Genomic DNA, 56,608 nt, shown 5'->3' with positions numbered 1-56,608 from the left:
CAGCGTGTCGGTCACTGATCTCAGGGCGATGCTGCACCTCTACGGTGTCGACGACCCTGAGCTGGTGGCCGAGATGGAGGAGGCTGCCCGGGGGAGTAAGGGGGCGAGTTGGTGGGCGCGGTACAGCGAGCTGGTCTCGCCGCAGTTCGCCAAGTACCTCGGCTACGAGAGCGCCGCGGAGTCGATCCGTACGTACCACCCGATCGTCGTCCCCGGTGCGCTGCAGACCCAGGACTACGCCATGGCGCTGCTGGCACCGCGTGTCGAGGAGAGCCGGGCGCGCAAGGTCGTGGACTTGCGCATGGCACGTCAGGAGCGGACGTTCGACGGCGACACCGGTCCCGAGTCGTCCTTCGTCCTCGACGAGGCGGCCCTGCGCCGGCAGATCGGCACTCCGGCCGTGATGCGCGGTCAGCTCGATCACCTCATCCGGATGAGCGCGGAGCCGAAGGTGACCATCCGGGTGCTGCCCCTGACCGCCGGCGCGCACTACAGCACGCTCGGTAGCTTCGTTCTGCTCAGCCTCGGCGACGACGAGGACGACCTGCTGTACGTGGAGCACGCCGCCGGCAGCTTGACCAACCGTGACGACCTCGAACTGCTGTCGCGCTACCAGGAATGCTTCGACACGGTCAGCAGCCGCTCACTCGGAGGGGACGACGCCATCGAGCTCCTGGACCGCATCAAGACCGAGTTCGGCACTCGCTGAAGGCCCGGGCGCAGAGCGTCGACGGCCGGAGTCATCGGGAGGGCGGCCTTGCACCTCAGTCGGTTGCTCATGTGGTTGCTCAGCCTTGGCCAGCAGGCTCCCGCAGCCGCCGGCTCGGCCGAACCTGCCGCGGGGACGCAGGCACCCCTGGCACCCGCGGTGGCGGACGGGGCCTGTGGAGCCCCCGTTTCGGCGGATCAGGTCACGCTGGAGGCGATACGCGACCCGGCGTCGGTCGATCAGCTCATTCGCCTGGAAGACGCCCGGGCAGACCGACGTCGGCAGGAGGAGCAGGACAGCACCACGCAGTACATCCGGCGGCTGCAGGCGAGCCTCTTCTCCTGGGTCCTCGCCGTCGTGATCGTGACGGGCTGCGCCCTGCTGACGGTCTACTCCGTCGGCGGCCTCCGGATAGCCGGCTCGCGCGTTCTGCAGGCGGCGGCCGGCTTCGTCCTATCCACGCTGGTCGCGGCCCTGGCGTTCGCCGTAACGAAGAAGATTCAGACCCTTTTCACCGGATCGCCCGGCGCCGACGGGGCGATCCCATCCGCGGGCCGGGCGGGAGATGCGCGTCACCGCGCCGATCCTCCGTAACCGGGGCGAGCGCCCGCCAGATCCCCGCGGCGACCGCCACTCCGAGCGTCACCACGATCCACACCACGCGCTTCACCATCACACTGTCGGCTAACAGCGACAGGGCAGCCGCCATGACCGTGGCCGCGGCTCCGCCGGCCAGGCAGTACGCGGCGGTCCCCGGGCCCCACGACGCGCGCCGGTGGCCGTCCCCCCCGGAAGACAGCGTTCTCACACCCCTGGCCTCCACGAACTCACTCCCCCTGGCAGTGGCGAGCCGGTCAGGAGCCGGCTAACTCCCCGGACGCCACGGCCGCGAGGAAGTCGCTCCAGGCGGTGGGCGTGAACACGAGCACCGACCCGGCCGGATTCTTCGAGTCGCGCATCAGCACGGATCCGTCCTGTACGGCGAACTCGACACATCCGTCCTCGGCCTCGCTAAAGCTGCTCTTGCGCCATGCGGACTGTTCCTCAACCGCCACAGCCACCCCCTGGCGACCCTTCCGTGGGCCTCCGGGCAACCGCAACCCGTAGACCCTAGCGTCCCCCCGCGTGGCCACACAGAGGGTTCCCGGCATTGACCAATCGGGCACGTGAGGCCACCGGTCGTGTTGCACTGAAGCCGACAATTGTAGGAGTGCCCCAAATCCGACCACCAGACACGAACAAGCCGTATCCGCCCGGCCGGTGGGGTGCTCAGCCGTCCCGGGTGGTTGTGCGGCGGAGGCGGGCGCCCTTCTCGTGGGCCTGGGCGTTCAGGTGGTCCTGGAACGTCGTCATCCGGGCTCGCAGGTCCTCGTCGTGGGCCGCCAGGATGCGTGCGGCCAGGAGGCCCGCGTTGCGGGCGCCGGCCACGGAGACCGTGGCGACCGGGACGCCCGCGGGCATCTGGACGATGGACAGCAGGGAGTCCATGCCGTCGAGGTACTTCAGGGGGACCGGGACACCGATGACCGGGAGGGGGGTGACGGAGGCGAGCATGCCCGGGAGGTGGGCGGCGCCGCCGGCGCCGGCGATGAGGGTGCGCAGGCCGCGGACGGCCGCCTGTTCGCCGTAGGCGATCATCTCGCGCGGCATCCGGTGCGCGGAGACGACGTCGACCTCGTACGGGATCTCGAACTCCTCCAGCGCCCGCGCCGCCGCCTCCATCACCGGCCAGTCGGAGTCGGAGCCCATGACGATGCCGACCAGCGGGCTGTCCCCCGCGCTCATACGGTGCTCATTCCGTGATCGTCCCCCGCAGGTAGTCGGCGGCGTGGCGGGCGCGGGCGCGCACCTCGTCCAGGTCGTCGCCGTAGGTGTTGACGTGGCCGACCTTGCGGCCGGGCTTCACGTCCTTGCCGTACATGTGGATCTTCAGCCCCGGGTCCCGGGCCATGCAGTGCAGGTAGGCCGGGTACATGTCGGGGTAGTCGCCGCCGAGGACGTTCGCCATCACCGTCCACGGTGCACGCGGGCGCGGGTCGCCGAGCGGCAGGTCGAGCACGGCGCGCACGTGGTTGGCGAACTGCGAGGTGACGGCGCCGTCCTGGGTCCAGTGGCCGGAGTTGTGCGGGCGCATGGCCAGCTCGTTGACGAGGATCCGGGGCTCGCCGCCGGGTCCTTCCGCCTCGAACAGCTCCACCGCGAGGTGGCCCACGACGTCCAGTTCCTTCGCGATCCGCAGCGCGAGCTGCTGCGTCCGCGCGGCGACCTCCGGCGCCAGCCCGGGCGCCGGGGCGAGGACGGTGTCGCAGACACCGCCGACCTGGATGGACTCCACCACCGGGTAGGAGACCGCCTGGCCGCTGGGCGAGCGGACGACGTTCGCGGCCAGCTCGCGCCGGAAGTCGACCAGTTCCTCGGCCAGCACCGGGACGCCCGCGCGGAACGGCTCTGCGGCGTCCTCCTCCGTGCGTACGACCCACACGCCCTTGCCGTCGTACCCGCCGCGCACCGTCTTCAGCACGACCGGGAAACCGCCACCCTCGCGCGCGAAGCGCGCCACGTCCGCCGGGCCGGCCACGATCCGGTGCCGCGGGCAGGGGATGCCCAGCTCCGTCAGCCGGGCCCGCATCGCGCCCTTGTCCTGCGCGTACACCAGCGCGTCCGGACCGGGCCGGACGGCGACCCCTTCGGCCTGCAGGGCACGCAGATGCCCGGTCGGCACGTGTTCGTGGTCGAACGTGATCACGTCGCAGCCGCGGGCGAACGCACGCAGCGTATCCAGATCACGGTGGTCCCCGACGACCGTGTCGCCCGCCACCAGGGCGGCGGAGTCCGTCGTGGTGGTGCTGAGGAGCTTGAACCTGATGCCGAGGGGGATGCCCGCCTCGTGGGTCATCCGGGCGAGCTGCCCCCCGCCGATCATGCCGACTACCGGGAATGTCACGCTCCCCAGCGTATCGGCCGGGCGGACCGGACCGCCCCCTCCGTCAGCGGGCCCGGTTAGCATGAGGGCTCCGGTACGCCGGAGAAGACCGGGACCAGGGGAACGCAACCGACCATCGGAGTCTGACGATCTTGATGAGTGCACGGCATCCGGGGGTATCGCGGCTGCGGCGCCTGAGCCGCGAGGTGGCCGCGTTCGCGGCGGTCGGGGGCGTCGGCGTCCTGGTCAACCTCGCGGTCTTCAACCTCGTGCGGAACACCACGGAGCTGCCCGTGGTCCGCTGCAGCATGATCGCGACGGCCGTCGCGATCATCTTCAACTACATAGGCTTCCGGTACTTCACCTACCGCGACCGGGACAAGACCCGGCCGCCCCGCGAGTTCTCGCTCTTCCTCGCCTTCAGCTCCGCCGGTCTCGTCATCGAGAACGGCGTGCTCTACGTGGCCACGTACGGGTTCGACTGGGACACCCCCCTGCAGAACAACATCTTCAAGTTCCTGGGCATCGGGGTGGCGTCGCTGTTCCGCTTCTGCTCGTACAGGAGCTGGGTGTTCCGTGCGGTGCCCGCGGCCCGGCCCGCCGTCGCGCCCGCCCCGGCCGCCGAAGCCGGCGAAGCGGGGGAAGCCGGCGAGATAGCCGCGGCCCCGGACATGCGGATCCCGGGCGGCCGGCGGAAGCCGCGCGAGCCCGAGGAGCGGGGGGAGCCGGGGGAACCCGGGGGTCCTGAGGCCCGGGAAGAGGCGGTCGGAGCGCGGGGGTAGCGTCCGCGTTCCGGGCCCGCCGTGCGCGGCCCGTACGCCCCCTCGGTGGACACCCCCGCAGGTGCGCTCCCTCAGTGATCCTCGTGCTCCCGCGCGAGGAACAGCGCGAACGTCGTCGGCTTCCGCTGCACCAGCTCCAGCCGCCCCCCGTCCGCCTCCGCCAGGTCACGGGCGACCGCGAGCCCCAGCCCCGTGGAGTTGCGCCCGCTGACCGTGCGCTCGAAGACCCGGTAGCCGAGGTCGGCGGGCACGCCCGGGCCCTCGTCGGTGACCTCGACCACCACCTGGTTGCCCGTGACCCGGGTGCGCAGGGCGACGGTCCCGGCGCCGTGCATCAGCGCGTTCTCGATCAGTGTCGCCAGCACCTGCGCCACCGCGCCCGCCGTGCCCACCGCGCGCAGGTTCTTCCTGCCGGAGCGGACGATCGCCCGCCCCTCGCCGCGGTACGCAGGCCGCCACTCCTCGATCTGCTGTTTGACGACCTCGTCCAGGTCGAAGCCCATCCCCGCGCCCGCCTTGGGGTCGCGGGCCTTGGTCAGCAGCCGCTGCACCACGTCCGTCAGCCGCTCCACCTGGGTGAGCGCGACCGCCGCCTCCTCCTTGACCGTCGCCGGGTCGTCGGTGAGCGCGATCTCCTCCAGCCGCATGGACAGCGCCGTCAGCGGCGTACGGAGCTGGTGCGAGGCGTCCGCCGCCAGCCGCCGCTCGGCGGTGAGCATCCGCGCGATCCGCTCGGCGCTGGCGTCCAGCACGTCGGCGACCCGGTCCAGCTCGGGGACGCCGTAGCGGCGGTGGCGGGTGCGCTGGTCGCCGGAGCCCAGGCGCTCGGCGGTCTCGGCGAGGTCGGTGAGCGGGGCGGTGAGGCGGTTGGCCTGGCGGACGGCGAGCAGCACGGCGGCGCCGACGGCGAGCAGCGCCACGGCGAAGATGATCAGCAGGGTCTGAACCAGCTCGCTGTTGACCCGCTCGCGGGCCTCCATGACCGTGACCCGCTCGCCCCTGCTGCCGGTCTCGGTGACCTCGATGACCGAGCCCTCGGGGCGCTCCCCTATCGTGATCGCCGGTCCGCCCGGCAGATCCACCTCCGCGTACCGCCCGTCGGTGACCTGCCCGGCGAGCGCCCGCCGGGTCACCCGCTCGTCGTCGGCGATCTTGCCTTCCACGACGCTGAACAGCCGCACGGCCTCGGACTGCACCCTGTCCTTCGCGGCGGCTTCGATGGTGCGGGTCTCGACGATGACGAGCGAGACGCCGAAGACGGCGATGACGACGAGCACCACCGCCAGGGTGCTGTTGATGAGCCGTCTGCGCATGACTGCCGGAGGCCGCGGAGGGCGGCCCTAACTCTTCTCGAAGCGGAAGCCCACGCCGCGGACCGTCGCGATGTAGCGGGGGTTCGTGGCGTCGTCGCCGAGCTTCTTGCGCAGCCAGGAGATGTGCATGTCGAGCGTCTTCGTCGACGACCACCAGGTGGTGTCCCACACCTCGCGCATCAACTGCTCGCGCGTGACCACCCGGCCCGCGTCGCGCACCAGCACCCGCAGCAGGTCGAACTCCTTCGCGGTGAGCTGCAGTTCCTCGTCGCCGAGCCAGGCGCGGTGGGAGTCGGTGTCGATGCGTACGCCGTGGGTGGCCGGCGGCTGCGCCTCACTGGAGCCGCGGCGCAGCAGGGCGCGCACCCGGGCGAGCAGTTCGGCGAGGCGGAAGGGCTTGGTGACGTAGTCGTCGGCGCCCGCGTCGAGGCCGACGACGGTGTCCACCTCGTCCGCGCGTGCGGTGAGCACCAGCACGGGGAAGCCGTGCCCGTCGGCGCGCAGCCGCCGGCACACCTCCAGCCCGTCGATGCCCGGCAGTCCCAGGTCGAGCACGAGGAGGTCGACGCCGCCGCGGAGCCCGGCACTGAGCGCCGTGGGACCGTCCTCCCGGACCTCCACCTCGTAGCCCTCCCGGCGCAGCGCGCGGGCCAGCGGTTCCGAGATGGCCGCGTCGTCCTCGGCCAGCAGTACTCGGGTCATGGTGCGATGGTAGACCTCGCGTCACCGAGAGTGTGCCGGTGGCGTCGGGTTCGCTCACCTCCCGGTATCGGGTCGAACGCCCCGCACGTGCCGTGCGCCGGTCTGCGCCGCCGGGTCACGGGGGGCCCGGATCGCGGGCAGCGGATCGCGGGCCCTGGATCGCAGGGCGGGCGCCGCCGGATCGCGGGGCCGGGCGTCGTCGGCGACCATGAGGTCACCGGGCCGGCCGGCCCGCGACGCGGTGGTGCAAGGCAGGTGCGATGGCTGCGGTACGGGTCCGGTGGCGGCGGCGGTTCGTGGCCGCGGTGCTCGGTACCGCCGCGGCGCTCTTGGCGGGGGCGGTGCAGCCGGCCGGGACGGCACCCGCCGAGCGTGGGCCCGAGCGTCGGGCGGCCGGGGACCGGGCGGAGGGCGCGGACGGGGCGCTCCGGCGCAGCGTCGAGGCGTACGGGGCGCATCCGCGGCAGCGGGTCACCGTCCACTGGCAGCCGCGCCGCGCGCCGCGCGCCGGGCTCGTCATCCTGCACGGCGGCTACTGGTCGTACGACACCGACTGGAGCGACTGGGCGCGGGCCTTCGCCCGCCGCGGCTACGCGGTCTTCGACGCCGGCTACCGCCTCAGTCCCGGCGTGCCGTGGCCGGCGCAGCGCGACGACGTGCTGGCCGCGCTGCGGTGGGTGCGGCACCACGGCGCCGCGTACGCCGTGGATCCGGCGCGGGTGGCGGTGCTGGGCTCGTCGGCGGGCGGGCAGCTCGCCGTGGCCGCCGCCATGTACGGCGCGGGGAGTTCACGCACCGCCGGGGTGGTGGCGCTGTCGCCGGTGGTGTCGCCGTACCGGGCCTGGCTGGACGGCGGGGCGGCCGGAGCGACGGCGGCGGGGCGGCGGCTGCGGGCGAGCGCGGAGCGGCTGGCGGGGTGCGTACCGGACGGCACGCCCGCGGTGTCGGCGGACCCGGGCTGCCGGCGGGCGTGGCGGTCGCTGGACCCGCGGAGCGGGGCGTCCGGCCGGGACGACGCCCCGATGCTGCTGCTGCACTCCGCGGACGACTTCGTGCCGGCGTACCACTCGGCGGCGGTGGCGGCGGCGGAGCGGGCGCGCGGGATGCCGGCGGGTGAGGTACGGGTGCGGGTGGTGCCGGGCAGCGCGCACGGGATGCGGCTGCTGACCCGGCCGGGGGTGGTGGGGGAGGTCGAGGGGTGGCTGCGGGAGCGGGTCGGCCAGGCGTACGCGGCGGGCGGGGGCGTAGGACGGCCGGCTCGTACGACGTGCGGCGGCCGGGGCACGTCGGGCGACCGGCCAGTGGCCCGCACGGGGAACGGGCCGCGGTACGCAGGGCGGGCTACACCGGCGCCGACAGCTCGGCCCACACCGTCTTGCCCGTCGCTCCCGTCTCCCGCTGGACGCCCCAGTCGAGGCAGAGCCTCTGCACGATGAACATCCCGTGCCCGCCCGGCCTGCTGGCCCGGTGCGGGGTGCGCGGTTCGGGGGTGCCCGTGCCGGCGTCGCTGACCTCCAGCCGCAGCACCTTCCCCGCCGCCCGCAGCCGCAGTTCGTCCGGGCCGCCGCCGTGCAGGCAGGCGTTCGTCACCAGTTCCGAGACGACGAGCAGGACGTCCTCCGCCGCCGCGCGCTGCTCCGCGCTGACCGCGGGCAGCCAGCCCCAGTCCTCCAGCGCCCGGCGGGCGAAGTCGCGGGCGCGGGGCACCATGCCGCTGGCACCGACGAGTCGCAGCCTGCGCACCTGTCCCGCGGGGGCGGGCTCTTCGGCGGCGGCCGGTGACGCCGCGTCACCGCCGTCCGGGCGCGCGGGGGCGGCGGCGCCGCTGCCGGCCTCGCCCTCCGGCGGCACTGCTCCCGGCGGCAACGACCTGAAGCTCATCGGCTCACGACACCCCCTTCGCGCAACCGCAAGCGCGTTCGCGCACCCCGTCCGCGCATTCGTGCCCTTCCTGCCCGTTCCAGAAGTTTCGCCTGGGCTTCTGCCCTACGAGATCGCGGAAACACCCCCGAGTTTCCCCAAGACCCTGTGACGCGCATCACCTGCCGCACCGGCCCCACCCGGCATCCGGCGGCAAGAGAGGTCACTCCACGAGAGCGGCCTCCAGGGTGTCGTGGACGGAAAAGACCGCCTCCGCACCCGTGATCTCGAAGACTCTGGCGACCACGGGCTGCAGCCCCGCAAGGTGCACGGCACCGCCGCCCGCCTCCGCCTTGAGGCGGGCACCGAGGAGCACGTTCAGCCCGGTCGAGTCGCAGAAGTCCAGACGGGAGCAGTCGAGTACGAGCCGGCTGCGGCCGTCGGCGAGACATCGCTCCAGGGGCTCCCGCAGCACCTCCGCCGTGTGGTAATCCAGTTCACCCGCAGGTGTGAGGACGGCGCTCCCGCCATGAACCTGCACGTCGACGTGCAGTCGGCCGCGGCTCGGGCTTCCGGCGGTTCCGGCGTCCATGCGGGCTTGTCTCCTGACCTTCGGGCTGTCGGGCGGTGCAGCCCCGACCCTACGCCTTTGGTCACACGTTCGGCACCCGAACAGCCAACATAAAGGGGCAAATATGGACACCTGATTCTTGCACTGGACGGGAGAAGCGGGTAGGGCTTAGAAGCACTCACGAAAACGTGGCCTTGGGAGGCGCCGCAGACCACAACGGAAAAGAAACGGCATCGGCAGCCACATGCCGAGAACCATGGAGGACCCATGTCACCCCGGCTCGCCGCAGCGGCCAGCACGCCGCAGGCACGACCCCACGCCGAGCACGGCGACGACCATACGGAGCGCCACGGCGCGCAGACCGGCGAGGCCCGTAGCGCGGCCGGCGCCGAGGACGCCGCGGACGCCGCGATCGAGGACGCCGCGGCCCCGTTCACGGGCAGCATCGACGAGCTGGAGGGCATCGCCTTCGACGAGGTCGCCCCCGCGGACGCGCGGGCCATGTCGAAGACGCTCTTCGACCGGATCGGCACCCTCGAAGAGGGCACCCACGAATACTCGTACGTGCGCAACACCCTGATCGAACTCAACCTGGCGCTGGTGAAGTTCGCCGCCTCCCGGTTCCGCTCGCGCAGCGAGCCGATGGAGGACATCATCCAGGTCGGCACGATCGGGCTCATCAAGGCGATCGACCGCTTCGAGCCCACCCGCGGCGTGGAGTTCCCCACCTTCGCGATGCCGACGATCATCGGCGAGATCAAGCGCTTCTTCCGCGACACCTCGTGGTCCGTACGCGTCCCGCGGCGGCTGCAGGAGCTGCGCCTCGACCTGGCGAAGGCGGGCGACGAGCTGGCACAGCAGCTCGACCGCGCGCCCACGGTCGACGAGCTGGCCGCGCGGCTGGACATCGGCCGCGACGAGGTGGTCGAGGGCATGGCCGCCTCGAACGCCTACACCGCCAGCTCGCTGGACGCACAGCCCGAGGAGGACGACTCCGAGAGCACCCTCGCCGACCGCATCGGCTACGAGGACCACGGCCTGGAGGGCATCGAGTACGTCGAGTCCCTCAAGCCGCTGATAGCGGAACTGGCGCCGCGCGACCGGAAGATCCTCTCGCTGCGCTTCGTGGCCAACATGACCCAGTCGGAGATCGGCGAGGAGCTGGGCATCTCCCAGATGCACGTCTCGCGGCTGCTGTCGCGGACCCTGGTGCGGCTGCGCAGAGGGCTGATGGTCGAGGAGTGAGCCGGGGGCCGCCTCCCCGGGTTTCCGGGGAGGCGGTGCCATGATCACCCCATGGCCCCCACCCGGAGGCGGACCGGCCGGCCGGCCCCGGTACTCGCCCTGCTCACCGCCCTGGCGCTGGCGTGGACGGGCGCGTGCGGCAGCCCGGACGGGGACGGGTCACAGCCGCCCGGCGCCGGAGCGCCTTCCCCCGAACCGGCCCCCGGCGACGGCGGGTGGACCCCCTGCCCGCTGACGGGCATGGAGCGGCGCGCATGCCGCGGCGTCACCGTGCCCGTCGGCGGCGACAGCCGCGAAACCCTGCGCCTGGCGCTCTCCCGCCTGCCCGCCCGCGACCCCGGGCGCCGCATCGGCGCGCTCGTCCTCGCGCCCGGCGGGCCGGGTCTGTCGGGTCTCCAGGAGGCCGTGTCCGCCGGCGTCGACTACCCGCGCGCGCTGCGCGACCGGTTCGACATCGTCGGCTACGACCGCCGCGGCACCGGCCGCAGCCACCGCGTCGACTGCGGCGAGCCCCACGGCGCCCTGGACCGCCTCGGCACCCCGCGCAGCCTGCGGCGCGTCCGGGACGTCAGCGCCGCCGACGCCGCCGCCCGCGACTACATCGAGGGCTGCCGCCTCTCCTACGGCCCGCTGCTGGCCCGTCTCGGCTCCCGCGCCGCCGCCACGGACCTGGAGCGGGTCCGGCGGGCGCTGGGCGAGGAACGGATCAGTCTGCTGCTGCACTCGTACGCCACCGTGGCCGGCCAGGTCTACCTCACCCGCCACCCGGAGCGGGTGCGCGCCGCGGTCTTCGACGGGGTCGTCGACCCGGACCGGCCGGGCACGTCCTACGTACTGAGGACGCTGCACACCCGCCGGGAACTGGACGACGAGCAGGTGCCCGAGCCGGCGGCCAGGACCGTACCGAAGCGGGTACCGGCCGACGTGCGGGCGGCGTTCGACGAACTGGACCCGGGGCCGCCGCCGCTCGCGCTCTTCCTGGGGGTGCACTGCACGGACTTCCGGTGGCCGGGGAGCCTGCGGGCGCTGCTGCGGGAGCTGGACGACGCCGACGAGCCACGGTGGCGCAGGCGGACGGTGATCCGCGACTACACCCCCTGCGTGCACTGGCCGGGGCGCGGGCAGCCGCTGGGCGCGGTCCGCCCGGCGCGCGGCGCCGGGGGCCACGGCACGGCCGGCGGGGCGGATCTGCTGCTGGTCAACAGCGAGGACGACATCCGCACCCCGGCGGCGGGCGCGGAGCGGGTCGCGATGCGGTTCCGGGCGCCGCTGCTGACGGTGCCGGGCAGGCGGCACGGCCTGGTGGGCTTCGGCAACGAGTGCGCGGAGCGCACGGCGGTGGACCATCTGACGGCACGCCCCTCGGCCGACCCGGACGGCGGCCCCAGTTGCTGACCGGCACGCCTGCGTTCTTCGCCGCTCCTCAGTTGCCGGCGGGCAGCGCGCTCACCCGCGTCACCCGGTCCCCCCGCCGCCACACCTCCGTCACCAGCGGCACCCCCGGCCGGTACGCCAGGTGCACGTGGCTCGGCGCGTCCAGCAGCACCGCGTCCGCCCGTGCGCCCGGCGCGAGGCGGCCCACGTCCGTGCGCCGCAGCGCCGCCGCGCCGCCCGCCGTCGCGGACCACACCGCCTCGTCCGGTGTCATGCCCATCTCCCGTACCGCGACGGCCACACAGAACGGCATGGAGCTGGTGAACGACGAGCCCGGGTTGCAGTCCGTGGACAGCGCCACCGTCACGCCCGCGTCCAGCACCCGCCGCACGTCCGGATAGACCGCCCGGGTCGAGAACTCGCAGCCCGGCAGGAACGTCGCCACCGTCACTCCCGACGCGAGCGCGGCCAGGTCCGCGTCGGTCAGGTGCGTCAGATGGTCCGCGGAGGCGGCCTCCAGCTCGACGGCGAGCTGCACGCCCGGCCCGTACGACAGTTGGTTGGCGTGCACCCGCGGAGTCAGGCCGCGCGCCTTGCCGGCCGCCAGGATCGCCCGCGCCTGGTCCCCGTCGAACGCACCCTTCTCGCAGAAGACGTCGATCCACCGCACGTACGGCGCGCAGGCGTCCAGCATCTCGCCGGTGACCAGATCGACGTACCCGCCGGGGTCGTCCCCGTACTCCGGCGGGACGACATGCGCACCGAGGTACGTGACCTCCTCCACCTCCGCCACCTCCTGCGCCGCAACCCGCAGCCCCCGCGCCTCGTCCGCGACCGTCAGCCCGTAGCCGGACTTGGTCTCCAGCGTCGTCGTGCCCTGGCGGAGCATCTCGCGGACGAAGGAGGCGAGGTTGGCCCGCAGTTCCCCGTCGGTGGCGGCGCGGGTGGCGGCGACCGTCGTGCGGATGCCCCCGGCCGTATAGGGGCGCCCCGACATGCGGGCGGCGAACTCGCCGGTGCGGTCGCCGACGAAGACGAGGTGGGAGTGGGAGTCGACGAAGCCCGGGAGCAGCGCCCGGCCCGCCGCGTCGTACACCGCGTCCGCGGCCGGCGCCGCGCCGGCCGCGCCGACCCAGGCGACCCGGTCGCCGTCGAAGACCACGGCCGCGTTGTGGAGCAGGCCGAGCGGGCCGTCCCCGAGGGCCGGGTCGTTGGTGACGAGGCTGCCGATGTTGACGATGGCTGTGGCGGTGGCTGCGGCGGTCATGTTCCTGCCCTCGTGGGTCGGTTGCTGCGGGTTCGGATACGTCGGTCAGCCGCGCAGCGCCCCGATCGCCGCCGCCAGCGCCCCCGGCACGTCCTCCACGAGCGCGTGCACCCCGTCCCGTACGACGTGCCGGCCACCCACCACCGTGTGCCGCACGTCCGCCGCCGTCGCCGCGAACACCGCCGTCTCCGCGCCGAGCCGCGGCAACGCGCCCGCCGTGCGCACGCTGTCGAGCGCCACAGTGGTGAAGTCCGCGAACCCGCCCGGCTCCAGCCGGGCCGGAGCGTCCCAGCCGAGGGCGGCGTAGCCGACCTCGGTAGCGGCGCGCAGCAGGTGGTGGGCGGTCCAGTGGCCGCGGCGGCGGGTACGCAGCCGCTCGTTCAGCTCCAGCGCCCGCGCCTCCTCGAAGAGGTCGATCACGGCGTGGCTGTCGCTGCCCAGCGACAGCGGGCTGCCCGCCCGCTCCACCGCCACCGCCGGGCCGATGCCGTCCGCGAGGTCCCGCTCGGTGGTGGGGCACATGCACACGCCGGTGCCGCTGCGGCCGAGGAGCGCGATGTCGTCGGCGGTGAGGTGGGTGGCGTGCACCGCGGTGGTGCGCAGGCCGAGGACGCCGTGGTCGGCGAGGAGACGGGCCGGGGTGACGCCGTGGGCGGCGGCGCACGCCTCGTTCTCGGCGGGCTGCTCGGAGAGGTGGACGTGCAGCGGGGCGCGGCGCCGGCCGGCCCAGTCGGCGACGACGGCGAGCCGGTCGGCGGGGACGGCGCGTACGGAGTGGACGGCGGCGCCGATGCGCGTGGTGTCGTCGGGGGCCAGGGCCGCGGCGCGTTCCGCCCACGCGTCGGCGTCGCCGTCGCTGAAGCGGAGCTGGTGCCGGGCCGGCGGCTCGCCGAAGCCGCCGGCCAGGTACGCGGCGTCGAACAGGGTCAGCCGGATACCGGCAGCCGCGGCGGCGGCGATGAGGGCGTGGCCCATCGCGTTGGGATCGTCGTAACGGGCGCCGCCGGGGGCGTGGTGGACGTAGTGGAACTCGCCGGTGCAGGTGATCCCGGCGAGCGCCATCTCGGCGTACACGGCACGGGCGAGGTCGTAGTACGTGTCGGGGGTGAGCCGGTCGGCGACGCCGTACATCACCTCGCGCCAGGTCCAGAACGTGCCGGAACCGACCTGGACGGTGCCGCGCAGGGCGCGGTGGAAGGCGTGGCTGTGGGCGTTCGCCAGGCCGGGGAGGGTGAGACCCCGCAGCACGGTGGCGCCCGGCGGCGGGCCGGCCGTCCCGGTCCGTACCGCGGCGAGCAGCCCGCCGGACGCCTCTGTCTCCAGGACGACCCCGGGTTCGACGACGCCGCCGACCCACGCCTGCTCCGCCCAGTACGCCGTCACACGACCCCTTCCGACCGTTCCGCCGCCTCCGGCCGACGGGCCCGCCCCGCGGGGTCCGGATCCCCGTCGCCGGCCAGGTCCGCCAGCACGTCCGCCAGCGCCCGTACGCCCGCCGCGCAGTCGTCCTCGTCCGCCCACTCGGCCGGCGCGTGCGAGACGCCCGTCGGATTGCGTACGTACAGCATGGCCGCCGGCACCGCGCCGGACAGGATCCCGGCGTCGTGTCCCGCCCCCGTCGGGAGCAGGGGCGCACCGCCGAGGCGCGCGGCGAGGCGGTCGCGCAGGGCGTGGTCGAAGTCGACGACCGGCGTCAGCGACTCGCGGGTGACCTCCACCGCGGTGCCGTCACGGCCGGCGCGCTCGCGGGCGGCCTGCTCGACGGCGGCGACGAGGGTGTGCAGGGTCTCCTCGTCGGCCGCGCGGGAGTCGAGCCAGCCGCGGACGAGCGCGGGGACGGCGTTGACGCCGTTGGGCTCCACGGCGACCTTGCCGAAGGTGGCGCGGGCACCGGCCTGCGCGGCCTTCTTGCGGGCGGAGAGCACCGTGTGGGCGTAGGTGAGCATCGGGTCGCGGCGGTCCTCCATCCGGGTGGTGCCCGCGTGGTTGGCCTCGCCGCGGAAGTCGAACCGCCACCGGCCGTGCGGCCAGATCGCGGACGCCACGCCCACCGGGTGGTCCGTACCGGCGAGCGCCACGCCCTGCTCGACGTGCAGCTCGACGAAGGCGCCGATGCGCGCCAGTCTCCCGGGGTCGGGGCCGAGGGCGGCGGGGTCGTGGCCGGCGCGCTCCATCGCCCGCGGCAGGGTGACGCCGTCGGCGTCGCGCAGCTCGTGGGCGGCGGCGGTGGTGAGCTGCCCGGCGGTGAGCCGGGAGCCGACGCAGGCCGGCCCGAAGCGGGCGCCCTCCTCGTCGGCGAAGTTGACGACGCCGAGGGGACGCGCGGGGCGGGCGCCGCGGGCGCGCAGCTCGTCGAGGGCGGCGAAGGCGGAGACGACGCCGAGGGGGCCGTCGAAGGCCCCGCCGTCGGGTACGGAGTCGAGGTGGGAGCCGGTGACGACGGCGCCGCCGGCCGCCGGGTCGCCGAGCCAGGCCCACTGGTTGCCGTTGCGGTCGGTCTCGTACGCGAGTCCGCGCGCCGCGGCCTGCGCGCGGAACCAGGCCCGGCAGTCGGCGTCGGCGTCCGTCCAGGCGAACCGGCGGTAGCCGCCGGAGGGCGCGTACCGGCCGAGGGGCCGCAGCTCGCGCCACATCTCCTGGAACGAGGACGGGCTCACGCGGGGCCGCTTTCCGTGTGCTCCCCCGCCGGGGCCGTGCGCTCCCGCATCGGTACGCGCACGTTCCGCTCCGCCGCGATCTCCTCGGCCCGCTCGTAGCCCGCGTCGACGTGCCGGATGACGCCCATGCCCGGGTCGTTGGTCAGTACCCGGCGGATCTTCTCGCCCGCGAGCGCCGTGCCGTCGGCGACGGTGACCTGGCCGGCGTGGAGCGAGCGGCCCATGCCGACGCCGCCGCCGTGGTGGACAGAGACCCAGGAAGCGCCGGAGGCGACGTTGACCATGGCGTTGAGCAGCGGCCAGTCCGCGATCGCGTCGGAGCCGTCGCGCATGCCCTCGGTCTCGCGGTACGGGGACGCCACCGAGCCGCAGTCGAGGTGGTCGCGGCCGATGGCCAGCGGCGCGGCCAGCTCGCCGCTCGCCACCATGGCGTTGAACCGCTCGCCGGCCCGGTCGCGCTCGCCGTAGCCGAGCCAGCAGATGCGGGCGGGCAGGCCCTGGAAGTGCACGCGCTCGCCGGCCAGCCGGATCCAGCGGGCCAGCGACTCGTTTCCGGGGAAGAGGTCGAGGATGGCGCGGTCGGTGGCGGCGATGTCCTTCGGGTCGCCGGAGAGAGCGGCCCAGCGGAAGGGGCCCTTGCCCTCGCTGAACAGGGGGCGGATATAGGCGGGGACGAAGCCGGGGAAGTCGAAGGCACGGGCGTAGCCGGCGAGCCTGGCCTCGCCGCGGATCGAGTTGCCGTAGTCGAAGACCTCGGCGCCGGCGTCCTGGAAGCCGACCATGGCCTCGACGTGCCGGGCCATCGACTCGCGGGCCCGGACGGTGAAGTCGGCGGGCTTCTCGGCGGCGTACGCGGCCATGTCGGCGAAGTCGACGCCGAGGGGGAGGTACGCGAGCGGGTCGTGGGCGGAGGTCTGGTCGGTGACGATGTCGATGGGCGCGCCGGCCGCGAGCAGCCGCGGCACCACCTCGGCGGCGTTGCCCAGGACACCGACGGACAGCGGGCGGCGGGCGTCACGGGCCTCGGTGACGAGCCGGAGGGCGTGGTCGAGGTCGTCGGCCCTCGCATCCAGGAAGCCGTGCTGGAGGCGGCGTTCGATGCGGGAGGGGTCGCACTCGACGCACAGGGCGACACCGTCGTTCATGGTGACGGCGAGCGGCTGGGCGCCGCCCATGCCGCCGAGGCCGGCGGTGAGCGTGACCGTCCCGGCGAGGGTGCCGCCGAACCGCTTGGCGGCGACGGCGGCGAAGGTCTCGTACGTGCCCTGGAGGATGCCCTGCGTACCGATGTAGATCCACGAACCGGCGGTCATCTGGCCGTACATGGTCAGCCCCAGCGCCTCCAGCCGGCGGAACTCCTCCCAGGTGGCCCAGTCGCCGACGAGGTTGCTGTTGGCGATGAGCACGCGGGGGGCCCACTCGTGGGTCTGCATGACGCCGACGGGGCGGCCGGACTGGACGAGCATGGTCTCGTCCGGACCGAGGGTCGTCAGCGTACGCACCATGGCGTCGAAGGAGTCCCAGTCGCGGGCGGCCTTGCCGGTGCCGCCGTAGACGACGAGCTTGTCGGGGTGCTCGGCGACCTCGGGGTCGAGGTTGTTCTGCAGCATCCGCAGGGCGGCTTCCTGCTGCCATCCGCGGGCGCTGGGCTGGGTGCCGCGCGGGGCCCGCACGGGTCGGGGTCCTGCCATGCCTTGCCTCCTGGCCCACCGTCCTGAAACGCGTTCTGAATGAATGCAAACACATCCTGACGCGACTGAATTACCCTAGTCAAGACTGCCTCGCGTCCGACACCTGGACGCCCTACGACAACATTTGCGGCCGGATGATTGACTGACGACATGCCTGACGACATGCCGGTCCCCTTGCCGCAGGACCTCCTTCCGCCCGCCGCCCGCCGCGACCTGGCCGTGCGCGCGGCGCTGACCGAAGGGCTGGTGTCCGAGGCCCAACCGGTGGCGGGGCTGCTGGACGTCGCGGGCATCCGGGAGTCCGCGGGCGCGCTGCGGGCCGCGTTCGACGAGGTGGTCGCGCCCGGAACGCCGGTGCTGCACTCCTTCGCGGTCAAGGCCGCCGCCCTGGTGCCGGTGCTGCGGCTGCTCGCCGCCGAGGGCCTGGGCGCGGAGGTGGCCAGCCCCGGCGAGCTGGAGCTGGCCCGCGCCGCGGACGTGCCGCCGGAGCGCACCGTGCTCGACTCCCCCGCCAAGACCGCCGCGGAGCTGCGCGGCGCGCTGGCCCTGGGCATCGCGGTCAACGCCGACAACCCCGAGGAACTGGCCCGCATCGACGGCCTGGTCCGCTCGGCGCCCACCCGCTCGACCATCGGCGTACGGATCAACCCGCAGGTCGGCGGCGGCAGCATCGGCGCGATGAGCACCGCGACGGCCACGTCGAAGTTCGGCGTGACGCTCCAGGACGACGGCGCCCGCGCGTGGCTCGTCCGCGCGTACGCCGACCGCCCCTGGCTGACCGCCCTGCACACCCACACCGGCTCCCAGGGCGTGCCGCTGCCGCTGATGGCCGCGGGCGTGCGCGCCGCGTACGAGCTGGCGGAGGAGATCAACGCGGCGGCCGGCCGCCGGCAGGTCACCACCCTGGACATCGGCGGCGGACTGCCGGTCAACTTCGACTCCGACGAAGTGACACCGGCCTTCCGCGACTACGCACGCCTCCTGCGCGACGAGATCCCGGGCCTGTTCGACGGCCGCTACGCCCTGATCACCGAGTTCGGCCGCTCGCTGCTGGCGAAGAACGGCCTGGTGCTGGCCCGCGTCGAGTACGCCAAGTCCGCCGGTGGCCGCCCCATCGCGGTCACCCACGCGGGCGTCCAGGTGGCCGTCCGCACCGTCTTCGCCCCGGACGCCTGGCCCCTGCGTGTGGCGGCGTACGACGCGTCGGGCCACCCCAGGACGGGCACCCCGGTCGCCCAGGACGTGGCGGGCCCGTGCTGCTTCGCCGGCGACCTGGTGGCCCGCGCCCGCGAACTCCCTCCGCTGGCGGCGGGCGACCACGTGGCCCTCCTCGACACGGGCGCGTACTACTTCTCCAACCCCTTCTCCTACAACAGCCTCCCCCGCCCGGCGGTCCACGGCTTCACCACGGACGCCCACACGGGCGCAGTCCGCTTCGCCACGGTCAGAACGGCCCAGACACTCCCGGAAATCGTCCGGGAATCCGGCGGCGCCCACAGCACGTCCCTGACCGGCCTCACCTGACACCGCCCCGGCCTCTTCGCGAGCGGCTCGCGGCCCCCGGCCCTCGCCGTCTCCTCGTGTAGCGCCCGGTCCGCCGGGTAGCCGTACGGCCTGGGTGCGCCGCGGCAGGGGGCGGCGGTACGGGGTTGATGTAAGGGGCAGGCGGGCATTGGCAGGGACATGCTGAACTCATCCACGAAAGCAGCCGGCCCGCCGCCCTCCGACGACGGCGGCACGCCGCTGAAGCGGGCCATCGGGCCCAAGTTGCTGCTGCTCTTCGTCGTCGGCGACATCCTCGGCACCGGTATCTACGCCAACACCGGGGCCGTCGCCGGGCGGATCGGCGGGGCGTTGTGGGTGCCGTTCGTGATCGGGTTCGTGGTGGCGATGCTCACCGCCGCCTCGTACGTGGAGCTGGTCGGCAAGTATCCGCGGGCCGCGGGCGCGGCGCTGTACACCCAGAAGGCGTTCCGGGTGCCGTTCCTGACCTTCATCGTCGCGTTCATGGTGATGTGCTCGGGGCTGTCGTCCGCCAGCGCCGCCGCGCGCGCGTTCAGCGGGGACTACCTGCAGGAGTTCGTCGACATCTCGCCGACGCTCATCGCCATCCTCTTCGTGCTCGCGCTGGCCTCGCTCAATCTGCGGGGTGTCTCCGAGTCGGTGAAGACCAACGTCGTGCTGACCGTCGTCGAGGTGACCGGGCTGCTCGTCATCCTCGGCATCGGCGTCGCCGCCGTGCTGTCGGGTGACGGCGAGCCGTCGCGGCTGACGGAGTTCGAGACCGGGGGAACCGGGTACGCCGTGCTCACCGGGGTGCTCGGGGCGACCGCGCTGGGGTTCTTCGCCTTCGTGGGGTTCGAGGACTCGGTGAACATGGCCGAGGAGACCCGGGATCCGGTACGGAACTTCCCGCGGGCGATCTTCCTCGGGGTGGCGATCACCGGCACGATCTACGTCCTCGTCGCGCTCGTCTCCTCGCTGATGGTCGACCACGACCGGCTGGCGGGCTCCAGCGGGCCACTGCTGCTGGTCGTGGACGAAAGCGGCGTGAACTTCCCCGCGAAGCTGTTCGCGCTCATCGCGCTCTTCGCGGTCTCCAACTCGGCGCTGATCAACATCATGATGGCCTCCCGGCTCTGCTACGGCCTCGCCAACGAGCGGGTGCTGCCGCGCGGCATGGCGCGTGTGCTGCCGGGGCGGCGGACGCCCGTGGCCGGGATCGTCTTCGTCACGGCGCTGGCGATCGGGCTGGTGTCGACGGGCGAGATCGAAGGGCTCGGCGACACCACGTCGTTCCTGCTGCTGTGCGTCTTCGCCGTCGTCAACGTGGCGGTGCTCGTGCTGCGCCGCGACCCGGTGGAGCACGAGCACTTCCGCGCGCCGACGTGGATACCCGTGCTGGGCGCCGTCACCGCCGGGATCCTGGCCAGCCCTCTGTCCGACCGGCCCTCGGACGTCTACATCCGTGCCGGTGTGCTGCTGGCCATCGGGATCGGGCTCTGGATCGTCAACCAGGTCGCCCTGCGGGCCACACCGGCGGCTACGGAAGCGCCCGAGGCGAAGGAGGAGTGAAGCTCAGGGCCACAGCATGCGCTTCGTCCACGTGGGCGGCGTCGCCTCGTAGACGAGCCTCGTGTGCCGCCGTGACGTGTCGCCCTGCCAGAACTCCACCGTCTCCGGCCGCACCGCGTACAACGTCCACCCCGGCGCCACCAGCCCCGGGTCCGCCTCGATGCGCGCCAGCGACTCCGCGACCGCCGTCTCCCGCTCCGCCGGATCGGCGAGCGGGCGGGACTGGCGGCCGAGCAGGGCTTCCGCGCGGGCGCCGGCGCCGCGGGCGAGGAAGTCGGCGGCGCTCAGCTCCGGATCCGCGGCCGTGACCGGGCCGCGGATCCGTACCTGGCGGGCCAGCGGCGACCAGTAGAACGTCAGCGCCGCGTACGGCCGCCTGGCCAGGTCCCGGCCCTTGGGGCTGCCGGCGTCCGAGGCGAACTGCCAGCCGTCCGGGCCGACGTCCTTGAGGATGAGCACCCGCGCCGAGGGGTCGCCGCCCGCGCCGGCCGTCGACAGGGTCATCGCGTGCGGCTCGCGCACCCCCGCCCGTACGGCCTCCAGCAGCCAGCTCGTGAAGAGCGCGACCGGCTCGTCCGGGGTCTCCCGCGGGTCGAACGAGGGCAGGTCGCCCTCGAAGACCTCGATCCCCCGCAGCAGCCGCCTCAGGTCGTCGGCCACGATGCCCCCTTCTCATGCCGGTGGCCCGGCCGGAGGGCGTACGCCCCCGCGCCGGGCCACACGGCCGGTCGTGTCAGGTGGTGCCGGTCGGACCGGCCGTTCAGTCGCCACCCTGGAGGATGGCCACCAGACGCAGCATCTCCAGGTAGATCCAGACGAGGGTCAGGGTCAGCCCGAAGGCGGCGAGCCATGCCTCGTCCTTCGGGGCGCCGTAGGCGATGCCGTCCTCGACCTGCTTGAAGTCCAGGGCCAGGAAGCACGCGCCGAGCACGACGCCGATGACGCCGAAGAGGACGCCGAGGCCGCCGCTGCGCAGCCCCATGCCGTCCCCGCCGCCGATGAGCGCGGCGAAGAGGTTGACCGCCATCAGCAGCACGAAGCCGATGGCCGCGCCGACGACGAACCGCTGGAACCGGGCCGTGACCCGGATGATCCGCAGCTTGTACGCGACGAGCACACCGAAGAACACCGCCATCGTGCCCAGCACGGCCTGCATGACCGCGCCGTCGACGTAGGTGTTGAAGTACTCGCTGATGATGCCGAGGAAGACGCCCTCGAGGACCGCGTACGACAAGATCAGCGCGGGGACCGGGCGGCGCTTGAACGCCTGGACCATCGCCAGAGCGAACGCACCGAGCGCGGCCAGCAGGCCGAGGCCGAGCGACTTCTCACCGTCGAAGGCGATCCAGGAGACGGCGGCGGCGGCGATCACCAGGCCGAGCGTCATGCCCGTACGGGACACGACGTCGTCCATGGTCATACGGCTGCCGGCGGGCGCCGCGTGCGGCGCCCATTCGCCCTGCTGCTGGTCGGCGGGCGCGTAAGGGTTCCGCGGGGCACCACCCGGCTGCTGCGCATACGGGTTGGTGCCGGGCTGGGCGTACGGGTTGTTGCCCTGGGCGACAGCGGGGCCCCCGGCCTGCGACGGCGCGTTGAAGCCTGCCGAACCGCCCTCGCGGCTGAACCCCCGTCGCGTGAAGACCGGGTTGCTGCTCCTCATCTCACTCCTCCATGGCCGCACTGCGCGGCCTTGGGACAAGAGTAATGGGTAGGCAAAGACATCGCGCCAGACCTCAGGAGGATCTTTCACGAGGCTTTCCCAAGTCTTTCCCCGCGGGAGGTAAGCAAGCGCTCAGGAACTGAGGTCCGCGTCACAGTACGAGAACCGTGACCCCCAGGCTACGTACGGGTAACTTCAGCCCAGGACCCTGCCCCTCGCGTCCCCTGGGAGCCGTGATGCCCGAAGCCGTGATCGTCTCTGCCGCCCGCTCCCCGATCGGCCGGGCCGGGAAGGGCTCCCTGAAGGACGTCCGACCGGACGACCTGACCGCGGGGATCGTACGCGCCGCCCTCGACAAGGTGCCGGGCCTGGACCCGGAGGACATCGACGACCTCATGCTCGGCTGCGGGCTGCCCGGCGGCGAACAGGGGCACAACCTGGGCCGCGTGGTCGCCGTGCAGCTCGGCATGGACCACCTCCCGGCCTGCACCATCACGCGCTACTGCTCCTCCTCGCTGCAGACCACCCGGATGGCGTTCCACGCCATCCGGGCCGGCGAGGGCGACGTCTTCGTCTCGGCGGGCGTGGAGACGGTCTCCCGGTTCGTCCACGGTTCCTCCGACGGCATGCCCGGCACCCACAACCCCCTCTTCGCGGAGGCCGAGGCCCGTACCGCCGAACGCCAGGAGAAGGGCTCGGCCTTCGACGGGGGGAGCTGGCACGACCCGCGCAGCGACGGCCTCGTGCCGGACGTGTACATCGCCATGGGGCAGACCGCCGAGAACCTGGCGCGGGCCAAGGGCGTCACGCGGCAGGACATGGACGAGTTCGGCGTGCGGTCGCAGAACCTCGCGGAGAAGGCCATCGCCGCGGGCTTCTGGGAGCGCGAGATCACACCCGTCACCACCCCCGACGGCACGGTGGTGAGCAAGGACGACGGCCCGCGGCCCGGGGTGACCCTGGAGGGCGTCGCCGGACTGAAGCCGGTCTTCCGCCCCGACGGGCTGGTCACCGCGGGCAACTGCTGCCCGCTGAACGACGGTGCCGCGGCGCTCGTCGTGATGTCCGACACCAAGGCGCGCGAGCTGGGTCTCACGCCGCTGGCGCGGATCGTCTCGACCGGCGTCTCGGCGCTGTCGCCGGAGATCATGGGCCTGGGCCCGGTGGAGGCGAGCAAGCAGGCGCTCGCGCGGGCCGGGATGGCGATCGGCGACATCGACCTGGTGGAGATCAACGAGGCGTTCGCCGCCCAGGTCATCCCCTCCTACCGGGATCTGGGCATCGATCCGGACCGGCTGAACGTCAACGGGGGTGCCATCGCCGTCGGGCACCCCTTCGGCATGACGGGCGCGCGGATCACCACGACGCTCATCAACTCCCTGCAGTGGCACGACAAGCAGTTCGGGCTGGAGACGATGTGCGTCGGGGGCGGCCAGGGAATGGCGATGGTGCTGGAGCGGCTCAGCTAGTTCACCGAACGGGCGGGGCAGTGTGAGGCCGCGCCCCGCGCGCCGTCGGACGGCGGTGGGACCAAAGGCCCGCCCTATTCATGCCATTTTCCGCTAGGGGTGGGGTTCTGCGCTCCGGCAGGCTGAGGTAGAACATGGGGGTCCTACAGCAATCGGGAGTCCGACAGTGAGCGCCACCACCTTCGCCGTCCTGCTGGCCGCCACCCCTGCCGTGCTGCTCGGCGCCGCCGTGCTGCGCGCGGTGAGCGGACTGCGGCGCGAGGTCGTCACGCTCCGTGCCGAGCTGACCGCGCAGGCCGCGAAGCAGGCCGCCGGGGAACGTGCGCAGGCCGACCCGGAGACCGCCCCGGCGGAGTCCGGCACCGCGGAGGACGGGGCCGTGGACGGGGCCGCGGTGCCGGCCGCCCGGCCCGTACCGGCCGCGGAGATACGTATCGCCGTCGCCCAGGCGCTCGCCGACGAACGGGAGCGCGAACTGGCCGAGGCCCGGGCGTTCTGGGCCGAGCAGGAGGCGCGCGACAGCATCGAGGCGACCCCCTTCCCGGTCGACCCCGTGGACTTCGGCGGCGAGGTGTTCATACCGCGCCAGGCCGACTTCGCCGGCTTCGAGCCGCTGCTCGACCCGATGGACCGGCTCGACCGCATGGACCGCGTCGACCCCGTGGACCGGCCGGAGTGCGCGGAGCCCGCCGAGCCGGACGACGTCGGCGCGGACGTGCCCCCCGCCGAGGGCGAGTCCGCCGAACTGGCCGCCGCCCGCCGCCGCCACCCCTCGCACCCCGACTTCCGTCCGCAGCCGGCCGTCGCCGACCACGAGCGCACCGTGAACCGGCTGGAGGACCTGGCCGCGGGCCGTACGCCGCTGACGGACGTGCGGCTGGGCCCGCTCGGCACCCTCGACGTCTACGTCTTCGCCGACGGCACCACGCTCTGCCTCTCCCCCGGCCACCGCGACACCGCGGAGCGGCTCGCGGACGCGCTCGACGGCGGCACGGAGCCGGTGCTGCTGGGCGGTTCGGCGATCAGCGGGGCGTTCGCCCTGACCTTCGACTGCGCGGGCGAGAGCGTCTACATCCTCGCGGACCGCGTCATCGCCTCCCTCTGAGCCCCGCGGACGAGGCCCTACGAGCCCGTCAGAGCGCCGCGTTCACAGCCGGACGTACCGGACCACCGCCAGCGCCTCCTCAAGCCCCTGTACGTCCCCAGCGGCCCGCAGCGCCTCCGCCAGGTCCCGCCCCGCGACGGCCACCTGGTCCCCCACCGCGAACTCCCCCGCCGCCGGCATCTCGTACGGGCTGCGCTCCGGTGCCTCAAGCCGCTGCGCCCGCGCGGACAGCTCACGCGCCAGCGCAAGCCCGGCGGCGGCCGCCCCCGCGCGCAGCCGGCTCTGCGGCAGCGACCGCAGTCGGTCGGCGACCCGGTCAACAGCGGTCACGAAGTCGAGCACGTCGAGCACGAGCAGAGCCTAACCCTCCGGTAGTCCTCCGGAGGTTCGAGACCGCCCGCCCCGGGTGGTTGTCAACCGGCCCACCCTCAGGCACGGTGCTGAGAAGGACTGCATACCGGAGGCGCCGATGTCCCATGTCTTCTCCGCAGAAACCCACCGGAACCTGCTCTCCCGTATCCCCCACTGCACCGGCCGTGAAGTCTCCGACTGGCTGCAGACCGTCGAAGACGGTCCCTGTCTCCTCCGCTTCGAGGAGAAAGTGAGCTGGCTCCGTGGCGAGCACAACCTGGCGTACGGCCACGCCAAAGCGATCATCCACGAGTACGACCTGAGGCGGGCCGCGCGCAAACTGCTCTAGGAGGGGACAGCGCACCCCTGGCGCAACGACCGAGCACCAACGGCCCGCGGGAGGACGACTCCTCCGCGCGGGCCCTTCCCTGCGGGCACGGCGGCCCGGCCCCCCGTTCCCCCGTGACTCTCCGGGCCCGTACGCCCCGGCCGGACGGCCGGAGCGCGGGGCCCTGTCCCCCTTGCTTCCTACTCGCTCCTGATGGCCGCGAGCATGTTGAGCCGCGACGCCCTGCGGGCGGGCCACAGCGCCGCCAGCATGCCCACCAGCGCCGCGCCGGCGAGGAAGTAGCCCATCCGCTCCCACGGCAGCACCAGCGCGTACGTGTCGAGCGAGCTGGAGATCAGCTCACCGGCGGCCCAGCCGAGGAAGACCCCGAGCCCGATGCCAAGCACGCCGCCGAAGAGCGAGATGACCAGCGACTCCAGCCGCACCATGCGCTTGACCGCGCGCCGGTCCAGGCCGATGGCACGCAGCATGCCGATCTCCTGGGAGCGTTCGAAGACCGACATCGCCAGCGTGTTGATCACGCCGAGGACCGCGACCAGGACGGCCATGCCGAGCATGGCGTAGAGGATGTTCAGCATCATGCCGATGAGCCCGGCGATGGCCTCGGAGACGTCCTCCTCGTTCATCACCGAGACGGCGGGGTTGTCGCCCAGGGCCTGCTCCAGCCGGTCCTTCGCGGCGTCGCTCTCGCCGCCCCCGGTTTTCACCCAGACCTCCATGGCGGTGATCCGGTCCAGGTGGGGGTCGACGACCGAGGTGTCGAGCATGATGCCCTTGAGCAGCTCGTTGCCGTGGTAGATGCCGGAGACGGTCAGCTCCCCCCTGGCGCCGTCCTGATAGGTCACCGCGATGGTGTCGCCCATCTTCCAGCCCTCGTCGTCGGCGGTGTCCTCGTCGACGATCGCCTTGGCGGGACCACCGCCGGCGGGGACGCCGTCGCGCAGGCCGGCGAACGAGCCGTGGGTGAAGTCGAGCTCCATCAGCTCGCCGACGGCGGCGCCGTTGACGCCGGTGAGGTACTCGTCGTCGCCGCCGATGTCGACGGGCGCGTTGCGCAGCGGGGTGAGGGCGGTGACCTCGTCGAGGCCGGAGAGCTTCTTCTCCACCTCCGGACCGAGCGGGGTGAAGTTCGCCATGGAGACCGAGTAGTCGGCCTTCATGGCGTCGGTGGCCATCTTGTCGATGGCGTTCGAGAGGCCACCGCCGATCACCGTCAGGCCGGTGATGAGGGTGAGCCCGATCATCAGCGCGGAGGCGGTGCCGGCGGTGCGCCGCGGGTTGCGTACGGCGTTCTGCCGGGCGAGCTTCCCGGAGACGCCGAACATCCGCAGCACCGGCGCGGAGAGGGCGATCAGCGGCCGGGAGAGCAGCGGGGTGAGGACGAAGACGCCGATCAGGAGGACCGCGGCGCCAGCGCCCATGAGCACCTTGCCGTCGTCGGCGGTGGTGCCCGCGACGACCATCAGCGCGCCGCCGCCCGCGATGACCGCACCGATGGCGTTGCGTACGACGAGGCTGCGGACGGTCGCCTGGGCGTGCACGCTGCTCATCGCGGCGACCGGGGGGATCTTCGCCGCCCTGCGGGCCGGCAGCCAGGCGGCGAGCACGGTGACGACGATGCCGACGACGAGCGAGATGATCACCGTCGTGGGCGAGACGATCAGCGGGCCTTCGGGCACCGTCTGGCCGGTGGCGCTCATCAGGGAGCGCAGCCCGGCGCCGATGCCGGTACCGGCGGCGAGGCCGGCGAGGGCCGCGACCGTGCCGACGGCGGTGGCCTCGAAGAGCACCGAGCGGGTGACCTGGCGGCGGCTGGCGCCGACGGCCCGGAGCAGCGCCAGCTCCTTGGTGCGCTGGGCGACGAGCATGGTGAAGGTGTTGGCGATCAGAAAGATGCCGACGAAGAGCGCGATGCCCGCGAAGGCGAGCATGCCGGTACGCAGCCCCTCCATGCCCTGCTCGATCTGCCGGGCCTGGTCGTCGGCGAGCTTGGTGCCGGTGAGCGCCTCGGACTCGGCCGGCAGGATCTTCTGCGCCTCGGCCCGCAGCTCCCGCTCGGAGGTGCCGGGCGCGGCGGCGAGGTCGATCTCGGTGTACTCGCCGGGCCCGGTGAAGAGGTCCTGCGCGGTCTCGGTGTCGAAGAGCACGAGGCTGCCGCCGGCGGCGACGTTGCCGTCGTCGGTGGTGAAGACGCCTGTGATCGTCGGTTCGAGTACGGGGCCGTCGACGGACATCCGCGGGGTGTCGCCGACCTCGTAGCCGGTGCGCTCGGCGGTCCTGGCGTCGATGGCGATCTCGTTCGCGTTCCGGGGCCCACGGCCGTCGCGCATCGGGTAGCGGGAATCCTCGCCGCTGCCGTCGCCCTTCGTGCCGCCGGGGTAGTAGTTGGCGCCGCTGGTGGACCAGCCGTCGCCGACGAGGTCGCCGTCCTTGTCGGCGAGCGCGGCGAAACCCGCGACGTTGCCGGTGGCGGACTTCACGCCGGGCAGGGCGGCGGCCCGGTCCAGCAGCTTCTGGGTGAGCGGGGGCGGTGCGCCGGGACGGCCCTCGTCGGCGTCGTCGTCGGGCTGCAGGCGTACGTCGACGTGGTCGAAGCCCTTCTCCGAACTCTTGGTGTAGGCATCGGAGATGGTGGAGGTGAAGACCAGGGTGCCGGAGACGAAAGCGACGCCGAGCAGGACGGCGAGCACGGTCATCAGCAACCGGGCCTTGTGCGCGAACACGTTGCGCAAGGCGGTGCGGAGCATAGGGGGTCAGTCCTGTGGTGGAAGCCGGTAGCGGGCGGCCTTCTGGGTCGGCGGGCGGAGCTCAGCCCACCGGGCCCGGGGCCGAAGCCTGGGAGGTGTGCGCGGCGGCGCTCCCCGGGAGGCGCCGCATCATGTCCAGCACCTGCTCGGAGTTCGGGTCGCGCAGCTCGTCGACGATGCGGCCGTCGGCGAGGAACACGACGCGGTCCGCGTACCCCGCGGCCACCGGGTCGTGCGTGACCATGACGACCGTCTGACCCAGCTCGCGCACGGAGTTGCGCAGGAAGCCGAGCACCTCGGCGCCGGAGCGGGAGTCGAGGTTGCCGGTGGGCTCGTCGGCGAAGATGATCTCGGGCCGGGCGGCCAGGGCGCGGGCGACGGCGACGCGCTGCTGCTGGCCGCCGGAGAGCTGGCTGGGGCGGTGCTTGAGCCGGCCGGACAGGCCCACCGTCTGGACGACCTGCTGCAGCCACTGCTCGTCGGGCTTGCGCCCGGCGATGTCCATGGGCAGCGTGATGTTCTCCAGCGCGTTCAGCGTCGGCAGCAGGTTGAACGCCTGGAAGACGAAACCGACCTTGTCGCGCCGCAGTTGGGTGAGCCGCTTGTCCTTCAGCCCGGTCAGCTCGGTCTCGCCGATGCGCGAGGAGCCGCCGGAGATGGTGTCGAGGCCGGCCATGCAGTGCATCAGGGTCGACTTGCCGGAGCCGGACGGGCCCATGATCGCGGTGAACTCGCCCTGCATGAACTCCACGGAGACGCGGTCGAGGGCGACGACCTTGGTCTCACCCTCGCCGTAGACCTTCGTCAGCTCGGTGGCGCCGGCCGCCGGCACGCGGGCAGACGCGATGCCGCGGCCGGAGGCGCCGGGGATGGTGGTGGTCACGGCGGTGGGCTCCTGTCGGACGGTGGGGTGCAACCTGTCCCGTCCATCGTTGCGGTGGATCCGGGCGTCCGGATCAGCCCGCGCTCCGGTTCGGGGCGAGACCGAGGAGGTACTCCGGCCTCCGGCGGCTCCTCCTGGGGTATGACCCGGACCCCGACGAACGCATGGGGCGAGGGCCTCGAGAGCGGGAAAAAGGGGAGTGGAATTTCATCGGAGGACTTCTTCGACAACTCGGGCCTAAAACAAGCCAACATCAGTCCGTAGATGGCCAGTTCGGCCCATCCGCACCGCTACTCTGGTTACGCGCCATGCGGTGGTCCGTACGCAGTGTGCGGGCCGGGAGTCCTGCCCGGATGGTGGAAAGCAGACACGGCGACCTTAAAAGTCGCTGGCCTTCGGGCCGTGCCGGTTCAAGTCCGGCTCCGGGCACCTCCCGGCAAGAGGTCGTCGACCTGCGAAGACGACTGGTCAGCAACGGTGACCCCGCTCCTCCGGGGCACCGCTGGCCTTCCGATCGGCCTCACCCGGGCAGTCTGGAACCGGCCACCCTGCTGAAACGTTCACGCGAACGCTCACGCCCGCGGTCCGGCTCCCCGGCCCCGCCGGCGCCCCGGCCGCCCGCATCCCGCCCCCTTCTCATCTCTTCCTCAGAATCCGCAGGTAGCCTCGCGCGCACGCGATCGAGGACCCCAAGACGGGAGGAGCGGAAGTGGCGCGCGGAGTGATGTCGCTGGCACGGGCAGCGGTCGTGGTGCGCGCGGGCGCGGCGCCGCTGTGGTGGCCGGGTATCGCCGCCGCGGCGGCGGGTGCCTGGCAGGACGGCCTGACGGGCCAGTGGATCGGACTGTACACGGGCGCGGCGTTGTTCCTCGTCGTCGCCCCGGCGGTCTACGCGGTACGCCGCAAGCACTGCCTGGCGCAGGCGCGCAAGGCCCAACGGGCTGCCCGTAGCGCGGTGTTGCAGGACCGGGCCGTGACCGTACGGACATGGCGGCGGGCGCGCCGGTGGTGGCTGGTGGCGGGGTTCGCCGTCGCGGCCGGCTCGGCGGCGGCGGTGCCGGTCGCCGGCGGGTTGGCGCTGGCCGGAGCCGGTGCGGGGCTGCGGGCGAAGGCCGCGTGGCTCGGCCGCTGGGAGCGGGAGCAGGAGGCGCTGCTGTGGCTGCCGGTCGACGCCGTCACCCGCCGGGGTGCCGGAATGGGCTGCTCCGGCACGGAGTTCGTCCGTACGGGCGTGGCCGCCGGCGACGCCCTGCCGGGCGGGGGCGTACGCCGGGGCTCGCCGGCCACCGTGTGACGGCAGCCGGCGCCCGGCGCACGCGACCCGGGGAGTACGGTGTGCGCGGTGCCGGAGGGCGCGGGGAGCGCGGTATTCACGCACCGGGGAATTCCGCCTCTCGCCCCTCGGCCCCGGCACCGCGTACACGGAATTCAACGGCACGGGAATTACCACCGCTAAGTGAAAACATGCGTTCCGCATTACCCGCGTAGGTGCACCGGCCGGAGTGGCAATCCGCTTCCACACCCATATCGCCGTGAACGCGCAGAAACAACGTCACTGGAAGAGGCGCAGCGGGACCGTACGGGCGAGGACCGCGTAGCCCTCGGGGTTGAGGTGGAGGTGGTCGCCGGTGTCGAGGGCGGGCAGCAGCACGCGGGGGTTCGCCGGGTCGCGGGTGACCGCGTCGAAGTCGACAACGGCGTCGAAGCGCCCGCTGGTGCGGATCCAGTCGTTCACCCGCTGCCGGGTCGCCTCGCGCAGCCCTTCCGGGTCGTCGTACAGCGTGCTGCCGCCGAACGGCGTGAGCGTGGCCCCGTAGACACGGATGTCCTGCGCGTGCGCCCGCGTGACGATCTGGTCGTACGCGGCCAGCAGTTCGTCCCCGATCTCGCGCTGCGCGGCCTCGGTGGCCGGCGCCACGCCGATGTCGTTGATGCCCTCGAAGACCAGCAGCCACCCCGCCCCGCTCGCGGCCAGCACGTCGCGGTCGAGGCGGGCGAGGGCGTTGGGGCCGAGGCCGTCGTCGAGGACGCGGTTGCCGCCGGCGGCCTGATTGACGACGGCGACCGGCTGGCCATCCGAGTCGCGCAGGCGGTCGAAGAGCAGGTCGGGCCAGCGGTCGTTGCCGTTGGTGGTGGAGCCGCGGCCGTCGCTCAGGGAGTCGCCGAGGACGACGGCGGCGCGGGCGGGGGCCTTGGACTCCACGCCGCTGAGGAAGTACCAGTGGTCGGTGGTCGTCGCACCGGGCAGCGCCTCGGCGTCGGTGTGGTCCCCGGCGAGCAGGTAGGAGGTGGTCCGCGAGCCGGGGTGCGAGGTGACGTCGGTGGACGCCTGGCCGTCGGCGAGGTACAGCGTCACGGTCAGGTTGGTGCCGGGCTCGACGTCGAGGAGTACGGGATCGGAGACGACCTGCGCGCCGACGGGTACCGTCGCGGCCGGCCGGCCGCTGAACGTCAGCGGGCGCGAGCTGCCGGGCACGATGCCGTCGACGCCGGCCCGGCCGTCGGCGGGGAGGGCGACGGCGGCGCGGGTGATGGGCAGTTCGGCGCCGCCGAAGGCGTTGGAGAAGCGGAACCGGAGCTGGTCGCCGGGGACGGTGAGACGCACGGTCTGGCGCAGGGTGGCGTCGTGCAGCACGCCGTCGTCCTGGGTGAACGGCGGGGGCGGCATGTTCGCCGGCTCGGTGAGCTGCGGCATCGAGGTCCAGGCGGCGACCCATTGCGCCTGGCCCCGCGGGGCGGCGCCCGCGTGGGTGCCGGCTTCGGCGGGGGCGGGGCCGCGCAGCGCCTGGACCGCCACCGCCGCGACGGCGACGAGGGCCATGACGAGCGCGGCGGCGAGGTACGGATACACGGCGGAGCGGCGGTCACGGGGGCGTCGGTACACGGGCTGGGGCATCTGTGGCTCCCGAAGCGAGGCGACGAAAGATTTCGAGACTCAAGCCGAAAATTTCTGACCGTACGGTACGGTCCACCGACATCACGGTCAACGTCGCCGCGCGAGCGGCTTCATGCCAAGCCATGCCAGCCGCGCCTCAATACGTCCCCGGCGGCAGCAGCCGCGTCCGCCCCGTCCCGTCCGTCACCGGCGAGAAGCCCGCCGCACGCAGCCGCGCGACGGCGTTGGCGTACCGCCTGCGGGTGACCGGATAGATGACGCCGATGATCAGGAGTGTCGGCACCCCCACCGTCAGCGGACCGAGCATCCGCGCCTCGTCCAGCGCGAGGAAGGCACCGGCCGGCACGACCACGAACACGAGCAGGATCATGAGGGCGAGCGCCAGGATCTGCCGCTGCGCCCGCCCGTCGGTGGTGTCCGAGACGATCCGCGACCGGTACAGCCGAAGCTGCTCCGGCGTCGGCTCCGGCAGCGGCCCGCCGCTGCCCGCCCGCGGGTACGCGGCCCACGTCGCGGCGGCGCGCTGCTGCGCTGCCGGGCTCGGGTCGCGTACCAGGAACACCCGCAGCGGCGCGCGCGACGCCTGCTGCGCGTCCTCGTACGCGAAGCCGTACTGCTCCGCGATCCAGGCCAGCCGGGCGAGCTTCTTGACCGAGCCGGCGCCGCTGGCCAGCGGTATGGCGTCGACCCTGGTCGTCTGCATGATCATCGTCGGCGCCCGGTCGGCCACGGAACCCCCCTCTGCGGTCCCGGCCAGCCTAACCGGGCGTCCGGGGCCCGCCGGGGCTCCGCGGGGCGGGCCGGATCAGTCCCAGTCGGAGCTGCTCTTCTCCGCCCGGCGGCGGCGGAAGAGCCCCGTGGCGTGCACCAGGTTCACGCCGACGATGCCGCCCCAGGTCACCATCAGCCCGGCCAGCCCTTCGTTGACCACCCCGATCGCCGACAGCGGGATCGCCAGCACCATCGACACGGCGGCGAAGCCGAAGCGCTCCCCGAACGTGCCCTCCGGCGAACCGGTGCCCGGCTGCGTGCCCCGCGCGACCTGCATCTGCTGCTCGGCGAGCTGGCGGCGCAGCCGGGTGTCGAACGATCCGTCCATCCGCTGCTGCACCTTCTCGAGGAAGCCCTCGATCAGCTCCTCCTCGTACTCGGGGCCGAGGTCCCTGCGGGTCTGCAGGGTGGCGTCGAGTTCGTTCTTGATCTCCGGGTCCCGCGCAGTCATACCCCGTACGGTACGGAGTCCGCGCGCGCAGGTGCAGTGGTGCTAACCCCCCAATTCGTTCCGGTGCGCCCTTGCCGTCGTGCATACGGTCATGCAGAGTCGTCGTGCAGTGAATAGCACATCGGATCCGGAGGTGGGATGGTCTCCGCCGACGCGGGCGCCCGGCTGCAGAAGCTCTTCGAAGGGCGCCGGCTGACGCCGACCCAGCGCCGTATCGCGCACTGCATGGTGCGCAGGGCCGCCGACGCACCGTTCCTGTCGAGTGTGGAGCTGGCCGAGCTGGCCGGAGTGAGCCAGCCGTCCGTCACCCGCTTCGCCGTCGCCCTCGGCTTCGACGGTTACCCGGCACTGCGCCGCGCGCTGCGCGAGGCGGGCCTCGGCGAGCCGGCGGGGCGGACGGACCGGAACGAGTACCAGCAGGCCGTCCAGGCCGAGATCGAGAACCTGCGCAACCTCTCCGCCCTGCTCGCCGACCCCGCCCCCGTCGAGGACGCCGGCCGGCTCCTCGCCGTCTCCCGGCCGCTGCCCGTGCTCGGGCTGCGCGCCGCGGCGGCGCAGGCGCGCGGCTTCGCCTACTTCGCGGCCAAGGTGCACCCGGACGTCCGCGTCCTCGACGAGGCCGGTTCGATGCTCGACGACCGTCTCGACGCCGCCGCCCGCGCCGGCGCCACGGCGCTGCTGTGCTTCGCGCTGCCGCGCCACCCACGCGAACTCGCGGAGGCGCTGCGCACGGCACGGGCGACGGGGCTGACGGTGGTCACGGTGGCCGACAGCTCGTTCACACCGGTCGCGCAGGACAGCGACATCCTGCTGCCGGCGGCGGTGGGCACGGGGCTGTCGTTCGACACGGCGTGCGGGCCGATGCTGCTGGGCCGGGTACTGCTGGAGGCGATGTGCGACGCGCTGCCGGACGCGCAGGCGCGGCTGGAGGAGTTCGACGCGCGGGCCGCGGAGCGGGGCCTGTTCCTCGACTGACGCGGCCGGCGCGCCACGCGGCCCACGGCGTACGGGAACGGCCCCCGGCGGCCGGCGGTGCGGGCGTACGGCGGACGGCCCACGCCGGATGCGACGCCCCGGGCCCCGCGGACCGCACTGCCCGCCGACACCGCCGTACGGACCCGGACCCCGGGTCCGTACGGCACCGCGCTCTACCTCCGCTCCCCCACCGCCGTCTGCTCCGCGTCCGTCTCCGACTCCACCCGCCGCCTGCGGCGGTGCTTCAGCAGCGCCCACGGCCCGCGCCCGCCCGTCGGTCCGGCCGGGGCGACCTCCGTGCCGCTCTCGCCCGCGGCCCGGGCCGCGGCCTTGGCCACCGGCAGGTAGCTCTCGTCGCGGCGGAGGTCCGGGCGCTCCTCCTCCGCCGGCCACATGCCCAGCGCCGCGGCGAGCGTGGGCAGCACGGCCATCGCGGCGGTGGCGTAGCCCTCCGCCGAAGGGTGGTAGTTGTCCGGACCGAACAGCTCACGCGGGTTGGCCGCGAACTCCGGACCCAGCAGCGTGCCCAGCGACACCGTGCGCCCGCCGCGGTCGAGCACGGCGATGGTCTGCGCCGCGGCGAGCTGCCGGCTCAGCCGGCGGGCCAGCCAGCGCAGCGGCTGCTGCACCGGCTCGATCGTGCCCAGGTCCGGGCACGTACCGACGACGACCTCCGTGCCGGCGTCGCGCAGCCGCGCGACGGCATCCGACAGACAGCGCACCGACACCGCCGGCGGCACCCGGTGGGTGACGTCGTTGGCGCCGACCATGATGACCGCGACGTCGGGCCGCAGCCCTTCTTCGTCCAGCAGCAGCGTCACCTGCCGGTCCAGATCGTCGGACTGCGCCCCGGACAGCGCCACGTTCCGCAGGTCCACCGGCCGCTCGGCGACCGCCGCGAGCCCGGAGGCGAGCAGCGCCCCCGGCGTCTGGCGGGGGCGGTAGACACCCTGGCCCGCGGCGGTGGAGTCGCCGAGGAACGCCAGCAGCACCGGCCGCACCCCGCGTCTGCGGCCGAAGGCCGCCCCGTACCGCCCGTCGGCCCGCGGCGGCTCCTCGTCGCTGCCGCCCACCCGGCGCCGCGCCAGGTGCACCTCCGCGACCAGCACACCCAGCGTGGCGCCGCCGAGCAGGCCGATGCCCCCGCCGCCGTACGCCGCCGCCGCGGCGATCCGGCGTGCCGCCCTCGCCCTGGTCATCGACATCGCCTCTCCGTTCCGCGCCGGCCCCCGTGTGCCGCGCCGCGCAGTGTCCGTCCATCCCGCTGCCGCCGTGTCCGTTCCGCCGTCCCGTCCCCTTCTCTGCCCCTGTCTCCGTCCCCGTCCGCCGTCCCTCCCCTTCCTCACGTTCCTCTCTCTGTCCTACGCCGTCTCCCCTCCCCGTCCGAGGCGGCGCGCGGACACCGGCCACCCGCCGCCCGCGGCGGTCTACGCGCGTGCTAACACTTTGTTGCCCGGCCATGTGCCCGGCTCAATCACCCGCGGGGGAAGCCTTACGCTGGGCTCGCCCCGAGACCCACGAACCCTGGAGTGAGCGGTGCAGTATCACGAGTCGATCACCGACCTGGTGGGCAACACCCCCCTGGTCAGGCTGGGCCGCGTCACCCAGGGCATCCGCGCGACGGTGCTGGCGAAGGTCGAGTACTTCAACCCCGGCGGCTCGGTGAAGGACCGCATCGCACTGCGCATGATCGAGGCCGCCGAGCGCTCGGGCGCGCTGCGGCCCGGCGGCACGATCGTCGAGCCGACGTCCGGCAACACCGGCGTGGGGCTGGCGATGGTGGCCCAGCAGAAGGGCTACAAGTGCATCTTCGTCTGCCCGGACAAGGTCTCCACCGACAAGATCAACGTGCTGCGGGCGTACGGCGCGGAGGTCGTCGTCTGTCCCACCGCCGTGGACCCCGAGCACCCCGACTCGTACTACAACGTCTCCGACCGCCTGGTCCGCGAGACCCCCGGCGCCTGGAAGCCCGACCAGTACAGCAACCCCGACAACCCGGCGTCCCACTACCACTCCACGGGCCCCGAGCTGTGGACCCAGACCGACGGCCGCATCACGCACTTCGTCACGGGAGTCGGCACCGGCGGCACGATCTCCGGCACCGGCCGGTACCTGAAGGAGGTCTCCGACGGCGCCGTGCGGATCGTCGGCGCCGACCCGGAGGGATCCGTCTACTCCGGCGGCTCGGGCCGCCCGTACCTGGTCGAGGGCGTCGGCGAGGACTTCTGGCCGGACGCGTACGACCGCGGGGTCGCGGATGAGATCGTCGCCGTCTCCGACAAGGACTCCTTCCGGATGACCCGGCGGCTGGCCCGCGAGGAGGGCCTGCTCGTCGGCGGCTCCTGCGGGATGGCGGTGGTCGCCGCCCTGCGGGTGGCGGAGCGGCTGGACGAGAACGGCGTGGTCGTCGTCCTGCTGCCGGACAGCGGCCGGGGCTATCTGTCGAAGATCTTCAACGACGACTGGATGGCCGACTACGGCTTCCTCGACGAGGCCGGCGCCGCGAGCGTCGCGGACGTGCTGCGCGACAAGGAGGGCAGCCTGCCGTCGCTGGTGCACATGCACCCGGAGGAGACGGTGGGCGAGGCGATCGAGGTGCTGCGCGAGTACGGCGTCTCGCAGATGCCGGTCGTCAAGCCGGGAGCCGGACACCCGGACGTGATGGCGGCGGAGGTCATCGGCTCGATCGTGGAACGCGAGCTGCTGGACGCGCTCTTCACCCACAAGGCCGAACTCGACCACCCCCTGGAGAAGCACATGTGCCCGCCGCTGCCGCAGGTCGGCTCGGGCGAGCCGGTCGCGGACCTGGTGGCGGTGCTGGAGGGCGCGGACGCTGCGGTGGTGCTGGTGGACGGCAAGCCGACCGGCGTGGTCTCCCGGACCGACCTGCTGGCATACCTGGCGAAGGGCGCCGGCAGGGCCTGAACCGGCCACTCGTCCACACCCTTCGCGCACGTGTCACCACGCACCGCTACGATGCCTTCGTAGCGGGGCAACGACACGTGCGGAGGCGCAGATTGGCGGACCGACTCGCCGTCGACGGCGACGAACTCGAGCGCTTCATGCGCCTGCTGAAGCGCTCGGTGCAGTCACTCGAAGGCGTCCACAAGGCCCTGCGCGACTCCACCGTCACCGGACTCGGTACGGACGATCTCGATGACGCGTGCCAGTACTTCCAGGACGACTGGAAGTACGGGACCGGGCAGATCGGCGAACAGGTGGAAGAGCTGGCGGAGATCGTCGCGGACAGCAAGGAGAGCTACGCCGAGGTCGACAAAGCCCTGGAGGAGAACCTGACGAACTCTGCCCAGGGAGGCGGTACATGACGAAGGACGAACCCCCCGGCTTAGACGGCACCTTCCAGCCGGGCTACAGGCCCACCGGACTCGTCCCGCCCGACCGGGCATGGCGCGGCGCCCAGCCCCAGGGCCTCCAACCGGGCACGGTCCCCGACACCTACCCGCACCTGGGCTTCAACCCCGCCCCCGGCGACCGGGAAACCATCCGCGCCCTGAGAACCAAACTGATCACCTGCGCGAAGGTCCTGGACGAGACCCGCGCCATGATCACCAAGCTGATGGACGGAAGCTACTGGAAAGGCGACGCGGCCGTCGCCTTCCGGGAGCAACTGGAGAACGGCCCACTCCCGCTGAACCTCAAGAACGCCGCACACTCCATCGACAAGGCCGCCGCACAACTCGACCGCTGGGACATCGAACTCCAGGAGTTCCAGCGCCGCGCGAAGCGCCTCGACGACAGCGCACGCGAGGCGCGCGAGGCACTCGGAGAGGCGAAATCCGACGCCGCGACGGCGAAGCGGGACGCCACGGGGACGGGGCAGGGGGAGGGGAAGCCGGACGACGACGAAGCGAAAGCGGCGATGCGCCGGCTGGACGCGGCGGTGGAGGTCGCCCACGAGAAACTCAAGGGCATCCTGTCCGAGGCGAGGGAACTCGCCTGGGAACACGAAAACGAGGCCCGCACCCGCGCGCAGCGCATCCGCGACGCCACCGACAAACTGGCCCCCCAGGAACCCGGCTTCTTCGCCGAGGCGGCAGCCTGGATCACGGAGAACCTGCCGGACATCCTGAGCATCGCGGCAGGGGTGGTGGCACTGGCGGCGTTGACGATCGTGACGGGCGGCACGGCGACGGCGCTCCTGCTGGTGGTGGCAGCGGGACTGAGCGCGGGAGCGTTCGCTTCTCGATTGGCGGACCCGGAGGTGGGGGCGTCGTTGTGGGCCGGTTTCACAAAGGGCGAACTCGGCGCGGACTTCTTCTCGAACTTGGTGAGCGTTGGTGCCGATATGCTCGGCACGATCCCCGGCCTGGCTGCGGCAGGACAGGGAGCCAGGCTGGGCACGAGAGCCATTCGGACCAGCGCCGAAACTCTGACACTGGGCCAGAAGTTCCATACCGTGGGCAGCCGAATCATCACGGAGGCGCAAGGAATCGCCGCACTGGACAACCCCGTGCTGACTCGGATGGTCCATGGCGTGCGGCTACCGGATTCGGCGAACGATGCCATTCAGATCGCCGCAACTTCCAGCGGCGTGCTCTCCGGTGGAGTCGGCCTGCTCACCGAAAATGAGGCTGTCGAGATTTCAGGCACTGCCATCGGCGGCCTGGACATCGCAGGAATCGGCAGCGGAGATCTGATCGCCCTCATCCATCGCGCTTTCCCCTGATACCTGACCTGGCAATCTCGAATGAGGTCTATCGCGTGCATCCGTCCGACCACCCCACCGCCTGGGAGCACCCGCCTACCCGGCGCGCTTGGACCCGACAGACAACAATCAGCATCCTTGCGTTCATCGGATGGTTCATCAGCCCCTGGTGCCTTGTGTTCGTGCTTGTCGGGTTCCTTCCCACGGTTTTCGTCGCCGCGTTTGCGCTACCCATCTGTTACAGCGCGTACCGCGCCTGCATTCAGCCACTCGTCATCTCTTTTGACTTCCGGATCCGAACTCTCCTTCGGACCTACCCCTGGCGCCTCGACGACACGCCATACAGCCTCTCCGCCCATCCGAAATCATCTTTCACGAAACCGTGGTTCGAGTTCCCTCATCCCGGCCGGACGGGGGAACGTATACCGATGTTCCTTCACCTGCATTACCGCACCGGATTTTGGGACAGGCGAATGGCACCGCGCGCCAAGCCTCAGCTCAAGGCCCAGTTGTCACCGATCTGGTTTGCCGGTGACCCACGCTTCTTCGGCGTCATGGCCGTGACCAGGCCCGGGAGCGATAAGGCGGGCCCTGTACCGAGGCGCCTGCACCTGCTCGTCCAGATCGGTCCCAGTAAGCGGGAGGCGCCGATCGACGTTAATCCCTGGCAAGCAGCCCCCGAGGATCTTGCCCGTGCCCGTCAGGCCGTAGGTTGGCGAGGTCCGTGTGACTGACGGCCAGATCACCTACGTCCTCACCGACTCCGTCACCGCCCCCGGCCGCGAAGCGTGGTTCGCGTTGCCTGCCGGGTTTACCGCCCTCCCGCTCGACGCTCTTACCGCCCCGCCCGACAGCTCCGGTGCCTCCCCGTTGCGGGAGGTGGTCGCCGGGGTTCCCGACGGGGTTGTTCGGGAGCGGTTGGTCGGGCAGTTGGCCGGGGCTCAGCGGATGCTTCTCGCCCTCCGGGAGGAAGGCGTCGTGCACTGTTCGCTGGGGCTGCACCGGGATGACGACGGTGACGGGCGGGTGCTCACCTCGTTCTTCACCTTTCGGTGGCAGGAGATCAGTCGCGCTCCCCGGCACCTCACCGCCGCTCGTGCCGTCGCCGCAGGTCACGACCGTATCGAAGTGCTCGACTTACCCTGCGGTCCCGCCGCACTCGGTGAGGTGGCGAGGACCGTCGCGCCGGAGCTCGGGCTGCCCGTCGAGCGGCTGCTTCAGATTCACGCCTATCTGCCTCACCCCGACGGGTCCCGGCTCGTCGTGCTCAGTCTCACCACACCGGCGGTGAGCCGCCGCTCGCACTACCGCGCGATCCTGCGTGATGTCGCCGTGCACGTCAGTTTCGACAACCCGCTCGCACATCTGCGCACAAACGTGTGACGCGGGGACCGCCGCACCCCCGGTGCTGCGCACCCAGGGGGCGGGACGACGGCGGTCCCCGCGTGGGACGCGGGCCGGTTCAGGACGAGCCCTGCGTCCTGCGACCAGGAGGTCCGGGAGCCGCTCCGGAGGTCCTTGCCGATGTCCTCCAATGTGCCGGACCCGTGTTAACCCTGTGCTGCGCGGGCGTGACACCCTCGTACCGTTTTGCGGCTCCACCCCGTCCGGGTCACCGTCGCCCCGGCCGGGTCACCGCCACCCCGGCTGCCGCAGCGGCAGTCCGGAGTCGCCCGAGTCCGGGGTCCGTACCGCCAGGACCTGGTTCACGCCGATGCGGTTGTGCTCGAAGGACAGCGCCGACGCCGCCATGTACAGCCGCCACACCCGGGCCCGTCCCGGCGAGGTCAGCGCGACGGCTTTCTCCCAGCGGGCCTCCAGGTTCGCCACCCAGCGGCGCAGCGTCAGCGCGTAGTGCTCGCGCAGCGCCTGGGTGTCGCGCACCTCGAAGCCCGCGCGCTCCAACTGGTCGACGGTCGCGCCGAGGGGCGACAGCTCCCCGTCGGGGAAGACGTAGGAGTCGATGAACTCGTCGATGGTGTAGTCCTCTTCGTCGGCCAGCGGGCGGCGGGCGATCTGGTGGTTGAGCAGCCGGCCGCCGGGGCGCAGCAGCCGGTGGAGGCTGCGGGCGTACTCGCCGTAGCGCTGGGAGCCGACGTGCTCGGCCATGCCGATGGAGGAGATCGCGTCGTACGGGCCGTCGGCCGTCTCGCGGTAGTCCTGGACCCGGATTTCGATGCGGTCGCCGAGTCCGGCCTCGGCCACCCGCTTGCGGGCGTAGGCGGCCTGCTCGGTGGAGAGCGTGATGCCGACGGCGCGTACGCCGTACTCGCGCGCCGCGTGGAGCACCATCGAGCCCCAGCCGCAGCCGACGTCGAGCAGGCGGTCGCCCTCCTTCAGGCCGAGCTTGCGGCAGACGAGGTCGAGCTTGGCGGTCTGGGCGTCCTCCAGGGTGTCGCCGGCCTCCCAGTAGGCGCACGAGTAGACCATGGAGGGGCCGAGGACGAGGGAGTAGAAGTCGTTGCCGACGTCGTAGTGGTGGCTGACGGCGGCCTTGTCGCGGCGCAGGGTGTGCAGGGCGCCGCGGAACTTGTGCCGGCGTACTTCCTCGGGCGGCGGCGGGGGCGGGGGCAGCGGCCGGGCGAGGGCGAGGACGCCGCGGGCGGCGGCGGCGAGGCGGGCGGGACCCGGGCTGGGGGCGTCGGGGCCGCGTTCCCAGACCAGGCCGGCGAGGCGGTCGAGGGCGGTGTACAGGTCGCCCTCGACGTCGAGTTCGCCGGCGACCCAGGCGCGGGTGAGGCCGAGTTCGCCGGGCCGCCACAGGATGCGGCGCAGCGCTCTGCGGTGGCGTACGACGAGGACGGGGGCGCCCTCCGGACCGGCTTCCGAGCGGTCCCAGGCGCGGATCCGGATCGGCAGCGGGCCTCCGAGGAGCTCTTCCGCGAGGGCGGCGAGCCGGGGCGCGGCTTCGGTGTGCATGGCGCACCTCCGAGAGATGGGCGGGTGGTCGACGTGTGTCCGCGGTTGCTGGACTCCACGTAAACACCAAGGACCACCCGGGTAAGTCCCGTTGCGCGCCGGTACCAGCCGAAAAGAGCAGTCAGGCGCCCTGCCCGGCGGACGGGCAGGGCGCCTGACCGGGGGTAGACCCGGGGTGCGCGGCGGGTCAGGAGGCGCGGGCCCGCTCGCGGTTGTGCTCCTCGCTGGTGTCCTCGGCGGGCGGCAGGCCGACGGCGCCGCGGGCCCGCTCCTGCTCGCGTGTCGCCTCGCCGTCGCGTACGGACTGGGCGTGCTGGGCCCGGGCGGCGGCGGTGACCGGCGCGGCGGCCTCGTAGAACTCGTCCCGCGGCGACTCCATGGCGCCCAGCGAGACCACCTCGCGCTTGAGGAAGACGCCGAGCGTCCAGTCCATGAAGACCCGGATCTTGCGGTTCCAGGTGGGCACGGCGAGGCCGTGGTAGCCGCGGTGCATGTACCAGGCGAGGCGGCCCTTGAACTTCAGGGAGCGGCCGAACACGTTGATCATCGCGACGCCCTTGTGCAGGCCGAGGCCGGCGACCGCGCCCTTGTTCTTGTGCCGGTACTGGCGCTGCGGGAAGCCGCGCAGCTCGGCCACGACGTTGTCGCCGAGGAGCTTGGCCTGCCGCAGGGCGTGCTGGGCGTTCGGCGGGCACCAGGCGTTCTCGACGCCGGCGGCGCGGGCGGCGAGGTCGGGTATCTGGGCGTTGTCGCCCGCGGCCCAGATGTAGTCCGTGCCCTGGACCTGGAGGGTGGCGGCGGTGTCGACGTGCCCCTTGGGGCCGAGCGGCAGGCCGTACTCCTTCAGCACCGGGTGCGGCTTGACGCCGGCGGTCCACACGAGGGTGTCGGAGTCGACCTCCAGGCCGTTCTGGAGCACGACGCGGCCGTCGACGCAGGACTCCAGGGCGGTGCCGAGGTAGACCTCGATGCCGCGCTGCTGCAGATGCTTCAGACCCCACTTGCCGAGTTCGGGGCCGACCTCGGGGAGGATCTTGTCGGCGACGTCGACGAGGATGAAGCGCATGTCCTCGCGCTTGACCGAGGGGTAGTACGCGGCGGCGTCACGCGCCAGGTCCTCGACCTCGCCGATGGTCTCGGCACCGGCGAACCCGCCGCCGACGAAGACGAAGGTGAGGGCCTTGCGCCGGGTGTCGGGGTCGTGGGTGGACTCGGCCTTGTCGAGCTGCTCCAGCACGTGGTTGCGCAGCCCGATCGCCTCCTCGATGCCCTTCATGCCGATGCCGTTCTCGGCGAGGCCGGGGACCGGGAAGGTGCGTGAGACGGCTCCGAGCGCCACGATGAGGTAGTCGAACGGCACCTCGTACGGGTGCCCGACGATGGGGGCGACGACCGCGACCTTGCGGTCCTGGTCGATGGAGGTGACACGGCCGGTGAGCACCTCGGCACCGGGAAGGACCTGGCGCAGCGGCACGACGACGTGCCGGGGGGAGATGCTGCCGGCGGCCGCCTCGGGGAGGAAGGGCTGGTACGTCATGTACGAGCGCGGGTCGACGACGGTGACCGACGCCTCCCCGTACCGCATCTTCTTCAGGATGCGGCGCGCCGCGTAAAGGCCGACGTAACCGCCGCCTACTACGAGGATCCTGGGACGCTCCGTAGTGCTCATGATTCGAGTATCCCCCCGGTACGGCGGGGGTGCTCGTGAGGGTGTTCACAAGCTCCACCCCCGGTGGTGCTACACTGCCCCGCCACATCTTTTGCCTTCACTGCAGACCCTCGGCCGATTCCCGGCGACAGGCCGTTGAGCTGCAACTTCGAGGGTCCGACGCACAGATGTCACTCTGACGCAAAGCGTCCGTCACACCCCGCGGGGGGCCGCGGAGTCCAGGATCCGAGCAGGACGGCGAAATCCGCGCCCGAAGCATGTGAATATCTTCACGAAGTTCTTCCGCGCGGCCCCGGCGGACCCCCTCCGGGGGCGCTCACGAGGGCGGCTGCGCCGCGGAGGCGAACGCGATCCCGTCCAGAATGTCGTGTTCGCTCACGATCACCTCGGGGGCACCCGTGCGTTCCATGACCGACAGCAGCACCAGCGCCCCCGCGGCGATCACGTCGACGCGGCCCGGATGCATGACCGGGATGGCGGCCCGTTCCGCGTGGGTCGCCGTGAGGAGGGAGGCCGTGATCTCCCGGATCCGGGCCACCGGAATACGGGTGTGGTGCAGCGCCGCCGAGTCGTAGGCGGGCAGGTCCAGGGCGATGCCCGCGACCGTGGTGACCGAGCCGGCGAGGCCGACCAGGGTGGTGGTGTCGCGGAGGGGGACCGTGGCTTCCGCCGTGTCCAGGGCCGCGGCGATGTCGGCCTTCGCCGCCTCGATCTGCCGCGCCGTCGGGGGGTCGGCGAAGTGGTGGCGTTCGGTGAGGCGGACGCAGCCGACGTCCACCGACCTGGCCGCCTCGACCTGGTCCGTACCGGCGACGAACTCCGTCGAGCCGCCACCGATGTCGACCACCAGGTACGGGCCCGGGAGCCTGCCGGAGAGTTCCTTCGTGGCGCCCGTGAAGGACAGCGCGGCCTCTTCGTCGCCGGTGATGACCTCCGGGCGGACGCCGAGGATCTCCTGTACTCCGTGGACGAAGTCCGCGCGGTTCTCGGCGTCCCGGGAGGCCGACGTGGCGACGAACCGGGTGCGGACCGCGCCCAGGCGCTCGATGATCCCGGCGTACCGGCGGCAGGCCGCGAAGGTGCGCTCCAGCGCCTCGGGCGCCAGCCGGCCCGTACGGTCCACGCCCTGGCCGAGCCGGACGATCTCCATCCGGCGGTCCAAATCCTTCAGTTCACCCGTGGCCACGTCGACGTCCGCGACCAGCAGGCGGATCGAGTTCGTCCCGCAGTCCACCGCCGCCACCCGGGTCATGTCCCGTCCTCCCCCGGCTCACCGGTCTCCTCTGTCGTCACGCACGGGCCCTTGCGCCACCACTCCGGCAGCATCCCCAGCGCCTCGTCCCCCAGCGGGTTCACCCCCGGCCCCGCCGCGAGCGCGTGCGCGACCAGCACGTGCAGGCACTTCACCCGGTCCGGCATCCCTCCCGCGCTCGGGAAGCCGGGCAGCTCGGCGATCGCGTCGCGGCGGGCGAGGTAGTCCTCGTGGGCCGCGCGGTACGCCGCCGCCAGCTCCGGGTCCGCCGCCAGCCGGGCCGTCATCTCCTTCATCACGCCGTTCGCCTCCAGCGTGCCGATCGCGGAGTTCGCACGCGGGCACGTCAGGTAGTACAGCGTCGGGAACGGCGTGCCGTCGGGCAGCCGCGGGGACGTCTCGACCACGTCCGGATTGCCGCACGGGCAGCGGTGCGCCACGGCGCGCAGGCCGCGCGGGGCGCGGCCCAACTGCGCGGCCACGGCGGCGGCGTCCGCCGCGGTGGCGGGGGCGGGTTCGGTGGGCGGCGGGGGCTTGTCCATCTCTCCTCGATCAGCCGGCGTGCGGCGGCCGGCGTCCGGCGGCGGGCGGGATGCGCGTCCGCACGCGCCTCAGCGCTGGCCGTCCGCGGCGTCCAGCCCGTCCCACAGGTTCTCGTACCACGGCCTCTCCGTCTCCTCGCCCGCCGTGCCGGAGCGGGCGGAACCGGTGCCGTCGCGCATCAGGTATCCGGTCTCCCCGGGCAGCACGTAGTGCAGGTGCTCGCGGGCCTGCCGGCGCACGTACTCCGGGTCCTCCCAGCGCGCCTTCTCGTCGCGCAGCCGCTCCACCCGCTGCTCGGCCCGCGCCTTCTCCCGCTCCAGCTCGGCGACCTCGGCGCGCTGGTCGATGTACTGGCGCAGCGGGTACGCCAGCGCGACCACGAGCGAGCAGACGACGAGCGCGAGCACCGCGGCCCGCCCCGTCAGCCGGCTGCGCCGCGGCGGGCGGGCGCGATAGACGCGCTCCGAGACCCGGCTGACGGCCTGCTCGCCGAGCAGCTTGAGCCGGGTGGTGGTGGAGAAGCGCTCCCTGGCCATGTGCGTCGCGTCCTCCCCGGGCGGCATCGGTGGTCGGCCCCGGTCGCACCTTACGCGGTGCGGCCGGGGGCCGGGTGCGTCCGACGCCGATGTCGTACGGGTCGCGATGCCGTACGGGCCGTGCTGTCCGTACGGGCCGTGCCGTCCCTACGGACCGGCCCGGTCAGCCGTTCTTGTAGCGGGGGAAGGCGCTGCGGCCCGCGTACTCGGCGGCGTCGTCGAGGATCTCCTCGATGCGCAGGAGCTGGTTGTACTTGGCGACCCGCTCGGAGCGGGCCGGGGCGCCGGTCTTGATCTGGCCGCAGTTCGTGGCGACGGCCAAATCGGCGATGGTGACGTCCTCGGTCTCGCCGGAGCGGTGGGACATCATGCACTTGAAGCCGTTGCGCTGGGCCAGCTCGACGGCGTCCAGCGTCTCGGTGAGCGAGCCGATCTGGTTGACCTTGACGAGCAGCGCGTTGGCCGCGTTCTCGTCGATGCCGCGCTGCAGCCGCTCGGGGTTGGTGACGAAGAGGTCGTCGCCGACGATCTGGACCTTGTCGCCGAGCCGCTCCGTCAGCACGTGCCAGCCGGCCCAGTCGTCCTCGAACAGCGGGTCCTCGATGGACACCAGCGGGTAGTCCGCGACGAGCTGCTCGTAGTACTCCGTCATCTCGGCGGCGGAGCGGCTCTTGCCCTCGAAGACGTAGACGCCGTCCTTGTAGAACTCCGAGGCGGCGACGTCGAGCGCGAGGGCGACGTCCTGGCCGGCGGTGTACCCGGCCTTCTGGATCGCCTCGACGATGAGGTCGAGCGCGTCCCGGTTGGAGTCGAGGTTCGGCGCGAAGCCGCCCTCGTCGCCGAGGCCGGTGGACAGGCCCCGCTCCTTGAGTACGGCCTTGAGCTGGTGGTAGATCTCCGCGCCGCAGCGTACGGCCTCGGAGAACGACTCGGCGCCGATCGGCGCGATCATGAACTCCTGGATGTCGACGTTGGAGTCGGCGTGGCTGCCGCCGTTGAGGATGTTCATCATCGGCACGGGCAGCACGTGCGCGTTGGGGCCGCCGAGGTAGCGGAAGAGCGGCAGGTCGGAGGCCTCCGAGGCGGCGTGCGCGACGGCGAGCGAGACGCCGAGGATGGCGTTGGCACCGAGGGAGGACTTGTCGGGGGTGGCGTCGAGGTCGAACATCGCCTGGTCGATGAGGCGCTGCTCGGTGGCGTCGTAGCCCACCAGCTCGGGACCGATCTGCTCGATGACGGCGAGCACGGCCTTCTCCACGCCCTTCCCGCCGTAGCGGGCCTTGTCCCCGTCGCGCAGCTCCAGGGCCTCGAAGGCACCGGTGGAGGCGCCGGACGGGACGGCAGCACGGCCGGTGCTGCCGTCGTCGAGGCCGACCTCGACCTCGACCGTGGGGTTGCCGCGGGAGTCGAGAATCTCTCGGGCTACGACGACGTCGATGGACGGCACGGTGTCTCCTTCGGAGGGATTCGCTACGGGTTCCGCCCTGAGCCTAGCCGCCCGGGGTGACGGCTCCCGCGCGTACCCGGCCGCATTCCGCGGTACGAGACGGTTCGCGCCCCGGGCGGGCGTGAGGGCGTGCACCGTACGGCGTGGTCGTCCCGGCCCGCGCACCGGACGGGCCGGGACGGCCGCGCCGTACCGCGGCGGCGTGCCGGGGGCAGGGGGCGGCGGTGCACACAGCGCGGGCGGGCCGGCCGGTTCGCGGTCCGGGGCGGCCCGCCCGCGCGCCGGGCTAGCCCACCTTCAGTTTCTGGCCGGGCCGGATCAGGTCGGGGTTCGCGCCGATGACCGTCTTGTTGTCCTCGTACAACTGCTGCCAGCTCTCCGCGCCGTGCCGCCGGGCGATGTCGTCGAGGGTGTCGCCCTCGCGGACCTCGTAGTAGAAGCCGCGGAAGACCGTGCGGGACTCCGGCTGCGTCTGCTCGCCGGCACCGCGCGCCGCGGTGCCCTGCGGGGCCTCTTCCTGCGCCTGCGGGGCCGCCTGGGCCGGGGTCTGCGCTTGCTCCGGTGCCCCGTGCGGCATCGGCGGGACGATCTGCCCGGCGGCCGGGCTGCCGGCGGCCAGGCCCGCGCGCGGGCCGCAGTGGGGCCACGCGCCCGGTCCCTGCATGGACAGCAGCCGCTCGGCGACGGCGATCTGCTGCTGCTTCGTCGCCAGGTCGGCGCGCGGGGCGTAGCTGCGGCCGCCGGCGGCGTCCCAGCTCGACTGGGAGAACTGGATACCGCCGAAATAGCCGTTCCCGGTATTCGTCGCCCATTCTCCTCCGGACTCGCACGCGGCGACCCGTTCCCAGGTATCGATGGGCGCCGAGACCGCGTCCTGGGCGCCGAGTACCGGCAGCCCGATCGCGGTTCCGGTGGCGCCGACGAGAACGGCCATGCGGGAGTGTGTGCCAAGGCGTGCCTGTGCGGCGGGCCGGCGGTGCTTACCCGTTGCGGCAGGAAGAAGCATGATGCTCTTTCTCACCGACGCCTGCGAGGTGAGCTGTCGGGTGCGGGCTGTGAGTGCCCGGCCGTACGTCGAGCGTGCGGCTTGACCCCAAGCCGCCCGGTCCGCCTTCTCGTTGGACCGGAGCGGCACTTACCGTGGGTCCCCCGCTCCTGTCAGCGGTGCTTCATGCACAGGTGGCCCGGGTGAACGCCGACAGGATTCGGCGTGAGGCGATCACCGGGGCTCGCGTTGGCGAGCGATGTGACGGTAAGCACATAGGGGTGTGCGATTCAAAGACCCCGGAAAGCGCCACGCCCGGTTTTCGGTCCGTCAGGTAGCCCGGTCAGCCGATAACGTCAAATATGACTAATGAGCACCGACTTCATGCGCGGCCCGTTCAGTTCCCGCGCAATTCGAGTTCCTGACCAGGCTTGATGTTGTCGGGGTCCTCACCGAGTGCGTTCTTGTTCCCGTCGTACAACTCGGACCATCCACCCGTGAGCGAAAGCTCGCTGGCGATATCCGAGAGAGTGTCACCCGGTCGGACGGTATAACTGCCGTCACCGGACTCGCCGCTCTCACGACCGCCGCGCTTCTCCGTGTCGCCGGGGATCTCGGCGATCCACTCGCGGCCGGGGTCCGGCAGCTCGGTCTCGTCGGGCGACTGGGAGGCTCCGGGGGTCTCGACGGCCTCGCGCGGGGTCTCGGGGATGCCGGGCGAGGACGGGACGCCGGAGGGGGTGGGGGTCGCGGAGGCGTCCGGGGCGCGGTGCCGGCCGGAGCCCCCGGAGGCGTCCGTGGTCTCGGAGTCCTGGCCGGCCCACTCGCCGGGGCCGCCCTCGCGCTCGTCCGGGTCCTGGGCGCCGCGGTGCTTGCCGCCTCTGGACTTCCCGTCCCCGCGCTCGCCCTTGCGGTCCGTGTCCCGGTCCTCGTCCCGGTCCTCGTCCCCGCGGTCCGTGGCGCCGGTGCCGGGGACCAGGGTGGGCGGCAGCGGCAGTTCGGCGCCGGGGTCGACCTCGGGCACCGTGTCGTCACCGTGCAGCCCGGCGTCCTCGGCGCACTCCGGCCACGCCTTGTCGGCGCCCATGCCGGCAAGGATGCGCTCGGCGACCGTGATCTGCTGCGCCCGGCTGGCGAAGTCGGGCTGCGAGGCGAACTCCTCGCCGCCGTACTCCTGCCACATGTCCATCGTCAACTGCAGGCCGCCGTAGTATCCGTTGCCCTCGTCGGCGCTCCACAGCCCGCCGCTCTCGCACTCGGCGACCCGGTCCCACGTGCCGGCGTCGGCGGCGCTCGCGCCGCCCGCGCCCAGCAGCGGCAGGGCGAGACCCGCCCCGGTCGCACCGGCGGCGACGACGAACGCGGGGGCCTGGCGGGGACGTCGGTGGCGTCCGTTACCCGAGCGCATGCGAGTGCCTTTCGTTCCCTGTGTGTTCGAACCAGTGGCCGAACTTAATACCGAAGCCCCCCCGATCACAAGTTGATCGCCTGATAGTCACGCGCGGATCACAGAGTTGGCCCGAAGTGCACCGGCAGTGTCCGAAGGCCGCGCATGATGAGCCCTCCGCGCCACCGCAATTCGGACGTCTCGACGGCGAGCCGCAGGTCGGGAAGGCGGCGCAGCAGGGTACCGAGGGCGGTCCGCGCTTCGAGCCGGGCGAGGGGGGCACCGAGGCAGTAGTGGATGCCGTGGCCGTAGCCCAGGTGCTGATTGTCACGCCGGGACAGGTCCAGGGTGTCCGGGTCGGCGAAGCGGGCGGGGTCGCGGTCGGCGGCGGCCAGCACGACGAGCACGGGGTCGCCCACGGCGACGCGCTGCCCGCCGATCTCCAGCGGCTTGGTGGCGAACCGCCACGTCGCCAGCTCCACCGGGCCGTCGTAGCGCAGCAGTTCCTCCACCGCCGAGGGCAGAAGCGCGGGCTCGGCGGCCAGCCGGGCGCGCTCGGCGGGGTGGGTGAGGAGGGCGTACGTGCCGTTGCCGATCAGGTTGACGGTGGTCTCGAAGCCGGCGAAGAGCAGGATGAACGCCATGGCGGCGGCCTCGTTCTCCGTCAGCTTCTCGCCCTCGTCGGAGGCGCGGATGAGACCGGAGATCAGATCGTCGTCCGCGGCGTCGCCGGCGCGAAGTGCCGCGCGCTTGCGGTGGATCAGCTCGGCGAGATAGGCGCGCATCTTCTTCACGGCGCGGGCGACGCCGCCGCGGGGGCCCTTGCCGTGGTGCAGCATCACGGCGGCCCAGTCGCGGAAGTCGTCCTGGTCCTCCGCCGGGACGCCCAGGAGGTCGCAGATGGCGTAGATCGGCAGCGGGAAGGCGAACTCGTGGATGAGGTCGGCCTCGCCGCGGTCCGCGAAGCCGTCGATGAGGCGGTCGGTCAGCTCCTGCACGCGGGGCGCGAAGGCGGCGACGCGGCGGGGCGTGAACGCCTGGGAGACCAGCCGGCGCAACCGGGTGTGATCGGGCGGGTCGATGTTGAGCAGGTGGGTCATGAGACCGGCGCTGCGCTCGCCGGGGATGCCGGTCTTGTCGCTGTCGTGGTGCGCGGGGTTCTTGGACAGCCGCGGGTCGGCGAGGGCCTGGCGGGCGTCCGCGTAGCGGGTGACGAGCCAGGCGTCGACGCCGCTGGGCACGGTGGCGCGATGGACGGGCGCGTGGGTACGCAGCCAGGCGTACGCGGGGTAGGGGTCGGAGGCGAACTCCCAGCTGAAGAGCGCGGGCCGGGGCCCCTCGCCCACGGGCGGAGCGGACACGTCAGCGGGCACCGGAGGGGCCGCCGGAGGCGGCCGGGCCGTCGGAGGCGGGGTCGCCGGCGGACGGTTGCTCGGCGGACGGGTCCTCGGCCGCCTCGGGGCCGGCGGGGCCGTCCGCGGCGGCCGGCTCCGCCGTATCCGCCTTCTCCGCCGCGCGGATCGCCTCGCGGTACGTACGCGCCGCCGCCCGCAGCGCCGTCTCCGGCTCGACGCCCTGTGCCTCGGCCCGCAGCGCCAGCGCGAGCAGTTCGGCGCCGAATCCGTCCACGGGCGCCCCGGCCACGGCCAGGCCCGCCGTGCGGGCGCGGCCCGCCAGCTTCGCCACCAGAGACAGCGCAGGCTGTGCCAGCGGTACGCCCTCCGTGACCGACGTACGGCTCTTCTCCCTCGCCTTCTCGCGCAGCCAGTGCTCCTTCACGTCCGCCGGGGTCTCGGCGACCGCGTCGCCGAAGACGTGCGGATGACGCCGGACCAGCTTCTCCACGAGGGTGCCCGCCACGTCGTCGATGGAGAAGGGCTCCTCGGGGTCCTCCTCCGCGATCCTGGCGTGGAAGACGACCTGCAGCAGCACGTCCCCCAGCTCCTCGCGGACCGCCTCCCTGTCCCCCGCCTCGATCTCCTCGACCAGCTCGTACGCCTCTTCCAGGCTGTGCTTCGCCAGTCCCGCGCTGGTCTGCCCGCTGCTCCAGGGGCACTCGCGCCGGATCCGGTCCATCACCTGGACCACGTCGACCAGACGGGCCCCCGGCAGGTCGTACGACCCGGGCAGCAGCTCCAGCGACGGCATCTCCACCCGTCCCGAGCCCGCCAGCCGGGCCAGCCCGTCCGTCAGCCGGGGCTCGCCGTCGGCCGCGGCGACCACGACGACGGTGGCGCCACCGGCGCAGGCGTCGACCAGCTCGCGCGCCTCGGGCGTGGCTGTCTCCACCGCGATGCCCGCGTCCCGCAGATACGGCACCTGCGGATGCGCGGCGTCGGCGCACAGCACGCGGTCGGCGCCGCGCAGCGCCTCCCACGCGGGCCAGGACAGCAGCCCGGGGGCGATGCGGTGGGTGGTGGTCAGCAGGATGATTCGGCCGGTCACGTCCCCGACCGTAACGGACGCCGCCGACAACCGGCGCCGGCCGCCCGGCCACGGGCGTCCCACGGGCCGCCGACCGGTCACTGCTGCGGGATGATGCCGCCCTCCGCGGTGGCGCTGACCTGCTTGATCCACGGGGTGTCGGCCTGCGCCAGCCGCACCTGGTCGTTGTCCCACTTGCCGAACCGCGGGCTGACGTCGATGCCCAGGTCCTTCGACGCCTCGACCAGCACCCCGCCGAGCCGTGCCTGGCCGTCCTGCGTCTGCGGGTTGATGCCGAGCTTCTCCACCAGCCGCTGCACCATGAGCTGCTGCTCGTAGTGCTTGTCGAGAGCCTCCGGCGGGATGCTGTACTGCTGGAGGTACATCGCTTCGAGCTGCTTCGCGCCGCCGACCGAATCCGCCTCGTCCCGGCGCGTGCGCTGCACCTGCGCGCGGGGGACGCTGACGTCGTAGTTCTCCGCGGCCCGCTCGATGACCCGGCCCTGGAGCATCGTGTTCAGCGTGTCCACGCTGAGGTCGCCGCTCTGGTCGATCAGCTCGTCGGCATGAGGGCTGGCGTTCTGCGCGTCACGCACGTCGGCGACCCGGTTCTGCAACTGCGTGACCGTGATGCGCTCGTCGTCGCCGAGTACGGCCGCCGCTCCCGCGTGCGGTTCGCCGCTGCACGAGCTGAGCAGCGGCACAGCCGCGACGATCGCGGCGGCGGTTACGGCGAGCGCTGTCCTGCGCATGGCTGCCTCCCGGGCGGCTCTCCAGCGGCGGCGTGCCACTTCGTGATCCGGATCACGATCTTATGCAACGGCCGGCCGACGCCACCACTGCCAAGGCGTGACTTCTCTGTTCGGCCGTGATTCATGTTCCGTACACCGCGGCACAAGAAGGTTCGCCAGTGACCGTATCCGACGCGCCGACGCAGCCGGCAGCCGCCTCCCCACCGCGGCGGACCGGCGCCCGGACCCCGCCCCGCCGTCCCGGCCACCGCCACGGTGCCGGGCGGTATCGAGGCGGTGCTGCTCACGGCGGGGATCTGGGCGGCGAGCGTGGTGCTGTCCTTCGGCGCCGCGCTGCTGTGGCGACGGCTGGGCCTGCGGCGGCTGCCGGGGCAAGCGGCGGGTGCCGGGTGTCCCGTGTCCGTACGGGCGCCCCCTTCACGCCCGTACGGACGCCGCCCTCTACGGCTTCGCGAGCGCCCTGCGCACCTTCCCCAGCGCCCTGCGCGCATGGGGCACCCGGCGGTTGCCGCCCGGCAGCCGCAGTGCGGTGAGCCGCTTGCGCTTGAAGTACGGGCGCGTGGCGGCGTCCAGGTACACCGCGAGCCACTCCTGCGCGCTCGGGCGCAGCCGCGCGTGGTTCTCGGCCTGCATGCAGTACCCCACGGCCGTGAGCAGCCCGGCGAGTTGGGCGGTGTCCCGCGCCGGGCGGCCGGGGCCGCCCAGCTCCGGGACGACGGAGTCCACGATGGTCACGGGGATCCGGTTGCTGTTCTGGTACGGGGTCAGCCGCTCCAGCAGCGTGCCGGTGCCGACCCGGGCGACGGGGATGCCGTACAGGGTGGCCGCGGTGAGCAGGGCCGTGGAGAAGCAGCCGACGACGAGCCGCGGGCGCAGCGTGCCGTACAGCGCCTCGGCGAGCGCCGGCTCCTCCTGCACCGTCAGCGTGACGCCCGCGTCCGCGGCGGCCTTCTGCAGCACCGTGGAGTAGCGCGCGGGGGCGGTGGGGTGGGGCTTGAAGAGGACGGCGCGGTGGCCGGCCGCGGCGGCGCCGCGCAGCATCCGCTCGTGCAGCGCCTCCTCCTCGGCGTGGCCGAGGATGTTGAGCGCGGCCAGGTACTGGCCGAGGAGTACGGCGGTGGGGGCGCACTCACCGCCGGCCCCCGCGGGCGTGGCGGCGGTCACCTCGTCGAGGACTCCGCGGAACGCCTCGTTCGGCACCACCTCCGCCGGCACCCCGTACTCGGTGAGCAGCAGCGGCACGAGGCCCGGCACCAGGTCCAGGTGCAGCAGCCGCTGCACGCGGCAGGCCACGTGCAGCGGCAGCCGCTCGCGGGTCGGGCCGTAGCTCATCAGCCCGTCCGCGTACACGTGCACGTCGGCGTCGGCGAAGATCGCGACGAGCGCCTTGGCGGGCGGCGCCGTCACCGACTCGACCACCAGGTCGAGCGGCCCGTCGCCGAGGCCCCAGGCGCGGCGCAGCAGCCGCTGCAGCAGCGGCACGTCGCCGCCCCGGGGGTGCCAGGCGGCGGGGTGGTGCGGGCGGATCTCGTGGTTGTAGTCCAGCACCTCGTCGAAGCGGGCGGAGACCGGCGCCCAGCCGTGCATCTCGGGGAGCCGGGTGGCGGTCTCGGGTACGGCCGCGTTGCCGGCGACGAGCAGGATGCGCCGGGCCCGGGCGCGCGGCCCGAACCGCCCGGCGTCCAGTGCGGCGGCGAGCGTCGCCGCCCCGTACAGCGTGGAGACCTCGAAGATCTGGGTGCGGTGCTCGTGCACGGCTCAGGCGGCCCTTTCCGGCTTTCCCGTACTGTCCTGCCCGCCCGGCCTCCCGGGCCTCCCCCGCCCCGACGCGCGCAGGTGACGCAGCATCCGGCCGCGCTGTTCGTCCATGCCGCGCAGGGTCTCCTCCAGCACGTCCTGCGGCATGCGCCGCAGCGCCTCGGCGGAGGCACGCTCCAGGCGCCGGGCCAGGCCGGGCTCCAGGCGTTCCGCGTTGCCGCGGTGGAAGGCGATGAGGGCGCAGTAGGTGCGTACGGCCTTGGGCAGGAAGCGGTCCGCTTCCGGGTCGGCGCGGACGGCGTCGAGCATGGCGTCGTGCGCGGGGATGAAGTCGAGCTGGCGGTCGTCGCTGATCTGTGTGAGGGAGGTCTTGACGCCGCGCCGGTAGAAGACGCCGAGCAGGCCGGTGACCGCGAAGGTCTCCGCGGTCAGGTGCAGCATCCACGTCCACAGCCGGTCCTCGGCGGTACGCAGCCCGGCGGCGAAACGCCCGGCGCCGTCGTCGAACATACGCCGGTGGTATATCCCGGCCCAGACGAAGGGATAGTCGACCATCGTTTCGAGGTGGGCCTGGCCGATGCCGTCGCGGGCCGCGAGGATCGTGTCGCGGCGGCGGGCGGGGGCGCGGCGCACGACGCGGTCACGGCCGTGGGACTGCACGTGGTCGGTGCGGACGAAGTCGGTGCCGTACCGGTCCATGGCGGCGACGAGGTCGTCGAGATAGCCGGGCGCGTACCAGTCGTCGCCGTCCAGGAAGGTCAGATAGTCGCCGCGGGCGGCGTCGATGCCGCTGTTACGGGCGCCGGCGATGCCCTGGTTGGTCTCGTGCCGGATCACGCGGGCGCCGGGCAGGGTCCGCGCGGCCCGGTCGACGATCTGCGCGGTGGCGTCCGTCGAGCAGTCGTCGACGAGGAGGAACTCCCGGTCGGAACGGGCGTTGCGGGTCAGGCTGCGCAGGGTGTCCTGGGCGAATTCCTGCACGTTGTGAAAGGGCACGATGACCGACAGTTTGAGCACTTCGCAAGGCTGGAACGGCAACGGTTCGAAGAGTTGCCGCGCAGAAGGCCGGCGGGTGAACTCTCGGTGCCCGTCATGCAAACGCGCGTGGTGGCGGTCATGCGGCGCACTGGCGCCGCATGGTCTCCTTGTCCGCCGCCGTCACGGGCAGCTCGTACTTCAGCGCCACCTGCGCGAACCGTACGCCGTACGCGCAGCGGATCGCCTCGTCCGGCGGCAGCCACGCCGCCGGCCCCGAGTCGCCCTTCGAGGAGTTCGTGTCGCCGTCGACCGCGAGGAGGTTCAGCGGATCGTTCGCAAGCTGCCGGCGCTTGTCCTCCGCCCACCCCGCCGCGCCCATCTGCCACGCGTACGACAGCGGCACCACGTGGTCTATATGCACCTCCATCGAGGAGGACGGGCCGCGCTCGAACGCGATGTCCCGGCCGGCGTACGGATCCGCCAGCTTCATGGCCTCGACCACGCAGTCCTCGCCGCTCTCCAGCCGTACGTCCCGGCCGTCGCGGCGCAGCAGGTCGTTGCGGGTGTCGCAGCCGTTCCCGGCCAGCGGGACGCCGGCCGCGGTGTCCATCCAGGCGTAGCCGAAATCGTCGCGGTCGTAGCCGGATCCGCTGCCGCGGCTGCCGGCGGCGAGGCGGTCTATCACGCGCCGGGCGGCCTCGCGGTCGGCGGCGGAGGTGAGGGGGGCGAGGCCGGGTGCGGTGCCGTCGGGGTTGTCGAGAGGGGAGGCGGCGCGGCCGGGGGCGTCATCGGCGGGCGGGCCGCCGGTGGCACTGCCGGCCGGGGGCCTGCCCCCCGGGCCCTTGTCCGCCGCGACCTCGCAGCCGGAGGTCAGTGTCACGGTCGCGGTCGAGGCGGCGGCGAGGAGCAGCGGCAGCAGGCGGCGTATTCGTCTCACGGCACTCGCACTTCCGGGTCGGAGCCGGAGCCCCGGCCGGGACCCGCTCCGCAGCCTAGCCCTCCGGTTTCGCGGCGCAACGGGGCCTTTACTCGCCGGCGCCGCCGAAGCCCGGTCCGCTGGACGCGGACCGGGTCCCTGAGCGGGGGCTCTCCTTCGACCCGGTGCCCGGCCCCGCTCGTGGCGGTGCCGTTCACCGGCCCGGTTTCCGGCTAGTACTACAGGGCTAGATCTTGATCATGGGGTGGTGGGAGACTCTGGCTGTGGCCACGACACAGCCCCGTGATCAAGATTGTCCGTCGGACGCCGTCAGCCCGGCCGATTTAGCCGTCTGGGACCGAGAGTTCGCCGCGCTGGGCGAGCGGATAACCCCACTGTTCTACCGCCCGGAGTCCCAAGGGCACGCCCTTCAGTACCTGCGTGGGCTCCTCTCCCCGTTGCAGCGCAAGAACGGCTGGACCATGGCCGAGTTCGCCGGTGAGAAGGAGCCCAAGGCACTCCAGCGGTTCTTGAACCTCACCCCGTGGAG

At 72.9% G+C, this 56,608-nt stretch carries 51 protein-coding genes, 1 tRNA gene, 1 pseudogene and 1 riboswitch (1 of these 54 cut by a window edge); of the genes and pseudogenes, 19 read left to right on the top strand and 34 right to left on the bottom strand.

What is annotated here, in order from left to right:
* Both I003_RS0123685 and I003_RS0123680 read left to right on the top strand, forming a co-directional pair.
* Positions 1–709, top strand: the 3' portion of a protein-coding gene (locus I003_RS0123685; protein WP_027773787.1) for a Scr1 family TA system antitoxin-like transcriptional regulator. The gene continues 152 nt to the left of window position 1, outside the view; the window shows 709 of its 861 coding nt (coding positions 153–861); the start codon falls outside the window, past its left edge; the stop codon is at positions 707–709.
* A 69-nt stretch (positions 710–778) separates the two neighbouring features.
* Positions 779–1,303 (top strand): hypothetical protein, encoded by a 525-nt coding sequence (locus tag I003_RS0123680; protein ID WP_037721541.1) that lies wholly within the window; start codon positions 779–781, stop codon positions 1,301–1,303.
* 260 nt (positions 1,304–1,563) lie between these two features.
* Here the strand turns inward: I003_RS0123680 and I003_RS0123675 are convergent, their stop codons facing one another.
* From I003_RS0123675 to I003_RS0123665, 3 genes are all read right to left on the bottom strand, one after another.
* A complete protein-coding gene (locus I003_RS0123675; protein ID WP_027773785.1) occupies positions 1,564–1,764 on the bottom strand; it encodes a DUF397 domain-containing protein in 201 nt (66 codons plus the stop codon).
* A 214-nt stretch (positions 1,765–1,978) separates the two neighbouring features.
* On the bottom strand, positions 1,979–2,494 hold the full coding sequence (gene purE, locus I003_RS0123670) for a 5-(carboxyamino)imidazole ribonucleotide mutase (protein ID WP_027773784.1): 516 nt from the start codon (positions 2,492–2,494) through the stop codon (positions 1,979–1,981).
* Between the two features lie 7 nt (positions 2,495–2,501).
* Positions 2,502–3,653, bottom strand: coding sequence for a 5-(carboxyamino)imidazole ribonucleotide synthase (locus tag I003_RS0123665; RefSeq protein WP_078564299.1), 1,152 nt, complete (start codon positions 3,651–3,653; stop codon positions 2,502–2,504).
* Positions 3,654–3,787: 134 nt separating this feature from the next.
* Between I003_RS0123665 and I003_RS0123660 the strand changes: the two genes are divergently transcribed.
* Positions 3,788–4,414, top strand: coding sequence for a GtrA family protein (locus I003_RS0123660; protein ID WP_199784345.1), 627 nt, complete (start codon positions 3,788–3,790; stop codon positions 4,412–4,414).
* 71 nt (positions 4,415–4,485) lie between these two features.
* On the opposite strand, the gene I003_RS0123655 is transcribed toward I003_RS0123660, so the two are convergent.
* Positions 4,486–5,727 carry an ATP-binding protein gene (locus tag I003_RS0123655; protein WP_027773781.1) on the bottom strand — a complete coding sequence of 414 codons (1,242 nt, stop codon included), beginning with the start codon at positions 5,725–5,727 and terminating at the stop codon, positions 4,486–4,488.
* A 27-nt stretch (positions 5,728–5,754) separates the two neighbouring features.
* Positions 5,755–6,429 carry a response regulator transcription factor gene (locus tag I003_RS0123650; protein WP_027773780.1) on the bottom strand — a complete coding sequence of 225 codons (675 nt, stop codon included), beginning with the start codon at positions 6,427–6,429 and terminating at the stop codon, positions 5,755–5,757.
* 260 nt (positions 6,430–6,689) lie between these two features.
* Between I003_RS0123650 and I003_RS35105 the strand changes: the two genes are divergently transcribed.
* Positions 6,690–7,865: an alpha/beta fold hydrolase gene (locus I003_RS35105; protein ID WP_486584350.1), complete on the top strand. Its 1,176-nt coding sequence runs from the start codon at positions 6,690–6,692 to the stop codon at positions 7,863–7,865.
* Here the strand turns inward: I003_RS35105 and I003_RS0123640 are convergent.
* Positions 7,771–8,310, bottom strand: a complete 540-nt coding sequence (locus I003_RS0123640; protein WP_486584349.1) for an ATP-binding protein — start codon at positions 8,308–8,310, stop codon at positions 7,771–7,773. The two genes, I003_RS35105 and I003_RS0123640, sit on opposite strands and share 95 nt — an antisense overlap.
* 202 nt (positions 8,311–8,512) lie before the next feature.
* Complete coding sequence (locus I003_RS0123635; protein WP_027773777.1) at positions 8,513–8,881, bottom strand: STAS domain-containing protein; 369 nt, start codon at positions 8,879–8,881, stop codon at positions 8,513–8,515.
* A gap of 246 nt (positions 8,882–9,127) precedes the next feature.
* On the opposite strand from I003_RS0123635, the gene I003_RS0123630 reads away from it, so the two are divergent.
* Together I003_RS0123630 and I003_RS0123625 are read left to right on the top strand one after the other, a co-directional pair.
* A complete protein-coding gene (locus I003_RS0123630) occupies positions 9,128–10,105 on the top strand; it encodes an RNA polymerase sigma factor SigF (RefSeq protein WP_027773776.1) in 978 nt (325 codons plus the stop codon).
* A 51-nt stretch (positions 10,106–10,156) separates the two neighbouring features.
* Positions 10,157–11,500, top strand: a complete 1,344-nt coding sequence (locus tag I003_RS0123625; protein WP_027773775.1) for an alpha/beta fold hydrolase — start codon at positions 10,157–10,159, stop codon at positions 11,498–11,500.
* Positions 11,501–11,528: 28 nt separating this feature from the next.
* On the opposite strand, the gene hutI is transcribed toward I003_RS0123625, so the two are convergent.
* From hutI to hutU, 4 genes are read right to left on the bottom strand one after another with little or no spacing between them, the layout of a single operon-like run.
* The gene (gene hutI, locus I003_RS0123620) at positions 11,529–12,746 is read right to left on the bottom strand and encodes an imidazolonepropionase (protein WP_027773774.1); all 1,218 of its coding nucleotides are present in this window, start codon (positions 12,744–12,746) and stop codon (positions 11,529–11,531) included.
* A gap of 45 nt (positions 12,747–12,791) precedes the next feature.
* A complete protein-coding gene (locus I003_RS0123615; RefSeq protein WP_027773773.1) occupies positions 12,792–14,129 on the bottom strand; it encodes a formimidoylglutamate deiminase in 1,338 nt (445 codons plus the stop codon).
* Positions 14,126–15,379, bottom strand: coding sequence for an allantoate amidohydrolase (locus tag I003_RS32990; RefSeq protein ID WP_486584351.1), 1,254 nt, complete (start codon positions 15,377–15,379; stop codon positions 14,126–14,128). Before I003_RS32990 ends, I003_RS0123615 begins: the two co-directional genes overlap by 4 nt.
* A 20-nt stretch (positions 15,380–15,399) precedes the next feature.
* A complete protein-coding gene (gene hutU, locus I003_RS0123605; protein ID WP_037721531.1) occupies positions 15,400–17,094 on the bottom strand; it encodes a urocanate hydratase in 1,695 nt (564 codons plus the stop codon).
* Between the two features lie 150 nt (positions 17,095–17,244).
* On the opposite strand from hutU, the gene I003_RS0123600 reads away from it, so the two are divergent.
* Both I003_RS0123600 and I003_RS0123595 read left to right on the top strand, forming a co-directional pair.
* The gene (locus tag I003_RS0123600; RefSeq protein WP_037721529.1) at positions 17,245–18,618 is read left to right on the top strand and encodes a type III PLP-dependent enzyme domain-containing protein; all 1,374 of its coding nucleotides are present in this window, start codon (positions 17,245–17,247) and stop codon (positions 18,616–18,618) included.
* Between the two features lie 159 nt (positions 18,619–18,777).
* The gene (locus I003_RS0123595; protein ID WP_027773770.1) at positions 18,778–20,169 is read left to right on the top strand and encodes an APC family permease; all 1,392 of its coding nucleotides are present in this window, start codon (positions 18,778–18,780) and stop codon (positions 20,167–20,169) included.
* A 3-nt stretch (positions 20,170–20,172) separates the two neighbouring features.
* Here I003_RS0123595 and I003_RS0123590 read toward each other — a convergent pair whose 3' ends face one another.
* The gene (locus I003_RS0123590) at positions 20,173–20,829 is read right to left on the bottom strand and encodes a pyridoxal 5'-phosphate synthase (RefSeq protein WP_037721527.1); all 657 of its coding nucleotides are present in this window, start codon (positions 20,827–20,829) and stop codon (positions 20,173–20,175) included.
* Positions 20,830–20,929: 100 nt separating this feature from the next.
* Positions 20,930–21,829 carry a Bax inhibitor-1/YccA family membrane protein gene (locus tag I003_RS0123585; RefSeq protein WP_027773768.1) on the bottom strand — a complete coding sequence of 300 codons (900 nt, stop codon included), beginning with the start codon at positions 21,827–21,829 and terminating at the stop codon, positions 20,930–20,932.
* A 236-nt stretch (positions 21,830–22,065) separates the two neighbouring features.
* Here I003_RS0123585 and I003_RS0123580 point away from each other — a divergent pair, with 236 nt between their 5' ends.
* Both I003_RS0123580 and I003_RS0123575 read left to right on the top strand, forming a co-directional pair.
* The gene (locus tag I003_RS0123580) at positions 22,066–23,298 is read left to right on the top strand and encodes an acetyl-CoA C-acetyltransferase (protein ID WP_027773767.1); all 1,233 of its coding nucleotides are present in this window, start codon (positions 22,066–22,068) and stop codon (positions 23,296–23,298) included.
* A gap of 166 nt (positions 23,299–23,464) precedes the next feature.
* Positions 23,465–24,403, top strand: a complete 939-nt coding sequence (locus I003_RS0123575; RefSeq protein ID WP_027773766.1) for a hypothetical protein — start codon at positions 23,465–23,467, stop codon at positions 24,401–24,403.
* A 42-nt stretch (positions 24,404–24,445) separates the two neighbouring features.
* Here the strand turns inward: I003_RS0123575 and I003_RS0123570 are convergent, their stop codons facing one another.
* Positions 24,446–24,754, bottom strand: coding sequence for a hypothetical protein (locus I003_RS0123570; protein WP_027773765.1), 309 nt, complete (start codon positions 24,752–24,754; stop codon positions 24,446–24,448).
* 118 nt (positions 24,755–24,872) lie between these two features.
* Here I003_RS0123570 and I003_RS0123565 point away from each other — a divergent pair, with 118 nt between their 5' ends.
* A complete protein-coding gene (locus I003_RS0123565) occupies positions 24,873–25,103 on the top strand; it encodes a DUF4287 domain-containing protein (RefSeq protein ID WP_027773764.1) in 231 nt (76 codons plus the stop codon).
* Between the two features lie 179 nt (positions 25,104–25,282).
* Here I003_RS0123565 and I003_RS0123560 read toward each other — a convergent pair whose 3' ends face one another.
* Positions 25,283–27,850 carry an ABC transporter permease gene (locus I003_RS0123560; protein ID WP_027773763.1) on the bottom strand — a complete coding sequence of 856 codons (2,568 nt, stop codon included), beginning with the start codon at positions 27,848–27,850 and terminating at the stop codon, positions 25,283–25,285.
* A 61-nt stretch (positions 27,851–27,911) separates the two neighbouring features.
* Entirely contained in the window at positions 27,912–28,733 is an 822-nt protein-coding gene (locus I003_RS32985; protein ID WP_051368407.1) for an ABC transporter ATP-binding protein, read from the bottom strand.
* Positions 28,734–29,080: 347 nt separating this feature from the next.
* Here I003_RS32985 and I003_RS0123550 point away from each other — a divergent pair.
* Positions 29,081–29,162 (top strand) — tRNA-Leu (locus I003_RS0123550).
* A 280-nt stretch (positions 29,163–29,442) separates the two neighbouring features.
* Positions 29,443–30,027, top strand: coding sequence for a hypothetical protein (locus I003_RS0123545; RefSeq protein WP_027773762.1), 585 nt, complete (start codon positions 29,443–29,445; stop codon positions 30,025–30,027).
* 258 nt (positions 30,028–30,285) lie between these two features.
* Here the strand turns inward: I003_RS0123545 and I003_RS0123540 are convergent, their stop codons facing one another.
* From I003_RS0123540 to I003_RS0123530, 3 genes are all read right to left on the bottom strand, one after another.
* Complete coding sequence (locus tag I003_RS0123540; protein ID WP_027773761.1) at positions 30,286–31,629, bottom strand: SGNH/GDSL hydrolase family protein; 1,344 nt, start codon at positions 31,627–31,629, stop codon at positions 30,286–30,288.
* Positions 31,630–31,765: 136 nt separating this feature from the next.
* Entirely contained in the window at positions 31,766–32,359 is a 594-nt protein-coding gene (locus tag I003_RS32980) for a hypothetical protein (RefSeq protein ID WP_051368402.1), read from the bottom strand.
* 75 nt (positions 32,360–32,434) lie between these two features.
* Complete coding sequence (locus I003_RS0123530; RefSeq protein ID WP_027773760.1) at positions 32,435–32,851, bottom strand: hypothetical protein; 417 nt, start codon at positions 32,849–32,851, stop codon at positions 32,435–32,437.
* A 138-nt stretch (positions 32,852–32,989) separates the two neighbouring features.
* On the opposite strand from I003_RS0123530, the gene I003_RS0123525 reads away from it, so the two are divergent.
* The gene (locus tag I003_RS0123525; protein ID WP_027773759.1) at positions 32,990–33,826 is read left to right on the top strand and encodes a MurR/RpiR family transcriptional regulator; all 837 of its coding nucleotides are present in this window, start codon (positions 32,990–32,992) and stop codon (positions 33,824–33,826) included.
* A gap of 173 nt (positions 33,827–33,999) precedes the next feature.
* Here I003_RS0123525 and I003_RS0123520 read toward each other — a convergent pair whose 3' ends face one another.
* Positions 34,000–35,031: an SGNH/GDSL hydrolase family protein gene (locus I003_RS0123520; RefSeq protein WP_027773758.1), complete on the bottom strand. Its 1,032-nt coding sequence runs from the start codon at positions 35,029–35,031 to the stop codon at positions 34,000–34,002.
* A 331-nt stretch (positions 35,032–35,362) separates the two neighbouring features.
* On the opposite strand from I003_RS0123520, the gene I003_RS0123515 reads away from it, so the two are divergent.
* From I003_RS0123515 to I003_RS0123500, 4 genes are all read left to right on the top strand, one after another.
* Positions 35,363–36,751, top strand: coding sequence for a cystathionine beta-synthase (locus I003_RS0123515; protein WP_027773757.1), 1,389 nt, complete (start codon positions 35,363–35,365; stop codon positions 36,749–36,751).
* A 92-nt stretch (positions 36,752–36,843) separates the two neighbouring features.
* Positions 36,844–37,152 (top strand): hypothetical protein, encoded by a 309-nt coding sequence (locus I003_RS0123510; RefSeq protein WP_027773756.1) that lies wholly within the window; start codon positions 36,844–36,846, stop codon positions 37,150–37,152.
* Positions 37,149–38,513, top strand: coding sequence for a hypothetical protein (locus I003_RS0123505; protein ID WP_027773755.1), 1,365 nt, complete (start codon positions 37,149–37,151; stop codon positions 38,511–38,513). Before I003_RS0123510 ends, I003_RS0123505 begins: the two co-directional genes overlap by 4 nt.
* Positions 38,514–39,218: 705 nt before the next feature.
* Complete coding sequence (locus I003_RS0123500; protein ID WP_027773754.1) at positions 39,219–39,875, top strand: hypothetical protein; 657 nt, start codon at positions 39,219–39,221, stop codon at positions 39,873–39,875.
* A gap of 249 nt (positions 39,876–40,124) precedes the next feature.
* On the opposite strand, the gene I003_RS0123495 is transcribed toward I003_RS0123500, so the two are convergent.
* The 14 genes from I003_RS0123495 to I003_RS0123425 all read right to left on the bottom strand — a co-directional run bounded on the left by I003_RS0123495 (position 40,125) and on the right by I003_RS0123425 (position 56,079).
* Positions 40,125–41,411: an SAM-dependent methyltransferase gene (locus tag I003_RS0123495; RefSeq protein ID WP_027773753.1), complete on the bottom strand. Its 1,287-nt coding sequence runs from the start codon at positions 41,409–41,411 to the stop codon at positions 40,125–40,127.
* Positions 41,412–41,598: 187 nt separating this feature from the next.
* Positions 41,599–43,080, bottom strand: a complete 1,482-nt coding sequence (locus tag I003_RS0123490; RefSeq protein WP_078564297.1) for an NAD(P)/FAD-dependent oxidoreductase — start codon at positions 43,078–43,080, stop codon at positions 41,599–41,601.
* Between the two features lie 316 nt (positions 43,081–43,396).
* Positions 43,397–44,332: a Ppx/GppA phosphatase family protein gene (locus tag I003_RS0123485; protein ID WP_027773751.1), complete on the bottom strand. Its 936-nt coding sequence runs from the start codon at positions 44,330–44,332 to the stop codon at positions 43,397–43,399.
* Positions 44,329–44,874 carry a DUF501 domain-containing protein gene (locus I003_RS0123480; RefSeq protein WP_027773750.1) on the bottom strand — a complete coding sequence of 182 codons (546 nt, stop codon included), beginning with the start codon at positions 44,872–44,874 and terminating at the stop codon, positions 44,329–44,331. Before I003_RS0123480 ends, I003_RS0123485 begins: the two co-directional genes overlap by 4 nt.
* Before the next feature lie 69 nt (positions 44,875–44,943).
* A complete protein-coding gene (locus I003_RS0123475) occupies positions 44,944–45,438 on the bottom strand; it encodes a septum formation initiator family protein (RefSeq protein WP_078564295.1) in 495 nt (164 codons plus the stop codon).
* A gap of 136 nt (positions 45,439–45,574) precedes the next feature.
* The gene (gene eno / locus I003_RS0123470; RefSeq protein ID WP_027773748.1) at positions 45,575–46,858 is read right to left on the bottom strand and encodes a phosphopyruvate hydratase; all 1,284 of its coding nucleotides are present in this window, start codon (positions 46,856–46,858) and stop codon (positions 45,575–45,577) included.
* 286 nt (positions 46,859–47,144) lie between these two features.
* Positions 47,145–47,792 carry a transglycosylase family protein gene (locus I003_RS0123465; RefSeq protein ID WP_027773747.1) on the bottom strand — a complete coding sequence of 216 codons (648 nt, stop codon included), beginning with the start codon at positions 47,790–47,792 and terminating at the stop codon, positions 47,145–47,147.
* A gap of 75 nt (positions 47,793–47,867) precedes the next feature.
* A riboswitch (cyclic di-AMP (ydaO/yuaA leader) is annotated at positions 47,868–48,032 on the bottom strand.
* A 208-nt stretch (positions 48,033–48,240) separates the two neighbouring features.
* Positions 48,241–49,251 (bottom strand): LysM peptidoglycan-binding domain-containing protein, encoded by a 1,011-nt coding sequence (locus tag I003_RS0123455; protein WP_027773746.1) that lies wholly within the window; start codon positions 49,249–49,251, stop codon positions 48,241–48,243.
* Positions 49,252–49,349: 98 nt separating this feature from the next.
* Complete coding sequence (locus tag I003_RS0123450; protein WP_027773745.1) at positions 49,350–50,591, bottom strand: cytochrome P450; 1,242 nt, start codon at positions 50,589–50,591, stop codon at positions 49,350–49,352.
* Between the two features lies 1 nt (position 50,592).
* Positions 50,593–51,675 carry a nucleoside triphosphate pyrophosphohydrolase gene (locus I003_RS0123445; protein WP_027773744.1) on the bottom strand — a complete coding sequence of 361 codons (1,083 nt, stop codon included), beginning with the start codon at positions 51,673–51,675 and terminating at the stop codon, positions 50,593–50,595.
* A 77-nt stretch (positions 51,676–51,752) separates the two neighbouring features.
* Entirely contained in the window at positions 51,753–52,406 is a 654-nt protein-coding gene (locus I003_RS0123440; RefSeq protein ID WP_027773743.1) for a SurA N-terminal domain-containing protein, read from the bottom strand.
* A gap of 441 nt (positions 52,407–52,847) precedes the next feature.
* Entirely contained in the window at positions 52,848–54,161 is a 1,314-nt protein-coding gene (locus I003_RS0123435) for a polysialyltransferase family glycosyltransferase (RefSeq protein WP_027773742.1), read from the bottom strand.
* A gap of 3 nt (positions 54,162–54,164) precedes the next feature.
* Entirely contained in the window at positions 54,165–55,181 is a 1,017-nt protein-coding gene (locus I003_RS32975; RefSeq protein ID WP_051368400.1) for a glycosyltransferase family 2 protein, read from the bottom strand.
* Positions 55,182–55,278: 97 nt separating this feature from the next.
* Positions 55,279–56,079 carry an HNH endonuclease family protein gene (locus tag I003_RS0123425; RefSeq protein ID WP_027773741.1) on the bottom strand — a complete coding sequence of 267 codons (801 nt, stop codon included), beginning with the start codon at positions 56,077–56,079 and terminating at the stop codon, positions 55,279–55,281.
* Positions 56,080–56,342: 263 nt separating this feature from the next.
* Between I003_RS0123425 and I003_RS36530 the strand changes: the two are divergent.
* A pseudogene (locus tag I003_RS36530) lies at positions 56,343–56,608 on the top strand (hypothetical protein); the annotation flags it as partial.

The organism is Streptomyces sp. CNQ329, from assembly GCF_000482585.1.
Note: the sequence above shows the minus strand (reverse complement) of the source record. Positions and strands in the feature narration are given on the sequence as shown.

What these genes read in the sequence shown, in the direction of transcription:
- I003_RS0123485 (WP_027773751.1), bottom strand. Translation starts at nt 44,332, where the DNA reads ATGACCCGGGTGGCGGCGGTGGACTGCGGGACGAACTCGATCCGCCTG.
- I003_RS0123595 (WP_027773770.1), top strand. Translation starts at nt 18,778, where the DNA reads ATGCTGAACTCATCCACGAAAGCAGCCGGCCCGCCGCCCTCCGACGAC.
- I003_RS0123440 (WP_027773743.1), bottom strand. Translation starts at nt 52,406, where the DNA reads ATGCGCAGGACAGCGCTCGCCGTAACCGCCGCCGCGATCGTCGCGGCT.
- hutI (WP_027773774.1), bottom strand. Translation starts at nt 12,746, where the DNA reads ATGACCGCCGCAGCCACCGCCACAGCCATCGTCAACATCGGCAGCCTC.
- I003_RS0123600 (WP_037721529.1), top strand. Translation starts at nt 17,245, where the DNA reads ATGCCTGACGACATGCCGGTCCCCTTGCCGCAGGACCTCCTTCCGCCC.
- I003_RS0123655 (WP_027773781.1), bottom strand. Translation starts at nt 5,727, where the DNA reads ATGCGCAGACGGCTCATCAACAGCACCCTGGCGGTGGTGCTCGTCGTC.
- I003_RS0123565 (WP_027773764.1), top strand. Translation starts at nt 24,873, where the DNA reads ATGTCCCATGTCTTCTCCGCAGAAACCCACCGGAACCTGCTCTCCCGT.
- I003_RS0123520 (WP_027773758.1), bottom strand. Translation starts at nt 35,031, where the DNA reads ATGTCGATGACCAGGGCGAGGGCGGCACGCCGGATCGCCGCGGCGGCG.
- I003_RS0123465 (WP_027773747.1), bottom strand. Translation starts at nt 47,792, where the DNA reads ATGGCCGTTCTCGTCGGCGCCACCGGAACCGCGATCGGGCTGCCGGTA.
- I003_RS0123540 (WP_027773761.1), bottom strand. Translation starts at nt 31,629, where the DNA reads ATGCCCCAGCCCGTGTACCGACGCCCCCGTGACCGCCGCTCCGCCGTG.
- I003_RS0123475 (WP_078564295.1), bottom strand. Translation starts at nt 45,438, where the DNA reads ATGCCGCCCGGGGAGGACGCGACGCACATGGCCAGGGAGCGCTTCTCC.
- I003_RS0123530 (WP_027773760.1), bottom strand. Translation starts at nt 32,851, where the DNA reads ATGACTGCGCGGGACCCGGAGATCAAGAACGAACTCGACGCCACCCTG.
- I003_RS0123580 (WP_027773767.1), top strand. Translation starts at nt 22,066, where the DNA reads ATGCCCGAAGCCGTGATCGTCTCTGCCGCCCGCTCCCCGATCGGCCGG.
- I003_RS35105 (WP_486584350.1), top strand. Translation starts at nt 6,690, where the DNA reads ATGGCTGCGGTACGGGTCCGGTGGCGGCGGCGGTTCGTGGCCGCGGTG.
- I003_RS0123505 (WP_027773755.1), top strand. Translation starts at nt 37,149, where the DNA reads ATGACGAAGGACGAACCCCCCGGCTTAGACGGCACCTTCCAGCCGGGC.
- I003_RS0123480 (WP_027773750.1), bottom strand. Translation starts at nt 44,874, where the DNA reads ATGGACAAGCCCCCGCCGCCCACCGAACCCGCCCCCGCCACCGCGGCG.
- I003_RS0123640 (WP_486584349.1), bottom strand. Translation starts at nt 8,310, where the DNA reads ATGAGCTTCAGGTCGTTGCCGCCGGGAGCAGTGCCGCCGGAGGGCGAG.
- I003_RS32990 (WP_486584351.1), bottom strand. Translation starts at nt 15,379, where the DNA reads ATGTGGCGCGAGCTGCGGCCCCTCGGCCGGTACGCGCCCTCCGGCGGC.
- I003_RS0123625 (WP_027773775.1), top strand. Translation starts at nt 10,157, where the DNA reads ATGGCCCCCACCCGGAGGCGGACCGGCCGGCCGGCCCCGGTACTCGCC.
- I003_RS0123585 (WP_027773768.1), bottom strand. Translation starts at nt 21,829, where the DNA reads ATGAGGAGCAGCAACCCGGTCTTCACGCGACGGGGGTTCAGCCGCGAG.
- I003_RS0123490 (WP_078564297.1), bottom strand. Translation starts at nt 43,080, where the DNA reads ATGAGCACTACGGAGCGTCCCAGGATCCTCGTAGTAGGCGGCGGTTAC.
- I003_RS0123680 (WP_037721541.1), top strand. Translation starts at nt 779, where the DNA reads ATGTGGTTGCTCAGCCTTGGCCAGCAGGCTCCCGCAGCCGCCGGCTCG.
- I003_RS0123455 (WP_027773746.1), bottom strand. Translation starts at nt 49,251, where the DNA reads ATGCGCTCGGGTAACGGACGCCACCGACGTCCCCGCCAGGCCCCCGCG.
- I003_RS0123495 (WP_027773753.1), bottom strand. Translation starts at nt 41,411, where the DNA reads ATGCACACCGAAGCCGCGCCCCGGCTCGCCGCCCTCGCGGAAGAGCTC.
- I003_RS0123630 (WP_027773776.1), top strand. Translation starts at nt 9,128, where the DNA reads ATGTCACCCCGGCTCGCCGCAGCGGCCAGCACGCCGCAGGCACGACCC.
- I003_RS0123650 (WP_027773780.1), bottom strand. Translation starts at nt 6,429, where the DNA reads ATGACCCGAGTACTGCTGGCCGAGGACGACGCGGCCATCTCGGAACCG.
- I003_RS0123525 (WP_027773759.1), top strand. Translation starts at nt 32,990, where the DNA reads ATGGTCTCCGCCGACGCGGGCGCCCGGCTGCAGAAGCTCTTCGAAGGG.
- I003_RS0123635 (WP_027773777.1), bottom strand. Translation starts at nt 8,881, where the DNA reads ATGGACGCCGGAACCGCCGGAAGCCCGAGCCGCGGCCGACTGCACGTC.
- hutU (WP_037721531.1), bottom strand. Translation starts at nt 17,094, where the DNA reads ATGGCAGGACCCCGACCCGTGCGGGCCCCGCGCGGCACCCAGCCCAGC.
- purE (WP_027773784.1), bottom strand. Translation starts at nt 2,494, where the DNA reads ATGAGCGCGGGGGACAGCCCGCTGGTCGGCATCGTCATGGGCTCCGAC.
- I003_RS0123560 (WP_027773763.1), bottom strand. Translation starts at nt 27,850, where the DNA reads ATGCTCCGCACCGCCTTGCGCAACGTGTTCGCGCACAAGGCCCGGTTG.
- I003_RS0123660 (WP_199784345.1), top strand. Translation starts at nt 3,788, where the DNA reads ATGAGTGCACGGCATCCGGGGGTATCGCGGCTGCGGCGCCTGAGCCGC.